At 33.2% G+C, this 57,671-nt stretch carries 52 protein-coding genes and 1 pseudogene (2 of these 53 running past the window's edge); 23 read left to right on the forward strand and 30 right to left on the reverse strand.

The features are described 5' to 3' along the window. Positions 1-127, forward strand: partial view of a preprotein translocase subunit YajC gene (gene yajC, locus OZP09_RS18415; protein ID WP_269235125.1) — the 3' end only. The gene continues 155 nt to the left of window position 1, outside the view; 127 of the gene's 282 nt are visible here — the last part of the coding sequence; its start codon lies beyond the left edge, outside the window; it ends in the stop codon at positions 125-127. A 226-nt stretch (positions 128-353) separates the two neighbouring features. On the opposite strand, the gene pepT is transcribed toward yajC, so the two are convergent. Both pepT and OZP09_RS18425 read right to left on the reverse strand, forming a co-directional pair. Beyond that, positions 354-1,631 carry a peptidase T gene (gene pepT / locus OZP09_RS18420; RefSeq protein WP_269235126.1) on the reverse strand — a complete coding sequence of 426 codons (1,278 nt, stop codon included), beginning with the start codon at positions 1,629-1,631 and terminating at the stop codon, positions 354-356. A 115-nt stretch (positions 1,632-1,746) separates the two neighbouring features. Then, positions 1,747-2,880: a formylglycine-generating enzyme family protein gene (locus tag OZP09_RS18425; RefSeq protein ID WP_281309786.1), complete on the reverse strand. Its 1,134-nt coding sequence runs from the start codon at positions 2,878-2,880 to the stop codon at positions 1,747-1,749. Positions 2,881-3,067: 187 nt separating this feature from the next. On the opposite strand from OZP09_RS18425, the gene OZP09_RS18430 reads away from it, so the two are divergent. Beyond that, entirely contained in the window at positions 3,068-4,102 is a 1,035-nt protein-coding gene (locus OZP09_RS18430) for a quinone-dependent dihydroorotate dehydrogenase (RefSeq protein ID WP_281309787.1), read from the forward strand. On the opposite strand, the gene OZP09_RS18435 is transcribed toward OZP09_RS18430, so the two are convergent. Together OZP09_RS18435 and OZP09_RS18440 are read right to left on the reverse strand one after the other, a co-directional pair. Beyond that, entirely contained in the window at positions 4,088-4,804 is a 717-nt protein-coding gene (locus OZP09_RS18435) for a DUF3307 domain-containing protein (protein WP_269235128.1), read from the reverse strand. The two genes, OZP09_RS18430 and OZP09_RS18435, sit on opposite strands and share 15 nt — an antisense overlap. Next, the gene (locus OZP09_RS18440; protein WP_269235129.1) at positions 4,801-5,415 is read right to left on the reverse strand and encodes a hypothetical protein; all 615 of its coding nucleotides are present in this window, start codon (positions 5,413-5,415) and stop codon (positions 4,801-4,803) included. The genes OZP09_RS18435 and OZP09_RS18440 overlap by 4 nt, the downstream gene beginning before the upstream one ends. A gap of 311 nt (positions 5,416-5,726) precedes the next feature. On the opposite strand from OZP09_RS18440, the gene OZP09_RS18445 reads away from it, so the two are divergent. Both OZP09_RS18445 and guaB read left to right on the forward strand, forming a co-directional pair. Next, on the forward strand, positions 5,727-6,593 hold the full coding sequence (locus OZP09_RS18445) for a hydroxymethylglutaryl-CoA lyase (RefSeq protein WP_281309788.1): 867 nt from the start codon (positions 5,727-5,729) through the stop codon (positions 6,591-6,593). A 365-nt stretch (positions 6,594-6,958) separates the two neighbouring features. Then, positions 6,959-8,431 carry an IMP dehydrogenase gene (gene guaB, locus OZP09_RS18450; RefSeq protein ID WP_269235130.1) on the forward strand — a complete coding sequence of 491 codons (1,473 nt, stop codon included), beginning with the start codon at positions 6,959-6,961 and terminating at the stop codon, positions 8,429-8,431. Between the two features lie 55 nt (positions 8,432-8,486). On the opposite strand, the gene OZP09_RS18455 is transcribed toward guaB, so the two are convergent. From OZP09_RS18455 to OZP09_RS18520, 14 genes are all read right to left on the reverse strand, one after another. Continuing rightward, positions 8,487-8,987, reverse strand: a complete 501-nt coding sequence (locus OZP09_RS18455) for a hypothetical protein (protein ID WP_269235131.1) — start codon at positions 8,985-8,987, stop codon at positions 8,487-8,489. Positions 8,988-9,079: 92 nt separating this feature from the next. Further along, entirely contained in the window at positions 9,080-9,967 is an 888-nt protein-coding gene (locus OZP09_RS18460; protein ID WP_269235132.1) for a L,D-transpeptidase, read from the reverse strand. 272 nt (positions 9,968-10,239) lie between these two features. Continuing rightward, positions 10,240-10,824, reverse strand: a complete 585-nt coding sequence (locus OZP09_RS18465) for an NUDIX domain-containing protein (RefSeq protein ID WP_281309789.1) — start codon at positions 10,822-10,824, stop codon at positions 10,240-10,242. Positions 10,825-10,877: 53 nt separating this feature from the next. Then, positions 10,878-12,149 (reverse strand): adenylosuccinate synthase, encoded by a 1,272-nt coding sequence (locus OZP09_RS18470; protein ID WP_281309790.1) that lies wholly within the window; start codon positions 12,147-12,149, stop codon positions 10,878-10,880. A gap of 95 nt (positions 12,150-12,244) precedes the next feature. Further along, positions 12,245-12,709 carry a Fur family transcriptional regulator gene (locus tag OZP09_RS18475; RefSeq protein WP_113677966.1) on the reverse strand — a complete coding sequence of 155 codons (465 nt, stop codon included), beginning with the start codon at positions 12,707-12,709 and terminating at the stop codon, positions 12,245-12,247. Positions 12,710-12,797: 88 nt separating this feature from the next. After that, on the reverse strand, positions 12,798-15,017 hold the full coding sequence (locus tag OZP09_RS18480; RefSeq protein WP_269235134.1) for a RelA/SpoT family protein: 2,220 nt from the start codon (positions 15,015-15,017) through the stop codon (positions 12,798-12,800). 239 nt (positions 15,018-15,256) lie between these two features. Next, positions 15,257-16,045, reverse strand: coding sequence for a TrmH family RNA methyltransferase (locus OZP09_RS18485; protein ID WP_269235135.1), 789 nt, complete (start codon positions 16,043-16,045; stop codon positions 15,257-15,259). 96 nt (positions 16,046-16,141) lie between these two features. After that, entirely contained in the window at positions 16,142-16,642 is a 501-nt protein-coding gene (locus OZP09_RS18490; RefSeq protein WP_269235136.1) for a hypothetical protein, read from the reverse strand. Positions 16,643-16,686: 44 nt separating this feature from the next. Continuing rightward, positions 16,687-18,018, reverse strand: coding sequence for a DUF58 domain-containing protein (locus OZP09_RS18495; RefSeq protein WP_269235137.1), 1,332 nt, complete (start codon positions 18,016-18,018; stop codon positions 16,687-16,689). A gap of 24 nt (positions 18,019-18,042) precedes the next feature. Next, entirely contained in the window at positions 18,043-18,657 is a 615-nt protein-coding gene (locus OZP09_RS18500; RefSeq protein WP_269235138.1) for a hypothetical protein, read from the reverse strand. 25 nt (positions 18,658-18,682) lie between these two features. Next, the gene (locus OZP09_RS18505) at positions 18,683-19,696 is read right to left on the reverse strand and encodes an AAA family ATPase (protein WP_281309791.1); all 1,014 of its coding nucleotides are present in this window, start codon (positions 19,694-19,696) and stop codon (positions 18,683-18,685) included. Between the two features lie 39 nt (positions 19,697-19,735). Further along, positions 19,736-20,944, reverse strand: coding sequence for a DUF4350 domain-containing protein (locus OZP09_RS18510; RefSeq protein ID WP_269235139.1), 1,209 nt, complete (start codon positions 20,942-20,944; stop codon positions 19,736-19,738). After that, the gene (locus OZP09_RS18515; RefSeq protein ID WP_281309792.1) at positions 20,937-21,710 is read right to left on the reverse strand and encodes a DUF4129 domain-containing protein; all 774 of its coding nucleotides are present in this window, start codon (positions 21,708-21,710) and stop codon (positions 20,937-20,939) included. Before OZP09_RS18515 ends, OZP09_RS18510 begins: the two co-directional genes overlap by 8 nt. A 12-nt stretch (positions 21,711-21,722) precedes the next feature. Continuing rightward, on the reverse strand, positions 21,723-22,703 hold the full coding sequence (locus OZP09_RS18520) for a stage II sporulation protein M (RefSeq protein WP_281309793.1): 981 nt from the start codon (positions 22,701-22,703) through the stop codon (positions 21,723-21,725). Between the two features lie 20 nt (positions 22,704-22,723). Here OZP09_RS18520 and OZP09_RS18525 point away from each other — a divergent pair, with 20 nt between their 5' ends. The 7 genes from OZP09_RS18525 to OZP09_RS18555 all read left to right on the forward strand — a co-directional run bounded on the left by OZP09_RS18525 (position 22,724) and on the right by OZP09_RS18555 (position 29,965). Further along, entirely contained in the window at positions 22,724-23,470 is a 747-nt protein-coding gene (locus OZP09_RS18525; protein WP_281309794.1) for an RDD family protein, read from the forward strand. A 97-nt stretch (positions 23,471-23,567) separates the two neighbouring features. Then, positions 23,568-24,170, forward strand: coding sequence for a trimeric intracellular cation channel family protein (locus OZP09_RS18530; protein ID WP_281309795.1), 603 nt, complete (start codon positions 23,568-23,570; stop codon positions 24,168-24,170). 8 nt (positions 24,171-24,178) lie between these two features. Continuing rightward, on the forward strand, positions 24,179-25,156 hold the full coding sequence (locus OZP09_RS18535; RefSeq protein ID WP_281309796.1) for a GNAT family N-acetyltransferase: 978 nt from the start codon (positions 24,179-24,181) through the stop codon (positions 25,154-25,156). Beyond that, a complete protein-coding gene (locus tag OZP09_RS18540) occupies positions 25,153-26,268 on the forward strand; it encodes a DegT/DnrJ/EryC1/StrS family aminotransferase (RefSeq protein WP_269235142.1) in 1,116 nt (371 codons plus the stop codon). Before OZP09_RS18535 ends, OZP09_RS18540 begins: the two co-directional genes overlap by 4 nt. 1 nt (position 26,269) lies before the next feature. Then, positions 26,270-27,544: an O-antigen translocase gene (locus OZP09_RS18545; RefSeq protein ID WP_432419440.1), complete on the forward strand. Its 1,275-nt coding sequence runs from the start codon at positions 26,270-26,272 to the stop codon at positions 27,542-27,544. 55 nt (positions 27,545-27,599) lie between these two features. Then, positions 27,600-29,039, forward strand: coding sequence for an MBOAT family O-acyltransferase (locus OZP09_RS18550; RefSeq protein ID WP_281309798.1), 1,440 nt, complete (start codon positions 27,600-27,602; stop codon positions 29,037-29,039). Beyond that, positions 29,039-29,965 carry a hypothetical protein gene (locus OZP09_RS18555; RefSeq protein WP_281309799.1) on the forward strand — a complete coding sequence of 309 codons (927 nt, stop codon included), beginning with the start codon at positions 29,039-29,041 and terminating at the stop codon, positions 29,963-29,965. The genes OZP09_RS18550 and OZP09_RS18555 overlap by 1 nt, the downstream gene beginning before the upstream one ends. 2 nt (positions 29,966-29,967) lie before the next feature. Here OZP09_RS18555 and OZP09_RS18560 read toward each other — a convergent pair whose 3' ends face one another. Beyond that, the gene (locus tag OZP09_RS18560) at positions 29,968-31,113 is read right to left on the reverse strand and encodes a glycosyltransferase (RefSeq protein WP_281309800.1); all 1,146 of its coding nucleotides are present in this window, start codon (positions 31,111-31,113) and stop codon (positions 29,968-29,970) included. 92 nt (positions 31,114-31,205) lie between these two features. Here OZP09_RS18560 and OZP09_RS18565 point away from each other — a divergent pair, with 92 nt between their 5' ends. Genes OZP09_RS18565 through OZP09_RS18575 form a run of 3 tightly spaced genes read left to right on the forward strand, consistent with a single transcriptional unit; the run spans position 31,206 to position 33,482 of the window. Then, positions 31,206-31,994, forward strand: a complete 789-nt coding sequence (locus OZP09_RS18565; RefSeq protein WP_281309801.1) for a glycosyltransferase family A protein — start codon at positions 31,206-31,208, stop codon at positions 31,992-31,994. Further along, positions 31,987-32,385 (forward strand): sugar 3,4-ketoisomerase, encoded by a 399-nt coding sequence (locus OZP09_RS18570; protein ID WP_269235150.1) that lies wholly within the window; start codon positions 31,987-31,989, stop codon positions 32,383-32,385. Before OZP09_RS18565 ends, OZP09_RS18570 begins: the two co-directional genes overlap by 8 nt. After that, positions 32,382-33,482: a glycosyltransferase family 4 protein gene (locus OZP09_RS18575; protein WP_269235151.1), complete on the forward strand. Its 1,101-nt coding sequence runs from the start codon at positions 32,382-32,384 to the stop codon at positions 33,480-33,482. The genes OZP09_RS18570 and OZP09_RS18575 overlap by 4 nt, the downstream gene beginning before the upstream one ends. Here OZP09_RS18575 and OZP09_RS18580 read toward each other — a convergent pair. Further along, complete coding sequence (locus OZP09_RS18580; RefSeq protein ID WP_269235152.1) at positions 33,456-34,361, reverse strand: glycosyltransferase family 2 protein; 906 nt, start codon at positions 34,359-34,361, stop codon at positions 33,456-33,458. The genes OZP09_RS18575 and OZP09_RS18580 overlap by 27 nt on opposite strands. A gap of 94 nt (positions 34,362-34,455) precedes the next feature. Here OZP09_RS18580 and OZP09_RS18585 point away from each other — a divergent pair, with 94 nt between their 5' ends. After that, positions 34,456-35,292, forward strand: a complete 837-nt coding sequence (locus tag OZP09_RS18585; RefSeq protein WP_269235153.1) for a class I SAM-dependent methyltransferase — start codon at positions 34,456-34,458, stop codon at positions 35,290-35,292. 8 nt (positions 35,293-35,300) lie between these two features. On the opposite strand, the gene OZP09_RS18590 is transcribed toward OZP09_RS18585, so the two are convergent. Further along, the gene (locus OZP09_RS18590; protein ID WP_223681068.1) at positions 35,301-35,984 is read right to left on the reverse strand and encodes a cell division ATP-binding protein FtsE; all 684 of its coding nucleotides are present in this window, start codon (positions 35,982-35,984) and stop codon (positions 35,301-35,303) included. A 287-nt stretch (positions 35,985-36,271) separates the two neighbouring features. Here OZP09_RS18590 and OZP09_RS18595 point away from each other — a divergent pair, with 287 nt between their 5' ends. From OZP09_RS18595 to OZP09_RS18605, 3 genes are all read left to right on the forward strand, one after another. Beyond that, a complete protein-coding gene (locus tag OZP09_RS18595; RefSeq protein WP_281309802.1) occupies positions 36,272-39,286 on the forward strand; it encodes a tetratricopeptide repeat protein in 3,015 nt (1,004 codons plus the stop codon). Positions 39,287-39,358: 72 nt separating this feature from the next. Next, positions 39,359-40,222: a PhzF family phenazine biosynthesis protein gene (locus OZP09_RS18600; protein WP_281309803.1), complete on the forward strand. Its 864-nt coding sequence runs from the start codon at positions 39,359-39,361 to the stop codon at positions 40,220-40,222. Between the two features lie 123 nt (positions 40,223-40,345). Next, complete coding sequence (locus tag OZP09_RS18605) at positions 40,346-42,100, forward strand: TonB-dependent receptor (protein ID WP_269235155.1); 1,755 nt, start codon at positions 40,346-40,348, stop codon at positions 42,098-42,100. Between the two features lie 67 nt (positions 42,101-42,167). On the opposite strand, the gene OZP09_RS18610 is transcribed toward OZP09_RS18605, so the two are convergent. Continuing rightward, entirely contained in the window at positions 42,168-42,713 is a 546-nt protein-coding gene (locus tag OZP09_RS18610; protein WP_269235156.1) for a DUF2911 domain-containing protein, read from the reverse strand. A 190-nt stretch (positions 42,714-42,903) separates the two neighbouring features. On the opposite strand from OZP09_RS18610, the gene OZP09_RS18615 reads away from it, so the two are divergent. The 5 genes from OZP09_RS18615 to secDF all read left to right on the forward strand — a co-directional run bounded on the left by OZP09_RS18615 (position 42,904) and on the right by secDF (position 52,100). Then, the gene (locus OZP09_RS18615) at positions 42,904-43,353 is read left to right on the forward strand and encodes a hypothetical protein (protein WP_269235157.1); all 450 of its coding nucleotides are present in this window, start codon (positions 42,904-42,906) and stop codon (positions 43,351-43,353) included. Positions 43,354-43,683: 330 nt separating this feature from the next. After that, on the forward strand, positions 43,684-45,360 hold the full coding sequence (gene asnB, locus OZP09_RS18620; protein WP_269235158.1) for an asparagine synthase B: 1,677 nt from the start codon (positions 43,684-43,686) through the stop codon (positions 45,358-45,360). Between the two features lie 558 nt (positions 45,361-45,918). Continuing rightward, positions 45,919-47,859, forward strand: coding sequence for a DNA topoisomerase (ATP-hydrolyzing) subunit B (gene gyrB, locus OZP09_RS18625; protein WP_281309804.1), 1,941 nt, complete (start codon positions 45,919-45,921; stop codon positions 47,857-47,859). A gap of 105 nt (positions 47,860-47,964) precedes the next feature. Next, positions 47,965-48,900 (forward strand): malate dehydrogenase, encoded by a 936-nt coding sequence (mdh, locus tag OZP09_RS18630; protein WP_223681048.1) that lies wholly within the window; start codon positions 47,965-47,967, stop codon positions 48,898-48,900. 227 nt (positions 48,901-49,127) lie between these two features. Beyond that, positions 49,128-52,100, forward strand: a complete 2,973-nt coding sequence (gene secDF / locus OZP09_RS18635) for a protein translocase subunit SecDF (RefSeq protein ID WP_281309805.1) — start codon at positions 49,128-49,130, stop codon at positions 52,098-52,100. Between the two features lie 73 nt (positions 52,101-52,173). Here the strand turns inward: secDF and OZP09_RS22695 are convergent, their stop codons facing one another. The 8 genes and pseudogenes from OZP09_RS22695 to folE form a co-directional block, all read right to left on the reverse strand. After that, the gene (locus tag OZP09_RS22695) at positions 52,174-52,389 is read right to left on the reverse strand and encodes an IS3 family transposase (protein WP_432419431.1); all 216 of its coding nucleotides are present in this window, start codon (positions 52,387-52,389) and stop codon (positions 52,174-52,176) included. After that, complete coding sequence (locus tag OZP09_RS18640) at positions 52,350-53,006, reverse strand: IS3 family transposase (protein WP_281309427.1); 657 nt, start codon at positions 53,004-53,006, stop codon at positions 52,350-52,352. Before OZP09_RS18640 ends, OZP09_RS22695 begins: the two co-directional genes overlap by 40 nt. After that, complete coding sequence (locus tag OZP09_RS18645) at positions 53,006-53,533, reverse strand: helix-turn-helix domain-containing protein (protein ID WP_269235004.1); 528 nt, start codon at positions 53,531-53,533, stop codon at positions 53,006-53,008. The genes OZP09_RS18640 and OZP09_RS18645 overlap by 1 nt, the downstream gene beginning before the upstream one ends. Before the next feature lie 598 nt (positions 53,534-54,131). Continuing rightward, complete coding sequence (gene lgt, locus OZP09_RS18650) at positions 54,132-55,064, reverse strand: prolipoprotein diacylglyceryl transferase (RefSeq protein ID WP_269235162.1); 933 nt, start codon at positions 55,062-55,064, stop codon at positions 54,132-54,134. 68 nt (positions 55,065-55,132) lie between these two features. Continuing rightward, complete coding sequence (gene yidD, locus OZP09_RS18655) at positions 55,133-55,372, reverse strand: membrane protein insertion efficiency factor YidD (RefSeq protein WP_281309806.1); 240 nt, start codon at positions 55,370-55,372, stop codon at positions 55,133-55,135. A 22-nt stretch (positions 55,373-55,394) separates the two neighbouring features. Beyond that, entirely contained in the window at positions 55,395-56,873 is a 1,479-nt protein-coding gene (gene cysS / locus OZP09_RS18660; protein WP_269235164.1) for a cysteine--tRNA ligase, read from the reverse strand. Positions 56,874-56,923: 50 nt separating this feature from the next. Continuing rightward, positions 56,924-57,312: pseudogene (locus tag OZP09_RS18665) on the reverse strand (four helix bundle protein). Between the two features lie 37 nt (positions 57,313-57,349). Next, positions 57,350-57,671 carry the 3' portion of a GTP cyclohydrolase I FolE gene (folE, locus tag OZP09_RS18670; RefSeq protein WP_269235165.1) on the reverse strand. 350 nt of this gene lie beyond the right edge of the window, so only the last 322 of its 672 coding nucleotides appear in the window; the start codon falls outside the window, past its right edge; it ends in the stop codon at positions 57,350-57,352.

The following is a 57,671-nucleotide window of genomic DNA, read 5'->3' on the forward strand; positions in this document are numbered from 1 at the left end:
TCACGGTAAAATTGCTGAATTAGCTGAAACTACTGTTGTAATCGAAACAATGTCTGGAAAATTAAAATTAGAGCGTTCTGCAATCTCAATGGAAATGAGCGCTGCTTTGAATGCTAAAAAGGCTTAAGTTTTTTTAAAGTTTCAAAAAATATTAAATCCCAAATTCCAATTTTAAAACTGGAGTTTGGGATTTTTTGTTTTTGTACAATCTTGTCATTTCGACGAAGGAGAAATCACATTAGAAACTCCATGCAGAATGTCGCCAATCTTTGTCGAATTCCGAGTGTGATTTCTCCTTCGTCGAAATGACAAAAAAATGAGAAATAAAAGATTTTCAAATTTAAAATTCCAAATTATCCTCTTTTTTTACTCTTTTTAGGAGCATCAAAAATTTCCGGAATTGCTGTTAATTCAGCAATTTTCACAATAACATCAGTTGCCTTCTGGATACTTTCTGCAGGAACATATTCATATTTTCCATGGAAATTATGGCCGCCCGCAAAAATATTAGGACAAGGCAATCCCATAAATGAAAGTTGAGATCCGTCCGTACCACCTCGAATAGGTTTTATAATTGGTTTTATGTTTAATTCGCGCATTGCTTTTTCGGCAATATCTACAATATGTTTTACCGGAAGCACTTTTTCCTTCATATTGTAATACTGGTCTTTAATTTCGGCAATCACAATATCTTCGCCATATTGCTTCGCAAATTTTTTGTTGAATTTTTTAGCAATTTTTTCAATTAAAGCTTTGCGTTTTTCAAACTTACTCTTATTATGATCACGTATAATCAATTCTAAAACAGTTTCTTCAATGTTTCCTTTTATATGATGAACGTGGAAAAAACCTTCGTAACCTTTAGTTTCCTGAGGTGTTTCTCCTTTTGGAAGTTCATTGATAAAATCATTTGCAATCAGCATCGAATTGATCATTTTTCCTTTGGCATAACCGGGATGAACACTTTTTCCTTTGAAAGTAATTTTAGCTCCGGCTGCATTGAAGTTTTCATATTCCAGTTCACCAATCTGGCTTCCGTCCATCGTGTAAGCCCATTGTGCTCCAAATTTTTCAACATCAAAATGATGCGCTCCACGACCGATTTCTTCATCCGGCGTAAAACCAATTCTGATTTTCCCGTGTTTGATTTCCGGATGCTGAATTAAATATTCCATTGCCGAAACGATTTCAGTAATTCCGGCTTTATCATCGGCTCCTAACAAAGTTGTTCCGTCAGTTGTGATAATGGTCTGACCTTTATATAATAATAAATCCTTGAAATAATTCGGCGACAAAACGATATTTTTCTCAGCATTCAGAACGATATCTTTTCCGTCATAATTCTCAACGATTTGAGGTTTTACATTCGCTCCGCTAAAATCCGGTGAAGTGTCAAAATGTGAAACAAATCCAATGGTTGGGACTTCATAATCAACATTGCTCGGAAGCGTTGCCATGATGTAGGCTTTGTCATCAATCGTTACATCTTCAAGGCCAATTGCTTTTAGCTCTTCCACTAATTTATTAGCAAGGTTCCATTGTTTTGCTGTACTTGGTGTTGTTTGTGAATTTGGATCCGATTCGGTGTCAATTGTTACATAACTGATAAAGCGATCTATGATATGTTGCATTTTTTTGAATTTTTAGCAAATATAGAAATTTTTTCTGCGTAAAAATTTAGCTTTTAATATCACAAGTAATAAAAAAGGGATTCTGGATTGAGTCCCTTCCGGTATTTTGAGTTTGTTATTTGCTTTTTACGCATCTAAAACCTACATGATTAGCTGCAGATCTGATTTCGCCTTTTCCTCTTGTTCCTACCATGTATCGGGTGCAATATTGATCTGTGCATAAAAACGAACCGCCTCGATGTACTCTTTTTACTTCTGATGTGTCGTTAGGGTCGTAATAAGCATCAGGCCCTTGTGGATTTCTTACGGTTTTTCCGCTTTCTGCTAATGATTTATAATAATTTACACTATACCAGTCATGAACCCATTCCCAGACATTTCCGGCCATATCATACAAACCATAAGCATTTGGAGCGTATTGTTTTACAGGCGCAATTCCTTTAAAGCCATCTTCACCAGTATCGCCGTCCTTTATAGGGAATTGTCCCTGATAAATATTCGCCTGAAATTTTCCGTCAGGTTTTAAATTATTTCCCCAGGCATACAGATTTCCGGTTTTTCCGCCGCGGGCTGCAAATTCCCACTCAGCCTCTGTCGGAAGTCTTTTTCCTGCCCATTTTGCGTAAGCTTGAGCATCTTCATAAACAACATGAACTACTGGATATTTTTCTTTTCCTTTAATAGAACTTCGCGGTCCTTCCGGATGTCTCCAGTCAGCGCCTGGTTGGTAACGCCACCACTGTAGAAAATTATTCAGATTAATGGCAGATGGTGTAGGGGTAAAGACAGCAGAGCCTGCAATTAAATCTTCATCATTTGCTGATGGAAATTCTTCTTTTGTTGGCTTTTGTTCGGCGACTGTTACATAACCGGTTGCTTTTACAAATTTTTCAAATTCTTCGTTTGTTACTTCGTTTTCATCCATATAATAGCCGTCAACATACACACGATGAATAGGAGCAGCGTCTTTTGTAACGCCTTTTATACTGCATAAACTTTCATCCTCAACATTTGATCCCATTGAAAATTCCCCTCCAGGAACCCATACCATCCCTTTCGGTGTTTTTCCTGTTGGTTTGTTTTTGTTTTCTATAGTAGGCTTAAACTCACTTTCAGATTTATGCGGGGTTTCATGGCATTCCTGTGCAGTTTCTTTTTTTGGTATATTGGCTAATTTTGTATAACCAAATGCTATTGAAATAACGAAGATTGTAGTGGTGCTGAATAACCAAAAGGTTTTATTTTTCATTGTAGTTGTTTTTAACTTGGAATAATCTGTACCTGCCAAAAATAAATAAAAAATTCTATTTATTCTATAGGGTTAATATTTGTTTCTTTTTAAATATCAAACAATACAAATTATATGTGTTTAGAAAAATACACATTTTTAAAGTTTAATATTTAAATTTGCATCCAAAAAATAACACCGCACTCTTATGTATAAATTGATAATCCGCCCGATACTTTTTTGTTTTGATCCCGAAGAAGTTCATTACTTTACTTTTTCATTTGTAAAATTCATTTCAAAAATCCCGGGAGTTTCATCAATTATCAAATCAATTTACGAAGTAAAAGATTCCAGATTGGAAAGAGAAGTTTTCGGAATTAAATTCAAAAATCCGGTTGGACTTGCCGCGGGATTTGATAAAGATGCCAAACTTTATAAAGAACTTGGGGATTTCGGTTTTGGTTTTATCGAAATTGGAACTGTAACACCGGTTGGACAGGAAGGCAATCCAAAGAAACGTTTATTTCGATTAAAAGAAGACCAGGCGATTATTAACAGAATGGGGTTCAATAATGGCGGGGTTCTGGAAGCTGTTGAGCGTCTGAAAAAGAATTCTGGAGTTTTGATTGGAGGGAACATCGGAAAAAATAAAGTGACGGATAATGAAGATGCTGTTAAGGATTATATCATTTGTTTTGATGCACTTTTTAATCACGTAGATTATTTCGTGGTTAATGTAAGTTCGCCAAACACCCCAAATTTAAGGGCTTTACAAGATAAAGAACCTTTAACGGCTTTGCTTCAGACATTACAAGACAGAAATGTAGAAAAGCAAAAAGCAAGTACTCAAAAAGTAAAACCAATTCTTTTAAAAATTGCTCCGGACTTAACAGATGAGCAATTATTGGATATTATTGATATTGTAAAAACAACTCAGATTGCAGGTGTAATTGCTACAAATACGACGATTTCAAGAGAAGGTTTACAATCTGCCAATCAAACTGAAATGGGAGGTTTGTCAGGCAAACCACTTACAAAACGTTCTACAGAAGTGATTCGTTTCCTTTCTGAAAAAAGTAATAAAGCTTTCCCTATTATTGGAGTAGGAGGAATACATTCCGCCGATGATGCTATCGAAAAACTAAATGCAGGTGCAAGTTTGGTACAATTGTACACAGGTTTTATTTATGAAGGGCCGTCTTTGATAAAAGCAATCAATAAAAAAGTTTTACAGCAGTTGTAAAAGAAGTGACTGCATAATCAAACCAATTAGTATTGCAATTCCAAAACTGATTAAAGTTCCGATCATTACGTATTCGGTAAGTTTTCGGTCTTTGGCTTCTTTTAAATCACCAAACCTGAAAATGGATTTGGCTGCCAGTAAAAATCCAATAGCCTCAAAATGGCCGGTCAAAATAAAGCAAACTACAAATAAACGTTCCAGAATGCCAATGTAATTTCCAGCATTGGCAAGTGAATTGTCCTGATGACTGTTTTGACTTTCCGGGCTCCAGATTGAAATAATGGTTTTTATGAAAATGGAAGAGGGTTTAGTTACCAGTATTATTCCGGTTATCAGTATCCAGAATCGATTATCAAACCAAAGAAAGCTTAAGTTGTCGTTTTGATAAAGAAGCACAACGCCAATTAGAATTAATAGATGTGCTATTTGATCAACAACAAACCAGGTACGTTTGGTTTTGTTTTTCTGAAAATTCAATTTAATTAAGTCTATTATCCCGTGTGTAACAGCAATTAAAACAGCATAAGGTATAAAACTGATTTCTCCGACTACTATTACGGCCAAAAATCCGTGAAGCAAAATATGAAGGTATAAATAAATGCTTTTATGCTTATTAGCTTCTTTATGTATTACCCATGAATTCGGCTGCCAGATAAAATCGCCTAACAAATGTGCCAAAAGCAGTTTTATAAATAAAATCATAATGCTGTAAGTTGTTTTATTTGTTTTCTAAAATAGCGGTCTAAATTCATAACCAAATCAAACTGGGCACGTTTTTGTCTCCTGCTTACTGCAGCCTGATTAATACCTAGTTTTTGTCCTAGTTCTTCCTGTGATAAAGCTGGGTTTTCTATCGCTACTGCCACAAATTCAGCCGATTGTACCAGCCAGCTGTCCATAAAAGTCAGTGCCAGCTGCATCATAAGGTTCAGTTTTTCATCTGTCTCATCATTGCCGGTCCGCATGGCTAAAGTAACTTTTTGTTTTTTTAAAGTTTCAAAAAGCTCTCCAGAATTAATAAAAGCCGACCCATTACTTTCGGATATTTTTTCGGCATTATGGGTTTTATCACCAAAACCAATGCTCATTCGGGCATCAGATTTTATCGCTCTTAAATGGGCCTTTATTAAAATAGCAGTTAATAAAGCTTCTTCCGGATTTTTTACTTCAATTTGAAATTCATCTCCCCTGTAAACTTCCCATTGACTCGGTGTTTCACCAAACGGGACTAAGATTTTTTTTAAGTCTTCAACCCAATGTTCAGATTTCTGTTGTCTGGAACCTATTATATCACCTGTAATTATACTAGTCATAATTAAATATAATAAACTTTCTATTACAAATATAAGTAATACTTTTAATTTATTACACTTTTTGGTAATAAATATATTTATTACGTTTTTTGGTAATATTATGTGTTATTACGGATTTAGGTATTATTTTAAAACATTACCATTTTTGATAAATAGTTTATTTTTTAATGACTTAAAAGCGATGACTTTGATTTTGTTTCTGATAAGATAAAGACTTATATTAATTGTATACTCAAAAAACAATTCAGCCAAGAGTTAATTTTTATTTCTTTAAAAAACAAACTAACTTAGCCTTTACAAAAGAATAAGTCTTGAATAAAGAAATCAAAATCATTGAATGTCCACGTGATGCCATGCAAGGTATCAAAACCTTTATTCCAACTAAAAATAAAGTTTCGTATATACAAGCTTTACTGAGGGTAGGTTTTGATACTATAGATTTTGGAAGTTTTGTATCACCCAAAGCCATTCCACAAATGCAGGATACAGCAGAGGTTTTATCACAGCTTGATTTATCTCAGACAACCAGCAAGCTTTTGTCGATTATAGCGAATACACAAGGTGCAGAAACAGCCTCAGGACATGAAGCTATTCAATATTTAGGGTTTCCTTTTTCGATTTCTGAGAATTTCCAAATGCGAAATACGCATAAAACCATTTCACAGTCTTTGGTTACTCTCGAAGAGATTCTTGAAATAGCAGATAAAAAAAATAAAGAAGTCGTTACTTATCTTTCTATGGGTTTTGGAAATCCTTATGGAGACCCCTGGAATGTTGAAATAGTAGGAGAGTGGACAGAAAAATTAGCTAAAATGGGGGTGAAAATCCTGTCGCTTTCTGATACTGTTGGAAGCTCAACGCCGGAAGTAATTACCTATCTTTTTTCACATTTAATCCCGAAGTATCCTCAAATAGAGTTTGGTGCGCACCTGCATACAACGCCAGGCAGCTGGTTCGAAAAAATAGATGCTGCACACAAAGCGGGCTGTACACGTTTTGACGGTGCCATTCAGGGATTTGGCGGATGCCCTATGGCAACGGATAAACTGACCGGTAATATGCCTACTGAAAAACTTATTTCTTATTTTACAGCGAATAAAAAAATTACCGGTTTAAATTCCTTAAGTTTCGAAAGTGCCTATAACGAAGCTTCAAAGCTATTTGGTAAATTCCATTAAATAGGATTTCATTCTCAATAATCTATTAGAAAATTAAATTTTTACTTTAGATTTTTACCTGACATTTAAATTTTGCCATTGCTATTACCATTGAAATTTCGAATTATTATGCAGCTATTCCGGCTCTCCATTACAAGCACTCGGGTAAAAACACTTTTTTCCAAGGTTTTAAAAGAGCTTCCGCCGGTCGCTTTTTAAAGCCAGGAAAAAATGTATTTTTACCTTTCGTGGCTTTTCATTTTGATCCGGGCTGAGGTATCGGGACAGCGATTTCTTTTAGAGTCAAAAAAAAATCTGAATAAGTTAATGAACAAGTTTCTAATTTTTTCACTATATTTGCACGCAATTCAACTAGAAATTGCAACATGATAGCACACAACTCTAAGATCATCGGCGAAGGTTTAACTTACGATGATGTACTATTAGTACCAAACTACTCTAATGTGCTTCCACGCGAAGTGAGTATCAAATCAAAATTTTCAAGAAATATCACATTAAACGTTCCAATCGTATCTGCTGCTATGGATACAGTGACTGAAAGTGCAATGGCAATCGCTATGGCGCAGGAGGGCGGAATTGGAGTTTTGCATAAAAATATGACCATTGAGCAGCAAGCTGCCAAGGTTAGAAAAGTGAAGCGTGCTGAGGCAGGAATGATCTTAGATCCGGTAACATTGCCAATGAATTCAACAATTGCAGATGCAAAAGCTGCCATGAAAGAATTCGGAATTGGAGGTATTCCAATCGTTGACGAAAACAGAATCCTAAAAGGAATCGTTACCAACCGCGACTTGCGTTTCGAAAAAAACAGCTCAAGACCTATCGAAGAGGTTATGACAAGTACGAATCTTGTTACTGTTGCTGAAGGAACTTCATTAGAACAGGCTGAGGTTGTTTTGCAGGGGCATAAAATCGAAAAATTGCCGGTTGTAAATGCTAAAAACGAATTAGTGGGTTTAATTACCTTTAGAGATATAACAAAACTGACGCAAAAACCAATTGCTAATAAAGATACATTTGGTCGTTTGAGAGTTGCCGCTGCTATTGGGGTAACCGGTGATGCTGTAGAAAGAGCAGCTGCATTAGTTGCGGCTGGTGTAGATGCGATCATAATTGATACAGCTCACGGACATACTGAAGGTGTTGTAAATACATTGAAAGAAGTAAAATCAAAATTCCCGCAAATAGATGTTATTGTTGGAAACATCGCAACTCCCGAAGCAGCTAAATATTTAGTAGAAAACGGTGCAGATGGTGTAAAAGTAGGAATTGGACCTGGTTCTATTTGTACAACCCGTATTGTTGCAGGTGTTGGTTTCCCACAGTTTTCAGCAGTTCTTGAAGTAGCTGCCGCTATCAAAGGAACCGGAGTTCCGGTTATTGCAGATGGTGGAATCCGTTATACAGGAGATATTCCTAAGGCTATCGCAGCCGGTGCTGACTGCGTAATGTTAGGTTCATTGCTGGCAGGAACAAAAGAATCACCGGGTGAAACGATTATCTTTGAAGGAAGAAAATTCAAATCATACCGCGGAATGGGTTCTGTTGAGGCTATGCAGACAGGTTCTAAAGACCGATATTTCCAGGATGTTGAAGACGACGTTAAAAAATTAGTTCCGGAAGGAATTGTAGGTCGTGTTCCGTACAAAGGAGAATTAAACGAAAGTATGCTTCAATTCATTGGAGGTCTTCGTGCCGGAATGGGATACTGCGGATCAAAAGATATTCCTACGTTACAGGAAACTGGACGTTTTGTCAGAATCACTTCAAGCGGGATTAATGAAAGTCATCCACACAACGTAACCATTACAAAAGAAGCTCCAAATTATTCCAGATAATTTAGTTTTATCATATAAAAAAGGCGTAAGATTTCAATTCTTACGCCTTTTCTATTTAGTTAATAATTGAAATTCCATTATTAAGTTCGTCAATGATATTCTGGTTTTGTTCTATCGCTTCAGCCTGAGCTCCAAACTGCATTTGTATAGAACCGCCTTTCCCGTTATAGATGAAACCCTGATATTTATATAATATATCATTGTAATCTAATTCACATTCAAAGTAATTTACCATTAAATCATTTATCTTTTTTTTAGAGATTTTAAGATTTTTGATTTTACCGAATTCTTTGTATTCATCCTCAATAGTACTTTTTAGCTTTTTATCTGTAATGAAATAATCATATTCGATAAAATAGACATTGACCAAATTGTATTTGTCATGAAATTCTATATCCCAATCTGAAGATTCTGTTCGGATCCAATTTTCGGGATTGTATTTAATTTCATAAATTCCTTTTCGGCTGATGTAAGAATCTGATTTAAAGTTTTTTTTACTTTGTCCCATTGCAAAAAGGCAGGACAGCAGGAATAGTAGAATTAATTTTTTACACATTAAATATTTATTTTAATTTCATTTCAAGACTCCGTTTCAAAGAGAATTGTTCTACGAAAATATAAATTAATAGCGATATGTGTATAAAAAATCTATAGCGAAGCCGTATTTTTTTCCGTTTCTCTTAAAGTTTGATTTTCTAAAATTTTCTGAATAAAAGGTTTTGTCTCCTTTTCAATTTCAGCTTCAGAGATATTTAACGCCTTAGGGTCAGTTGTTAACTGAAACCATGGTTTAGATCCGTCAAAATCATAACTTCCAAAAACAATTACAGGGGTTCCTTTCACTTTTACGTTCTCTTTGTCTTTTAATATCCATTCATCTGCGAATTTATAAAGATATTTAGCGTCTTTTTCTAATAAACGCAAACAGGAATGTGAAGCAGGATATCCAGGCAATTCATATTGATGAAAACCAACTCCTAGTTTATTTTCAATGTTAAAATTCCATTTAAGTTCCCATTCATCATTAAAAGTACTGGTTGTCTTTTCCGCTTTCCAGTTCGTGAAAAACAATCCTGCTGGAGTTTGGTCAGCCTTTCTTCCCATATTGGTTGGACCGGTACGAACTAATTCACCATTTTCATAAGCGGCAAAAGTTTGCGTTGGATAAGAGAATATAATGATTTTTGAAACACCTTCTAAGGCATTCACATGTAAAGGAAATGGAAGGTAATAAACCAAATCACCACTGAAATCTGAAGGAACGATAAGTGAATCCAGTTTTTTAAGGTTTGCTTTATCAGCTCTGTTCAAAGCATAGACAATATTCATTTTAACACTGTCGGCTTCATTGGCTTTCAGCCATTCTTTAGATTTAGTAAACTGATACGAAATAGTTGATTCCGGTTTTTTGTATTCAACAGTTTTTTTCGGTTTTTTATTTTCAGTTATTGTAATAGTATCGCTTTTTTTGCAAGAAACCATTAAAGCTAAAATCAATAAAAGTAATGCGTTTGCCAGGTAATATAACTTCTTCATAATATTGGTGTTTTTGATTATGGTAAAGTTCTATTTTTTAACATCAGCTCACGTTATAGAATTTTTATGATTATTTATTGGATTTTCATTATGAACTCAGAATGTGTATTAGTCAATCACTGTTTATGATTTGATGTTTATAAACATCAAAAAAGCAATCCTATTCATCATTATGAAATGAATAGGATTGCTTTTGTATAAGTTTCCCAGTTTTTAAATGATTTTATTTAGTTTACTTTTGATGAAATTATTAAAAACTAAATAAAAAAATCTTAAATCAACCCTTTTATTTTAGCATACTGCAACAGCATAATAGTTTTGGCATCAGTAATCTCACCGGACTCAATCATCGCATAAGCCTCATCAAAAGTAAATTCTAAGACTTCTATGTTTTCCTGTTCAGCATCCAGTCCTCCGCCTTCGCTTACTTTCATGTTTTCATCGTATTCGCCGACAAAAAGATATAAAATTTCCGTTACAGATCCCGGGGACATGTACGTTTCAATAACTTTTTGAACTTTGCTTAAACGATATCCGGTTTCTTCTTCCGTTTCACGAATAATAGCGTTTTCTGCATTGTCTTTGTCTAAAAGCCCTGCACAGACTTCTATCATCATTCCGGTTTTATTTCCGTTTAGATAAGTTGGCAATCGAAATTGCCTTGTCAGAATAACTGTTTTTTTAGATGAATTGTACAACAATATTCCAGCCCCATTACCTCGGTCGTATACTTCACGAATGTGTGATTCTACAGGCTGATTTTCTTTTTTATAATTAAAAGTAACTTTGTTTAATACATACCAGTTATCAGATAATAATTTGGTTTCTGTTACTTCTATTTCCGGATTTTTTCTCATAAATTTTTATATCAAAAAAAAAACGCTCTGATAATCAGAGCGTTTAAGGTGTGTTATTTTGTTATTGTTTGTTTTCTGTCTGGTCCAACCGATACAATTTTGATTGGCACTTCGATTTCGTTCTCAATAAACTCAATGTATTCTTTTAGCTCAATTGGTAATTGATCGTAAGTTGTCAATCCTGTTAAATCAGCTTTCCATCCTTTAAATTCTTTGTAAACCGGAGTTACGTTTTCCGGTTCAATGTTGTATGGGAAGTGAGAGATGTTCTGTCCTTTATAGTTATATTCAGTACAAACTTTCAAAGTTTCAAATCCGGAAAGAACATCGCCTTTCATCATCATTAACTGCGTAACTCCATTAACCTGAACAGCATATTTCAAAGCTACTAAATCCAGCCATCCGCAACGTCTTTGTCTTCCTGTTACAGAGCCGAATTCATTACCTACCCTTGCCATTGTAGCACCAACTTCGTCGAAAAGTTCAGTAGGGAAAGGTCCGCTTCCAACACGGGTAACGTAAGCTTTAAAAATTCCGTATACTTCCTTGATTTTATTAGGAGCAATTCCTAAACCTGTACAAGCCCCGGCAGCAGTAGTGTTTGATGAAGTTACGAAAGGGTAAGTTCCAAAATCAACATCTAATAAAGATCCCTGAGCTCCTTCACAAAGGATAGATTTACCTGCTTTTTGGGCCTGATGCATGTATTCTTCACTGTCAATGAAATCTAATTTTTTTAATTCGTCAATTGCTTCAAAGAATTCTTTTTCCAATTCAGCTAAATTATATTGAATAGCAACATCATAAAAAGCTATCATTGCCTCATGTTTGTCTGCCAAAGCTCTGTAACGTTCTTTAAAATCTTCTAATTCGATATCTCCAACACGTAAGCCATTTCTGCCTGTTTTGTCCATGTAAGTTGGCCCAATTCCTTTTAACGTAGAACCAATTTTTGCTTTTCCTTTTGAAGCTTCAGAAGCGGCATCAAGCAAACGGTGAGTTGGTAAAATTAAGTGTGCTTTTCTTGAAATGATCAGTTTGCTTTTGATATCAAGGTTGAATTTCTCTAAACCTTCGATTTCTTTTTGGAAAACTACGGGATCAATTACAACTCCATTTCCGATGATATTTACTGAATTTTTATGAAAAATTCCGGAAGGAATGGTTCTAAGCACGTGTTTAATTCCGTCAAATTCTAATGTATGTCCTGCATTTGGTCCTCCCTGAAAACGTGCAATAATATCATAATTTGAGGTAAGTACGTCAACAATTTTTCCTTTACCTTCGTCTCCCCATTGTAATCCTAGTAATAAATCTACGGTCATTCTGTTTTTAATTTGCGTTGGGACAATCTAAGCTGTCCTACTGATTATGTAGTTAATTTTTCTTTTTTTTTAGTTTTTTGAAAAGTCTTAACAGACTATGAATTTGAACTCTGCTTTTTGTTTCCGTAGAAATAAAGCGAGTGATTTGTAATTTCGATATCAAATATTTCTTCGATTGTTTTTTTGATGGTCTGGATTCTTGGATCACAAAATTCAATTACCTCACCCGAATCAGTCATGATAATATGATCGTGCTGTTTATCAAAATATGATTTTTCGTAGTAAGCCTGATTTTGCCCAAATTGATGTTTTCTCACCAATGCACAGTCTAACAATAACTCAATCGTGTTGTATAATGTAGCTCTGCTCACACGATAGTTTTTGTTTTTCATTTTGATATATAGGTTTTCTATATCAAAATGTTCCTCGCTGTCGTAAATTTCCTGAAGTATAGCATAACGCTCAGGAGTTTTGCGATGCCCTTTTTGTTCAAGGTACATTGTAAAAACATTTTTTACAATTTCTTGATTTCTAGTGTTGTCAGTTGAAATGAGTGTCATATCCGGCAAAGATAATTTTTTATTTTTAATCAATAAAAGTTTCGGGTTTAAAGTTTCGTTATAAAACCCCTATAGACTCGTTAAAAAGTTAGGTTCTGTATTCTCTGGTCACTTTGTCAACACCATCGATTTTTTTAATAGCACTAATCATTTTTTTCAGGATGGTATTGTTTTTCACAATTACAGCCACCTGTCCATGAAAAATTCCGGCGTCTGTGCTAAGCGAAATACTTTGAATATTTACGCTCATATTGTTAGAAATTACCTTTGTAAGCTGATTGGTAAGTCCCAAAACATCCATTCCTGTAATATTGATAATGGCTTTAAATTCTTCCTGAGAAGAGTCAATCCATTTGGCGCTCATAATGCGGTAAGCGTAGTTGGACTGCATTCCAATGGCATTTGGACAATCTTTTTTATGTACTTTGATTCCTTCGTTTATCGTAACAAATCCAAAAACATCATCACCCGGAATTGGATTGCAGCATTGTGATAATTTATAGTCCAGTTTGTCATGCTCAGTTCCAAAAACCAGCATGTCGTAATTGCTGCTGATGACCGGTTTATGGATATCTTCCGCAGCAGTATCTTTAGTTCTTTTGATTTTATTTTTGAAGAAATTGATAAAAGTATTGCTCTTTTGCGCTGCATAATCTTTTAACTGCTGGTTTTCGATAGCGCCAATTCCAACTCGATAAAATAAATCTAAACTCGTTTTTAATTTAAAAAAGTTAACTAACTCGTTTGTAACCTGCTCGTTAAGGTTGATTTTTAAATGCCTTAGTTTTCTGGTAAGTAATTCTTTTCCTTCTTCGGCAATTTTTTTAGTGTTTTCGTTAAGGACATTTTTGATTTTGTTTTTCGCTCTCGAAGTCGTTACATAATCAAGCCAGTTTACCGTTGGTTTTTGATTGGCAGAAGTAATGACTTCAACCTGATCACCACTTTTTAATTCGTGATTCAAAGGAACCAAACGTCCATTTACGCGTGTTCCTCTGGTTTTAATTCCAATTTCAGAGTGGATGCTAAAAGCAAAATCAAGCGAAGTTGCGCCTTTTGGCAATGATTTGATTTCTCCTTTTGGCGTAAAAACGAAGATCTCCTGTGAGTAGAGATTCATTTTAAAATCTTCTACAAAATCAACCGCATTGGTTTCAGGATTTTCTAAAGCTTCACGAAGTAAATTAAGCCATACATCCAGACCACTTTCTTCAGATGCGCCGTTCTTGTATTTATAATGTGCCGCATATCCTTTCTCTGCAATTTCATCCATTCGTTCACTTCGTACCTGTACTTCAACCCAACGGCCTTTAGGTCCCATAACGGTTATGTGCAAAGCTTCATAACCTGTTGATTTAGGAGATGAGATCCAGTCTCGTAAACGACTCGGGCTGGGCCTGTAATGATCTGTTACGATGGAATAGATTTTCCATGCAATAAATTTTTCTTCATGTGAATCACATTTATAAACAATTCTCAGTGCAAATTTGTCGTAAACTTCATCAAAACTTACATTTTGGGCACGCATTTTTCGACGAATCGAATAAATCGATTTTGGACGTCCTTTTATAATATAGTCAACATTTTCCGCATCAAGTGACTTTTTCAGAACATCCGAAATATCTTTGATGTATGCGTCCTGTTCTTCTTTAGTCTCCCTTATTTTGCTTACGATATCTTCATAAACAGCCGGTTCTGTATATTTTAAGCCTAAATCTTCAAGTTTGGTTTTGATATTATAAAGTCCTAAACGATGGGCTAGAGGAGCATAAATGTATAAAGTTTCAGAAGCAATTTTGGTTTGTTTGTACTCCACCATTGAATCCATGGTCTGCATGTTGTGCAAACGATCCGCCAATTTGATCAGGATAACACGTACATCGTCGTTTAGTGTCAAAATCATTTTGCGGAAATTCTCTGCCTGCATTGAGGCATTCAGATCCTTTTGAACCATCGAAATCTTCGTTAATCCTTCGACCAATTGCGCTACTTTCGGATTGAATAAACGTTCAATATCTTCAACAGTAATCGGAGTATCTTCGACAACATCGTGCAATAAGGCCGCAGCAATAGAGGTGGCTCCCAAACCAATTTCGGAAGCTACAATTTTCGCAACTGCAATAGGATGAAAGATATACGCTTCTCCAGATTTACGCCTTTGTTCTTTATGCGCATCAACGGCAACATCAAAAGCTTTCCGAATTAGTTTTTTATCTGTAGGTGTTAAAGTCTGGTAACTGATTCGAAGTAATTCTTTGTACTCTTGTGCAATTGCTTTGTTTTCTTTTTCAATATCTATTTCTGTCATAGCGGCATGGTTCAATCCTTAAAAATATGAATTTGTTTAAATATACGCAAGGGAATGGATTGCTGATTTAGGATTTTAAAATTTAAGTTTGAGTGAGTAAAATTAGATTTTTTTGGAATAAAAAAGGACTTCAGCTCAGCTCAGTCTGACAATAAGAAAGTGTTTAAAAAATAAATGAAAAATATTTAATCTTTTTGTCGTAAGAAAGTCATAGACTTTTAATTTCAAACAACAAACAACTAAAACCCTCTTTGTCTCTTAGCTTCAAAAATTAAAATAGCAGCAGCGACTGAAACATTCATGCTGTCAATTTCGCCCTGCATCGGGATAATTATGTTTTGTGTTGCAGCATCGCGCCATTCCTGAGTCAATCCTGTCGCTTCTGTACCGACAACCAAAGCGGTTGGAGTAGTGAAGTTTTGTGTGTGATAAGAAGTTGAATTTTGTAATGTAGCACAATAAAAATCAATCTTTTTTTCTTTCAAAAAAGAAATGATTTCATCGGTAGTTCCTGTTGCAATCTGATTGGTAAACAAACAGCCAACGCTGGAACGAACAATATTTGGATTGTATAAATCGCTTTTTGGATTGGCAATCAAAACAGCATCCAGCCTGGCAGCATCTGCTGTTCGTAAAAGGGCACCGATATTTCCTGGTTTTTCAGGAGCTTCGGCTACAAGAATCAAGGGATTTTCGGATAAATTTAAATCTGATAATTGCAGTGATTTGGTTTTGGCTACAGCCAAAATTCCTTCTGTCGTATCGCGATACGCCAGTTTTTGATAGACTTCTTTGTTGATTTCAATTAATTGAACTGATGATGAAACCAGTTTATAAATTTCATTTTCAGAAACCAGTTCAGGTAAAAATAAAACGGTTTCTATTTCGTAACCGCCTTTTTGAGCTAATGAAATTTCACGCAATCCTTCAATCAAAAATGTGCCGGTTTGTTTGCGGGCTTTTGCTTTTTCCTGCAATAAAACAAGTGATTTTATATACGGATTTTGGACTGACGTGATTTGTTTCATTTTTTTGAGCGACTGAGTTTTGGAGGTGCTAAGGTACTGAGATTTTTAAAAGGATAAAAATCTAGAAGAGCATGCCTTCGAGTTTTTATGTTTTTTTTAATTGTTGGCTTTTCTTGACCTTTTGATATTTATGACAGTTTTTACGGCCACAAGAAATAGAATTATAACTAATGAAATCTCAATTCCAATAAAGGTGTAATAAATATTTTTCATTCCATTATCCTCATGTATTTGTATATTGGCTGATAGTGGCGGATAAATTGTCCATCCAGCTTCTATAATAAGTGATTTTGTAACCGAAATTAAGTAAGACATTACTATTATCATCAATGTATTTGAAAACAGGAATATTCCATTAATTATGGTATTTCTTAATCGTGAAATCAGTATTCGTATTGAATAAACAATAAAAAATACATTTGCGATAATAAAAAAGAGAATATGAATAGATACGACTATAAAATAGGTGTCATGAATATTTATGTCAACTGTAGAATTGAAATCAGAAAAATTAAAAGGTAAAAAAGGATGCCAGATTAAACAGCTAATTATTAATGAAGCTATTATCCAAAGTATTTCTTTTCTTAAAATTTTCATACAGATTTACATTTCACATTTTACAACCTTCATCTCACAATTCGTTACAAAATCCCCCTAGACTTAATCTCCAAATATTTATTGATGGCATCCAAAGTCAGATTTTCAGGTTGTGTAAGAACCGAATGAATACCGTATTTTTTCAGTTCATTGGCAATTAAACGTTTTTCGAACATGAATTTTTCGGCAATTACTTTGTCATACACTTCCTGGATGGTATCGGTTTTTTTATTGATGATTTCGTTCAGTTCGGTATTGCTGAAAAATACGACCACCAATAAATGACTTTTTGCAATTCCTTTCAAATAAGGCAACTGGCGGTTTAATCCGTCCATGGTCTCGAAATTTGTGTAGAGGATGATCAGGCTGCGCTGGTTGATGTTTTTCTTGACATCTACATACAAACGGCTATAATCGCTTTCAAAAAAATCGGTTTTGATGTTGTATAAGGTTTCCAGTATTTTTTGCATCTGCGAACCTCTTTTTTCTGCAAAAACCCTGTTTTCTACTTTTTTAGAGAAAGCGAAAATTCCGGCTTTGTCCTGCTTTTTCAAAACCACATTGGCTAAAACCAAAGCTGAATTAATGGCGTAATCCAATAAACTCAAACCGTTAAAAGGCATTTGCATCACACGGCCTTTATCAATCGCCAGATAAACCGACTGCGATTTTTCGTCCTGAAACTGATTGACCATTAAGCTGTTTTTCTTGGCAGTAGCTTTCCAGTTTAAAGTTCTAAGATCGTCACCCTGAACATATTCTTTGATTTGCTCAAACTCCATGGTATGCCCAATTCGGCGTATTTTCTTGATTCCGTATTGAAACAGATTATTTGAAAAAGCCAGTAAATCATACTTTCTTAACTGAATATACGATGGATAAGTAGGAACCATTTTATCTTTATCGAAAGTAAATCTTCTGGAAATGAGTTTCAAAGGTGAAGAAACGTAAATGTTTAAATTTCCAAAATAATATTCACCTCGTTCTGTTGGGCGTAAATCGTATCCAACTTTATCCTGAGCAGACGCTTTAACAGTTCTCTCAATTTTGAAGTCACGTACCTGAAACTGAAACGGAATTTCATCAATGATTTTAATTGAAATAGGGAAAGTATAATGGTTTTGGACAGAAATATTTACGGGATTCAAATCACCATTCGAAAGCTTTTCAGGCATTTCCCTTGAAGCTTCAATTCCGGTTCGGGCTACATACAAAAGCAGAACATCCAGTACCAGAAAAGTGATTAAAATCAGGACAAGAAACCAGATTCCGTTGTATATAACCGGAAAAATAAAAGCGCACACGAATAGTCCTATGATACCTAAAAGGACATAGAAAAAGAAGTTGTTAAGGTATAGGCTTTTTATGAATTTCAATTTAAAAATATTTAGTTTTTCGTACTATATTTTAGTGAGGCTGTCATAATCAAAGCCCTGCAAGTAGTCTATTTTCCAGACTCCATTTTCCTTTACGGCTCTAACTTTGTATTTTGAACTGTCTTTCCAGGCAGTCCATATCCAATTAAAAACAGCCCTATTGTTATCAATCTTTAAATCAGTTAACTTAAGTGTTTTCCAATATAAATCCGGATTATCCTGACATTCGCACCACATGTTACTGTCATTGCCATATGGAGGCAGGTCACCAACAAAATACTCCATTTTATTAGTTTTAAGATTATCGTTTATTTTGAGTCCAATCTTATTATAATTGTCCAGAAATTTTTGCGTAAAAAAGTTGGTCTTTTTAAGCTCATTTAATTTTTTATTATGAGCTTTTAAATTTAAGCCAATATATTTGTCGCCCTTATGATTTTCAATAACATCAAAGTCGGGCCCTTCACTTTTTGTCTCAATCCATTCATACGTTTTTCGAATTAATGTTTCAAGCTGTTGCTTATCACTTATAAAATTAATTGACTTCTTTTGCATTGAAAGCGCATCATCATTTGTATGTGTATGACTAACTAGTAAAATCCAAATAAATAGCAGAGAAAATAATTTTGATAATTTCATTTTATTTAATATTTCAATATTATAATTACCTCGGAATCTCTACTGTTTCAATAATTTGCTTAATAATTTCTGCACTTGTAATTCCTTCCATTTCACGCTCCGGAGCCACAATGACACGATGCTGTAAAACCGGAACAGCAGCTTCTTTAATATCTTCAGGAGTTACAAAATCGCGTCCGCGAATGGCAGCAAAACCTTTGGCCGCATTTAAAATGGCGATTGATGCACGAGGTGAAGCTCCTAAATATAAAAAGGCATTTTCACGTGTATTCACTACAATTCTTGCAATGTATTCCAGTAAATTTTGTTCTACCCTGATTTGTTTGATCAGCGCCTGATATCCTTTTATTTCTTCGGCAGAAAGAATAGTTTTAATCGCTTCTAATTTTCCATGATCCTGTAAAAGATGTTCTCTCTGGATAATGAGGATTTCTTCGTCTAATTTTGGGTAATCAATCGAAATTTTGAATAAAAAACGGTCCAATTGTGCTTCAGGCAAACGATAAGTACCTTCCTGCTCAATAGGGTTTTGTGTAGCAATAACCAAAAAAGGCGCTTCAAGCTGATAGGCTGAACCATCAATAGTTATCTGGCGTTCTTCCATAACCTCAAAAAGAGCAGCCTGAGTTTTGGCCGGTGCACGATTGATCTCGTCAATTAAAATCAAATTAGAAAAAATGGGTCCCTGTTTAAATTCAAATTCTGAACTTTTCAAATTAAAAATCGAAGTTCCTAAAATATCAGAAGGCATTAAATCCGGTGTAAACTGAATTCGGCTAAAGCCAATATTAAGTGTTTTCGATAATAATTTGGCTGTAATAGTTTTGGCAACTCCCGGAACACCTTCGAGTAAAACGTGTCCGTTTGATAAAATAGCAACCAGTAATTGATCGATCATTTTGTGCTGGCCTACAATTACTGTTTCAATTTCTTTTTTGATACTATTGACATGATCTAAAAGAGGCGCTAAGTTTAATCGTGTTTCAAAATTCACATTTTCGTTTGTGATTTCGGTTTCTGTTGTATTGATATCGTCCATGTTTCGTATGTTTTCTTTTGATGAATTTCAGTTAAAATATTAATGTAAAACTTTCTCTATAGCATTATTAATCCGGATTAAATCTTCTTCGAGGCTTCCGTGGTAACTTTTCCGGTGTTCGTTGATTAAAAATACAAGTTCCCTGATGTCGTTTTCATCTTTTCCGGACTTATGATGCAGTTTTTTGACAAAATCATCATCTAATTTCGATGTATCCATCAAATATTCATTACGGATCCTTTCCAGAAAATAAATGATTTTTTTATCAATAATATTATCGTGATCGCCTTCCTGATAATATAAATTTCCGATAGTTTTGGTAAAATCAACGGTTAAATTAGGTAATGGTTTTAGTATCGGGACTATCCTTTGTTTTCGTTTGGCATTAAAAAGGATAAAAATCAATATTCCGATTAAAGATAAGTATAAAGCCCATTTTAAAGCAGGCTGACTTAAAATATAGCGCAGCGGAGAACCTGAGATCGACTCGCTGTTTTGCCCTTTTGTATACCAATAAACATTTCCTTTTGGAACATACGAAAGTACACTTTGAGCGTATTGATAATGATCGTCTTTTAATAAATGGAAATTAGAAAAAGCGGCAGGCTGAGTATGTAAATAAAAATAGCCATTTACATACGGCACTTTAATAAAATTGATTCTTTTTTGATTTTGCTTATTCGCCTGATAACCTAAGACTGTGGTTTGTAAAGTATCAATCTTTGAAAAATAGTATGAACCCATACCTTCAGTTAAATGAAATTTTTTGTTTCCTAAGTTTTTATTAGCCAGCCAAATTGAGGTGCTGTCAGAATATTGAAAATCGGTTCTGAAGTCAATTTTTAAGCTGTCTAAAAGTGGCTGTGGGAACGTTTTCATGCTTAGGAAAGCATTGTTTCCATGTGACACAAAATAAAAAAGTTCCGTCATTGACTGATCATCAATGGCAGCAAATTCTGTAATGTTAAAAAAAGTTCCCTTTATTTTATACGTTCCCACAACGGTATCCGGAACATATTTTGAATCGAGGAACTCATAAGGGGTTAAAGCGGAAACTCTTTCAATCTTTTGTTTTTTTAAAAGACCGTCAATTTCTTTATCGAAAACATATAATCCAAGCGGAATTTTATCATTCACAGAATAAGTAGGAGTCCAGTCAATCTTTTTAGGAGAATTGCCACCTGCTATTAAAATTAAGGCAAAAACCAAAACCAGAATAGCGATATAAATTTTAATCGATTTACCCATGGTTAAAGGTTTTTATTGCGTTTTTAAAACGGTTTTCTGCTTTTTCGAACATTCTTTCATCAATTTCAAATTCGCCATACCAGATATAGTTATATACGTATGACAAATAGGTGAATTCGTCTTTATGAGCAGCGTTTTTAATTTCGTGTAAATAATCGGAATTGGTTTTTTCAATATCCCATTCGATGTAATGATTTTTGGCCATTACTTTTAACAACCATAAATAATAATATCGGATAGCAATTCTTTTTTCTCCTCTTTCAATAGATTCTTTAATGAGTTTTTTGAAATCCAGAAGATGGATGTTTTTTTCAATATCGGAGTAATGAACTACTTTTTGTTTCGCTTCCTTACTGAAAATCCATTTTCCTTCCTTTCCAATTAGAGCCTTGACAATCAGATAAATTACAAAAACGACAATTAATATGGCTAGTACTTTAAGTAAAATTGTTACAAAATTAAGTGATGCCTGCGGGTTTTTAAAAGTAAATATTTCATTAAGTAGGTCTGCCAGCCATTCTTTAAAATAATCCCACCAATTTTTTTCAGGTATTTTTTGTTCGTATACAAAATCACTGTCGGTATATTTTTTTTTGAAATTTTTCGGAAATGTTTTAGCCTCTATAGTATCTGAATCGACATAAATATCAGCCTCAGTATATTTTACTGACGCGACTTTTGGTGGATCAGTTTTAACCACAGTATCCTGTGCACTCAGGATATTGAAGCAAAAGAAAAAAGAAAAAAGAAGTAAAATTCTATTCATTATTGGATATCATTAATTCAATTTGGCTGATAGCTGTTGTGTTTTTTTGTGAACAATAAAAGGATAAACCAAATAATAAAAAGAGATAATACCCAATGTAAAAAGGATAATAAAACTGCTAAGCCAATTAGGCATATCAATAGAATATCGTGTTATAAAACCTTCCAGAAATCCGGCACTTATTGTAAAAGGAAATGTACTGAGAAAGATTTTGAAACTATTTTTAAAGCCTATTTTAAATGAATTTACTCTCGAAAAAGTTTTAGGGAATAAAATAGAAGCTCCTAAAATGAATCCGGCAGCAGTTTCAATTACAATGGCAAAAATTTCCATAGCGCCATGAATCCAGATTCCGCGGACACTTTTCCAAAATACATTTTGTTCGAAAAAAAAGTATTGAAATGCGCCCAGCATAATGCCGTTTTGAGACGAAATATAAAAAGTCCCAATTCCGCCAAAAAGCCCCCAAATATAGCATCTGGCTCCTACATAAAGATTGTTCATGGTGATTCCAACAAAACTTCCCCAATTGCTTCCGGAGCCGTAAACCGCCATTGGATTTCCCTTCTTGATGTTGTCCAAAGTCATGTTTACATAACCATCACCTAAAATTAAACGGACAAAATCATGGTCATACCTAGCTGAAATTACACCAATGGCAACGGTGGCAAAAAATAGTACAAATGCATATAGCAAATACCTCCTGTAATCGTAAACCAGAAGAGGTACTTCGGTTTTAAAAAATTCAAAAAATCTGTTTTTTTCAGCTCGTTTGGTTTTGTAAATCTTTTGATAAATCTGTGATGCCAGATGATTTAAGTAAATTACTGTTTTACTTTTTGGATAATACGTTTGTGCATACGACAGGTCATTCATCATTTGAATGTACAAATTAGCTAACTCATCAGGATTTTTTTTAGCTTTACCAAAAATAGCCAGTTCAAATTCCAGCCATTTTTCTTTATTTTGTTTTATGAATGCAACTTCTCTCATTGAAGGCTAAAATATAAAATATGTCAGAATTATCTATAAACACAACACAAAATGTTAAAATAAATTTCATAGCTGCTTCTGCAGGCGAGCGAATTGGTTCTTATTTTATCGATTTAGTTATCAAAATAGCCTATGGGATAGTGGTTTACCTGATTTTTTTCAATTGGCTCAATCTGGATCTTTTATTTAAAAATTTAGATCAGTGGTCTGTTGGCACAATTCTTTTAGGGTTTTATTTCCCGGTTATGATTTATTCCCTTACTCTTGAAAGCATTTTTGAAGGACAAACGATAGGAAAAAAACTGAACAAAATAAAAGTGGTTAAAATTGACGGCTATCAGGCTGGTTTTGGAGATTATCTGATGCGATGGTTTTTCAGGCTGATAGATATTTCAATTTTTAACGGAATTATAGCTTTGATTGCTGTCGTTTCAAGTAAAAAAGGGCAGAGGCTCGGCGATATGGTTGCAGGGACTTCAGTAATTACCCTGAAAAATAAAATTAATATCAGCCATACCATTTTAGAAGAAATAGAAGAAACCTATGTTCCAACCTATCCTCTCGTTATTAAATTGTCAGACAACGATATGCGTATCATAAAGGAAACATTTTTAAGGGCTGAAGCCAAAAATGATTATGAGATTATTTACAAATTAGTTTATAAAATTGAAAGTGTTACCGGAATCAAAAATCAGTCGATTGGAGATCCGGCCGGTTTTATCCGCACTGTTTTAAAAGATTATAATTTCTATACACAGAATATGTAAAAAATACAATGTCAATATCAATGACAATTTTAAGTTGAATTAAAAATATTTTTAATCTTAGAAGCTTAGCTACTTAGAATCTTAGAACTTTATAATCATGTTCCACCTTTTAGATATTATCGGTACAATGGCGTTTGCTATGTCAGGTGCTTTAACAGCCATGAATAAAAGACTGGATCCGTTTGGTGTTTTTATAATAGCTTTTGTTACGGCAGTTGGCGGCGGAACCCTTCGAGATGTTCTGATTGGAAGAACTCCGGTTGGATGGATGCTGGATTTGAAATATGTTTATGTGATTATTTTAGGATTTGGATTGGCAATTCTGTTTAGAAAAAAATTCGATAAACTTCGTACTTCACTATTTTTATTTGATACAATCGGATTAGGCGTTTTTACTTTAATCGGACTTGAAAAAGGAATCTCAATTGGACTGCATCCTGTAATTTGTATTGCCTTAGGAACAATGACGGCCTGTTTTGGAGGAGTAATTCGTGATATTTTGTGTACAGAAATCCCAACGATTTTCAGAAGGGAAATTTATGCCACGATTTGTATTTTCGGCGGAATTGTATTTTTTGCTTTGCGAAGTCTGGATTTGGATAAAGATATTTTATATTTAGCGACTTCAGTTGTTATAATTTCGGTACGTTTGATGGCTGTAAAATTCAAATGGTATCTACCGGCATTCGATCATAAATAAATAGTAAATTGAATAAATATATAGTAAAAAAATATACTGAAAACGATTATAAAATATGGAATGACTTTATTGCTCAGGCCAAAAACGCTACGTTTTTATTTCATCGGGATTTTATGGAATATCATAAAGATCGTTTTGAGGATTATTCTTTAATGGTTTTAGAAGGTAAAAAATTAGTAGCAGTTTTACCGGCAAACAGAGTGGGAAATACTCTTTATTCACATCAGGGATTGACGTATGGAGGTTTGGTTTATAAAGAAAGTTTAAAGTTGTCAGCCGTGATTGATATTTTTAAAAGCGTTTTGTTTTTTTTGAAAGAGAATGCTATTCAGAAATTACAGTTGAAATTAATTCCCTCGATTTACCATCAAAAGCCGGCCGAGGAATTGAATTATATTTTATTTTTAGTAAAAGCGCGATTAATTCGAAGAGATACTTTGGGAGTTATTGATTTGTCCAAAAAAATATTGATTGCATCTGGCAGAAAAGAAGGAGTTGTAAAAGGGCAAAAGAATAAATTAGAAATAAGAGAAGTTGATAATTTTGAATTATTCTGGAATTCTGTTTTGATTCCAAATTTAACTTTGAAACATCAGGCAAAACCAGTTCATACCCTAGAAGAAATTACAAAATTGAAACTTTTATTTCCAGAAAAAATACGTCAATTCAATGTGTATGAAAATGGAGTTATTATAGCCGGAACTACTATTTTTGAGAGCTCGATTGTTGCTCATTGTCAATATATTTCAGGAAAAGGGGATAAAAATAGATTGGGAGGACTTGATTTATTGCTGTACTATTTAATTACAGAAGTTTTTAAAAATAAGCAGTTCTTTGATTTCGGATCTTCTAATGAAAATCAAGGCAGAAAGCTGAATAATGGCTTGTCTTATTGGAAGGAAAGTTTTGGAGCAAATATTGTTGTTCATGATTTTTATGAATTAGAAACTTCAAATGATAATTTATTAGATAATGTTTTAAAATGATAAAATTCCTTGATCTAAAAAAAATTAACGAACCTTACGAAGCTGCTTTTCAGGATAAGTTGAAATTGGTTTTGGAAAATGGCTGGTATATTTTAGGAAAAGAAACAGAAATATTTGAAAATGCTTTTTCAGCTTATTGTAATTCAGAATATTGCATAGGTGTAGGGAACGGTTTTGATGCTTTGGTTTTGATTTTTAAAGGTTATATTCAATTAGGCAAACTGAAAAAAGGAGATGAGGTTATTGTTCCGGCAAATACTTTTGTTGCTAGTATTTTAGCCATTTTAGAAGCAGGTTTGATTCCGGTTTTTATTGAACCTAAATTAGAAACGTACAATATTAATCCGGATTTAATTTCTGAAAAACTTACATCTAAAACGAAGGCAATTTTAGTTGTTCATCTGTATGGACAATTAGCAGAAATGACGGCTATTAAGGAAATCGCAAATCAAAATAATTTATTGGTGATCGAAGATGCGGCTCAGGCACATGGTGCAGTTTTAGATCTGACATCATCGGGAAGAGTTCAGAAGGTAGGAAATCTTTCCCATGCTGCGGCTTTTAGCTTTTATCCTGGAAAGAATTTAGGTGCTTTAGGCGATGGAGGAGCAGTTACGACAAATGACGATAAATTGTCAAAAACGATTCAATCGCTTAGGAATTATGGCTCTGAAGCAAAATATCAAAATGAATACCTTGGTGTAAATTCAAGAATGGATGAGCTGCAGGCTGCTTTTCTGAATGTGAAACTCCCCAATTTAGATACTGAAAATAGTATGCGAAGAGCGATTGCTAAACGTTATTTGGCAGAAATAAAAAACGAAAAGATTGAATTGCCATTTTGGGATTATTCTGAAAACCACGTTTTTCATTTGTTTGTTATCCGTACAGAACACAGAGATCATTTACAAGACTATTTATCAAAAAACGGAATTCAGACCATGATTCATTATCCGATTTCGCCACATAAGCAAAAAGCCTTTTCAGACTGGAATCATTTATCTTTTCCGGTTACTGAAATGATACACAATGAAGTTTTGAGTTTACCAATAAGCCCTGTAATTACTAATGATGAGGTGAGTTTCATAATAGAGGCTTTAAATAAATATTAAAATGGGGTTTTTGAAAAACATATTCCAAACCGATTTATTTAAAATTACTTCGCTAAATAGTTTAAGTGTATTGTTAAGGATAGGGATTGGTGTGATTACTTCAAAATTATTAGCGATTTTTGTTGGAGCAAACGGAATGGCTCTGGTAGGTAATCTTAGGAACTTTACATCATTATTGGAAGGTATATCAACATTAGGATTTCAAAATGGAATTGTAAAATATGTAGCTGAATGCAAAGAGAAAAATGATCAACTCCAAAAACTTATTTCAACTGTTTTTATCAGCTTGTTGACAGTTGCAGTTATTTTGAGTTTTGCCATGTATTTTTTGTCAGGGTTTTGGAACAGTCAAATTTTTGGAACAGATATTCGATACCAGATAGTTTTTAAAGCAATAGCATTGGCTTTGCCATGGTATGCAGTTTCTGTTTTTTTACTTTCGCTAATTAATGGTTTAGGAAAGTTTAAGAAAGTAATTTGGATAAATATCATTGGAAATATAATAGGCTTACTGGTTTCAGTTATTATGATTTTAAATTTTAGAACATTGGGAGCCTTGCTTTCAATAGTTATTTCTCCTGCATTATTGTTTTTTGTTGCTTTTTACTTTGTAAATAAAGAATTCAATTTTTTCAGCATAATCCGATTTCGGTATGTTGATTTTCAAATTATAAAAAGCTTGTCTTCTTATTCCCTTATGGCTTTGGTTTCTTCGATTTTTGGACCATTAATATATCTAACCATACGAACAAACGTAATTGAAGTTGTTGGCTTGGAACATGCTGGTTTCTGGGAAACAATCACCAGGATTTCTACTTATTATATGATGTTTATTACGACCATATTATCGGTTTATTTTTTTCCAAAACTGGCTTCAGCTGAAAGTAGAGAAGATACTAAAAAAATTTTTTGGAGTTTTTACAAAAATATTTTGCCTTTTTTTGCCTTACTTTTATTAGTGATTTATTTGGTACGTTTTTTTATTATTAAGTTGCTTTTTACAAATGAATTTTTGCCGGTTACAACTTTATTCTTTTGGCAATTATTAGGAGACTTTCTAAAGGCGGCGTCATGGATTTTAGGATATCAGTTTTTAGCAAAAAAGATGACAAAAGCTTTTGTTTTTTCAGAAATTTTTTCGCTAGTTGTCTTATATTTTATGAGTAATTATTTGGTTACTCATTTAGGAATACAGGGAATAGTTATAGCTCATGCTCTCGAAAATTTTATTTACCTGTTGGTTCTGGTTATTTATTTTAGGAGAAGTTTATTTTAGATTATAATTATTTTGTTTAATAGTTATATTATTGACAAATATTAAAATTAATTACATGTTATTTAATTCAATAACTTTTGCTTTATTTTTTCTGGTTGTTTATCTCCTGTACTGGTTTGTTTTCAATAGAAATTTAAGACAGCAAAATCTATTTTTATTAACGGTAAGTTTATTCTTTTACAGCTTATGGGACTGGCGCTTTATAATACTATTGCTTTTTTCAATATGCTTAGATTTTTTTACAGGAAATAAGATTTATAAAAATTCAGGTAGTAAACTAAAAAAGAGATTATGGCTTTGGCTAAGTATACTGATTAATTTAGGTTTGCTGGGTTTTTTTAAATACTTCAATTTTTTTATTGATAATTTTTCTGGCTTTGTGACTCTTTTAGGCTTAAAACCTAATATTGGATTATTAGAAATAATTGTTCCAATAGGAATATCATTTTATACTTTTCACGGATTGTCTTATGTCATTGATATTTATAAAGAAAAAATAAAACCTGTAAATAGTTTTATTGATTATGCTCTTTTTGTTAGTTTTTTTCCTTTATTAGTAGCAGGGCCTATTGAAAGAGCAACACATCTTTTACCGCAGATTCAGCAAAACCGTTTTTTTAGCTACAATAAAGCTACTAATGGATTACGGCAGATATTATGGGGATTAGTAAAAAAAGTAGTAATAGGTGACACCTGTGGAGAATATGTAAATCTGATTTTTGACAACCCTTCTCATCACAATGGGAGTACTCTTTTTTTAGGAGCTTTATTATTTTCATTTCAAATATACGGTGACTTTTCAGGATATACAGATATTGCTCTGGGAACTGCCAGATTGTTAGGTATAGATTTGCTTCAGAATTTCTCTTATCCCTATTTTTCCAGGGATATTGCAGAATTTTGGAGACGTTGGCACATTTCTTTGTCAAGCTGGTTTAAAGATTATGTCTATATTCCGCTTGGAGGTTCCAGAGGTTCCAAAATACAGCAAGTCAGGAATGTTTTTATAATCTTTATGCTTATTGGGTTTTGGCATGGTGCAAATTGGACTTTTATTCTTTATGGTTTAATAAATTTTATATATTTCCTTCCTTTACTTTTGTTAAACAAAAATAGAAAAAATATAAAAATTGTGTCTGTTAATAATTTAAAATCAAAATTCATTACATTTTGCAATATTTTGTTGACTTTCGGATTGGTATCTTTTGCAAGAGTTTTTTTTAGATCTAAAAATTTGGAAGATGCATTTTTTTATTTTTCTAATATGTTTTCAAAATCATTATTCTCTTTTCCTGATATTTTTCCAAAAACGGTCTTTGCTCTTTTAATTTGTTTTATCTGCATTGAATGGCTTGGAAGAAAAGATTCATTTGCAATAGAAAAGATTTGTTTAAATTGGAAAAAACCTTTAAGAATTAGTTTTTATTATACTTTGGTGTTCTTGATTTTTTATCATATTGGTAAAGATTTTCAATTTATATATTTTCAATTTTAATGAATAAGTTTATAATTAAAACAATATTGTTTTTATTTCCTTTAATAGTAATATTATTGGGTATCGAATTGTTCTATAGATTCATACCAAACAACTATGTTGTTAAGAATCAAAATATACAAGAAAGATATAATGATATTGAGGTGTTAATTTTAGGCAATTCACATTCCTTTTATGGATTAAATCCTGTTTTCTTTGATAAACCAACCTTCAATTTGTCCAATATTAGTCAGACATTATACTTTGATAAGCTTTTATTTGAAAAACATTTTAAGAATTTAAAAAAACTTAAATATGTTATTTTGAATGTTGAATATACTGTGCTTAGTCAATTAGATGATACAAGTGAAGATACCTGGCGAAAATATTATTACCAATACTACATGGATTTACAAGTGCCCATAATTTCGAATTTAGATCCAAAACGTTTTTTTATTTCATCCACCAGAAATTTCAACACTAATATAAAGTTAGTTAAACGTTACTTCTTGGAAAAAACTATTGTAGATTGTGATGAAAATGGATTTGCATTAAATTATATCAAAGAAAATAGATTACAAAATATTAAAGAAATAGCTCCAGTTATCGTAACTAAACATGAAGATAATTCGGTTGATTTTACTAAAAATTTATCAAGGATTCAATCGATTATTGATATATGTAATACAAGGGATATAAAAGTGATTATTGTAAATATGCCCGTTTCCGGTTTTTATGCTAAAGGTTTGAATCAAAAAAAGTTAAATAAGATATTTGATTCCTGCATTTTATTTAAGAAGAAAAATTCAAATGTTGAGTATGTAAATTTATTTAAAGACAAAAGATTTCAAATTAATGACTTTTATGATCCGGATCATTTACATAATGAAGGGGCTAAGAAGTGTTCTATTATAATAAATGATATTATTAACAAAAATAAAGACTAATGTTAAAAAGTAGTTTCCCACATCTGAATATATTTTTGGGTAATTTTGATGTACTCATGCTCTGTTTCTATAAAAATTCTGGCTCGTTTTCCAATTGCTATTAATTCTGCAGGGTTTTCTATTAAAAATGATAATTCTTTGACTAGGTGATCTACATCAGGAATTGCATTTATGCAAACTCTGTCAGTTAGCTTATAATAGTTCATAAATTCAGTCTCTGCTCCAGTAAAGACTACTTTGCCTTTTGCCATTGCTTCTAATGCATTATACCCCTGATCATAGCCATAAACCTGATCTAAAAGAATATGTGCCTTATTGTAAATAGCTATATACTCGTTATATGGAATACTTCTGGTAATTATAGTTTCAACTTTTTGAGGATACTTTTTTGAAATAATTTCCAAAGCTTTTTCAAAATAAACAGTCCCTTTTTTGATACTGCTTCCAGTGTTAATACCTAAAAAAATTATAATTTTTTCTGAGGTCTCTAAATGTTTAAATTTTAGTTTATTAGTATTAACAGGGTTTGGAATTAAACAGGTTTGAAACCCCATTTTTTCCATTGGAATTTTATAATCTAAATCAGAAGTAACTATCTTGAGAACATTTTTGGTAACAAATTCAAATAAATTACGATAATTTTTTTGTGTGTATTTTAAAGAATATAAAAACTCTTTTTTCAATTTTGGATTATAAAGTAATGGAGTCAAAATGGAATATCGGAGTTCATTCTTCAATAAATAGTCAATAACTGGAGTTTCATCTCCGCAGACTAAAAGTATTGCTTTTTTATTTTGAGAAAATATCTTTTTAAACAAATGTTTAGAAAAAAAAGGGTAAGTTTCAATTGCATCCGAGTTGATTAACTGTACTATATCAAAATTCCTTAACTGTGGCAAAAATAAATAAAAACGGATGCCTCTTTCTAATTTCATCAAATCTATACTCAATATTTTACTGCAAAACCCAGAGAATTTTCGGGTAAGCCAATAATTAGTAAAAAAAAATGGTCTTACAGAAAAATCAACATCAAATTTTTTAAAATGATCTCCATCTCCAATAATATATGCATCGTGGCCTAATAGCTTTAATCCTTCTTTTAAAGAGTTATGTAATCTGCTGTATTCCCCAATTAAAAGTATTTTCATATGGCAACCATAAATTTTTATATTTGTGTAAATATACTATCAAATTGGGAAAAGAATTTAAAAAAGAGGATTTGGAAATTGTAATTTCAACAATGAATAGAACTAATTTAGATTTTCTAATTCCAATGTTTCCTTTTGGTCATTTTTCTGATTTTTCTATCCTGATAATTAATCAGACATCTGAAAATAATTTACTGAATTCGGATTTTTCCTCTGTTCAGGTAATCAATTCGTATGAAATTGGGCTTTCTAAGAGTCGGAATTTAGGATTAGAAATGAGTAAAAAAAGTATACTTTTAATTTCAGACGATGATGAAATTTTTAAAGAAGGATTTGATGTTTTAATAGTTGATACCTATAATAATTATCCTAATGCTGTTGTGGCTGGTTTTCAAATTGAAAATCCTGATGGAAATTTGTTCAGGAAATATTTAAAAGAGACCAAAAGCAATCTTACTAAATTTGATTTATTTGGCATTTTTTCTTCAGAAATAACTATAAATAAAGTGTTTTTGGAAAAAGTGAATGTTAAATTTGATACCAATTTTGGTTTGGGAGCCAACTTTTCAATGGGAGAGGAAGCTGTTTTTTTAATGGATTTAAAAAAAAAGAATCAACAATTGATTTATATGCCAAAAGTTATTGCAATAAATCCATCAATTACAACGACTGACAGATTAAATTTTGAGGAGAGGTATTACATACAAGGAGCATTTTTAGCCAGAGTTTTAAAAAGAAATTATAGATTTCATTTAGCAATAAAACTTTTTTTCGATTTAAAACAGCGAAAGTTAAAAATAACTCAAATTTCAAAAGCAATTAAAAATGCTAAATTAGGAAAAAAGGATTTTTATAAATTACAAAACAAAAAAAATGCTTGATAATATTCAATTAATAGACTTACCCGTAATAGAAGATGTTCGTGGTAATCTTGCATTTCTTCAAAATGATGTATTGCCGTTCGAGCTAAAGCGGGTTTATTACCTCTTTGATGTTCCTAGTAATGCCTATAGAGGAGGACATTCGCATATTGATCAGCAGTCAATTGTAATAGCACTAAGTGGTAGTTTTGAAGTTGTTCTTGATGATGGTTTTAAAAGAAAAAGTTTTTTTCTAAATAAGCCAAATATAGGTTTGCTAATCCCAACAGGAATTTGGAGGGAATTACAAAATTTTTCATCAGGAGCGGTTTGCCTTGCCGTGGCTTCTGATGTTTTTATCGAAGAAGATTATATTCGAGACTATAATGCTTTTTTAGCCACTAAAAAATGAAAATTTTATATATAACTTCCGTAGTTTCAACTTCCGGCGGTGTGGAAAAAATACTGGCTCAAAAATCGGATTATTTTGTGGAAAATGGTAATTACGAAATTTCGATTATTTACAATGAAGTTTTGGAAAGGCAGACTTTCTATCAATTTAATGAGAAAGTAAAGCTTAATAATTTAAGACTTAATAAGAAGTCTTTGTTTTATGTATTTAAATTTAGAAAAACTGTTAAGAAGATTATTAATAATTATTGTCCGGAGATAATTGTCGTTTCAGATAATGGATTGAAAGGCTTTCTGATTCCTTTGTTTATAAAAACTAAAGTCCCTGTTTTATTGGAGGTTCATGGTTCTAAAACTGAAATCATAAATAGAAAACATTCTTTGCTAAGATTTTTAAAAAGAAAAATACATTTACTAATTAAAACTTTTGCAATTACAAAATTCGATCGGGTAATATTTCTAAGTAAAAAAAGTGCTGCTGAATGGAATTTTTATAAAGCTAAAATTATTCCCAATTCATTGTGGTTTGAACCGAATTTGCAAAGTTCTCTAACTTCTAAAGTTGCCATTGCAATAGGAAGGCATTCTTATGAGAAAGGTTTAGATAGATTATTGCCAATTTGGAAAGAAGTAAGTAAACAAAATCCAGATTGGAAATTAAAAATTTACGGAGATTTTACGGAAGATACTACGTTTTTAAAAAATGAAATAGATAAACTGCAGCTTCAGGACATAGTTGATTTGTTATTACCTGTTAAAGATATTGAAAAAGTATACGAAGAGGCCTCAGTTTTTTTAATGACTTCAAGATTTGAAGGTTTTGGATTGGCACTTTTGGAAGCAATGTCTTTCGGTTTAGCAGTAATTTCCTTTGATTGCCCGATTGGTCCCGGTAACCTTATTGAGAATAATGTAGATGGAATTCTAATTCCGGATAATGATTCAGAATTATATATAAAAAGGCTTGATTTTTTAATTAAAAATAAGGAATTGCAAAATCAGTTAGCCAAGAATGCAGTAAAAAAGGCATCTGCTTTTTCAAAAATCGAAATTATGGACCTTTGGGAAGAATTATTTAAAGAAGTTCTGTCGAGATGATTTTAAATGGCAATAATACCCTAATTTATAAATATCGAACCAAAATAAAGAAGGTTTTTCAGAAAGTAAATTAGATTCTATTTTTGATTTTATTTTTGAAAATATATAAGCTGTAATGCTTGTTAGTTTTAGATTTTCCAATTTTTGCTGAACAGCAATTATCTTACTCTCTGTTGCTGATATTTTATTTGATTTTTCTAAAAGCACAAGATTTTCAAGAGCTGTTATTGTTTTTTTTAAAAATAATGATGAGTTTTCTAAATTCAAATGAAAAGCAGGGTTTTCGATGTGGGTTACCAAAATTTTATTGACTTCTAATTTCTTCAGAAAAGATAAGTCTTCATAACCGTATTTTGTTATAGTGGAGTCAAAAGGATGTTGCAAGAGTAGTTCTTTTTTTAATAATAAATTAGAAGTTAATGCTCTAATATTAGGTTTTTTTCTTCTGTTTTCTAAAGAAACATACTCTCTCTTATGACCATAAATCCAGCGTAAAAGTTGTTCCTTTTCCGGTCTCTTTGTTTCATATACTATTCCTCCAAAAATAGCAGGACTGTTATTATGTATATTTAAAATATAATTTTCTATAAAATTGGAATCTCTCGGAAACATATCAGAATCTAAAAATAGTAACCAGGAAAATGTAGCTTTGGATACCAGATAATTTCTGTTTTGTGCCCTTCCTAAATTGGTTGTATTTGAAGAAAAAGAGCAATTTTTTAATGTATTTATTTTATTGTTATCTACTAAAAAACTATTGGAACAATCATCCTGACATAAAATTTCAAATTTTATATTACAATTGAAGCACTGCTTTTGAAGTTCAAAAACAAGTGGAAATGCATTATAATTATAAACAGGAATAAGGATAGAAAGCATCAAAAACCGATTATTTAAATATATTTGTAAAGAAATGTTTTTTATTAAAACATGCTGTAAATATATTATCAATTTTGAATTCTAAAAAAACAAAATGAATTTAAGAAGTATTTATTATTCCCTTTCGCCAAAATCAAGATTTCTGGTTAGAAAAATATATTATTATCCGGTTGATATTGTTGATAATATTTTGGGAAAGAAAAATAAGTATGTTCCCAATAAAGGAGATATTTTTATTGGATCTGGCAATTTTTTAGCACAAGGAAAGCATCATCTTGAACTCCTAAATAAGTATGCAGATCTTAAGGAAGACCATTCAGTACTGGATATTGGCTGCGGAATTGGCAGAGCTGCTGTTGCACTGACCCAATATTTGTCAGTAGAAGCTAAATATGAAGGATTTGATGTTGTTGAAAAAGGAATAATTTGGTGTAAAAAACATATTACCAATGACTATCCTAATTTTAATTTTCGATACATTCCTTTAAACAATGATTTGTATCACTTTACTGATGATAAGGCTGAAAATTTTGTTTTTCCTTATGAAGATAATTCTTTTGATACAATATTTTTGTTTTCAGTTTTCACACACATGCAGCCTTTAGAAGTACAAAATTATTTTAATGAAATTCAAAGGGTTTTGAAGCCAGGTGGAAAATGTCTTGGGACTTTCTTTTTATATAATGATGAAAATGAAGAAGCGATTTCAAGCAAAAAAAACAAAATCAATTTTCCTTATGAACGTGAGAATTACAGGCTGATGAATGAAAAAGTACCTTCTGCCAATATCGCTTTCGATGAAAAGTATATTGACAAAATGATAAAAATTGCAGATCTAAAACTGGAAAATAAAATATATGGAAACTGGTCAAAAAGAACCTGTGAAGGTTTATTTGATTTTCAGGATATTTTAGTATTTAAAAAAGAGTAGAGGAAAGTTTATACACTTCGCTGCACAACCTCAAAAATTCTTTCATCTTCGCATTTCAGAGTTTTAGATGGGAATTTCATCAGTAATGCATAATCATGTGTCGCCATAATAATGGTTTTTCCGTTGGCATTGATTTTTTTCAATACTTCTAAAACTTCAGAACTTGTTTGCGGATCAAGGTTTCCGGTTGGTTCATCGGCAAGGATAAACTCAGGGTCGTTTAATAAAGCTCTCGCAATCGCCACCCTTTGTTGTTCTCCTCCAGAAAGCTGATGCGGCATTTTGTTCAGGAAATCTTTCATACCTACTTTATCCAGAACTTCGTCGATTTTATGCTGCATAGCTTCTTTTTCTACCCAGCCTGTTGCTTTAAGCACAAATAACATATTATCTTTTACAGTTCTGTCCGGAAGTAATTTGAAATCCTGAAATACAATTCCGATTTTACGTCTCAGATACGGAATCTGGCTTTCTTTTAAATTAGCTAAATCAAATTCAACAATATGTCCTTCACCTTCAGAAAGAGGTAAATCACCATATAAAGTTTTCATGAAACTACTTTTTCCGGAACCTGTTTTTCCAATTATGTAGATAAATTCGCCATGCTCAACTTCTAAATTGATATGTGATAAAATTCTTCTTCCTTCCTGAAATATAGTGACATCTTTAAGGGATAGTACGGTTTCTGACATGATAAAATTGATTTGAATGTAAAAGTAATAAGTTAACGGTTGGATTCAAAATAAATTTTAATCATTTAAACAGAAAAATATTTCATAGCCAAAAGTATAGAAAGATCTACTTTATCACTAAACTATCTTATTCTAAACGAATTGGTTTGGGAAATTTACAAACCGTATTTTGAGGCTTATAAAGCATAAAAAATTAAAAACTTAAAACTTTTGTTCATAATAAAAGCTTAAAACGTTTCGTTATAAACGGTATAAAATGATACATTTGAATACTAAATATAATTAAAATGCGTAAAATTTTCTGGTTCTTTTTAATACCATTCGTCCTTTTTTCGGCTATGGTTTCGGCACAAAAATCAGCCATATATACCTACGAATTAAAGGATTTTGATAAAGCACTGGCTTTATATAATGACAAACAATATGCTTCGGCCCAGCATATTTTTCAAAATGTGAAAAATGAGGCCACGACAGAAGAAGTTAAATCAGATTGTGCGTATTACATCGCCAATTGCGCGATAAGAACGAATCAGGCAAATGCTGATGAATTAATGGAAAGATTTGTTGAAGATTATCCAACAAGTACCAAGCAAAACCAGGCCTATATTGAGGTTGCGCATTATTTCTTTGAGCAGGGAGATTATCCAAAAGCACTGCAATGGTTTGACAGGGTTGATGAAAGTTACATGAGTAAATCTGATCTGGATAAATTTAATTTCCAAAAAGGATACAGTTATTTCAATGCCAAAAAGAAAAAAGAAGCCACAACATATTTTAATAAAGTCGTGAATTCTCCTGAATTTGGTTCGCAAGCCAAATATTATTTAGGTTTTATGGCTTATGAAGGCGATGATTACAAAGAAGCAACTAAATATTTTGATGAGGTTTCGGGCGAAGAAAAATACAAGGAAAAGCTATCCTATTTTCAGGCTGATATGAATTTTAAATTAGGAAATTTTCAAAAAGCAATCGAGCTGGGACAAGCGGCAATGGCGAAGTCGAATGCACTTGAAAAGTCTGAATTGAATAAAATTATTGGCGAAAGCTATTTCAATCTAAAACAATACGGTAAAGCGATTCCATATCTGGAGCAATACGCAGGACGAAAAGGAAAATGGAATAATACCGATTTCTACCAGTTAGGGTATGCGTATTACGAGCAAAAAGACTACGAAAAAGCGATTTCCCAATTCAATAAAATCATTGAAGGTAAAGATTTTGTAGCGCAGAACGCCTATTATCATTTAGGTTTGGCTTATCTGAATACAGGTAAAAAACAAGAAGCTTTAAATGCGTTTAAAAATGCTTCTGAAATGGATTTTAATGCTCAAATACAGGAAGATGCAGCTTTAAATTATGCTAAATTAAGCTATGATATCGGGAATCAATACCAAACTGTTCCGGGGATTTTGCTTGATTTCCTTAAAAAATATCCAAATAATTCAAGCCGTTCAGAAGTTGAAAAATTATTGGTGGATTCTTATATTTCAACTAAAAATTACAAAGAAGCTTTGGTTTTATTAGAAAAAAACAGAACTCCGGAAAATAAATTAGCGTACCAAAAAGTACTTTTTTACAGAGGTTTAGAATTATATAACGAGTCGAATTATACTGAAGCGTTAAAAATGTTCAATGGTGCTGTTAAAGAACAAAAGAACCCTGAATTTACAGCCCGTGCTACTTTCTGGAAAGCAGAGTCTGAGTATGTAACCGATGATTTTAGAAATGCATTATTGAGTTATAAACAGTTCGCAGGTTTAGCTGCGGCTAAAGAAACAGACGAATATAAAAACATTAATTATAATATTGGGTACACGTATTTTAAACTGAAAGAATACGATCAGGCAGGAAATTCATTTCAGGCTCAGATTGATAATGCTCCCGGTGATAAAGTTCGTTTAAACGATTCATATTTGCGTTTAGGAGATTGCCGATTTGTAACTTCAAAATATGCCCAGGCAATGGAGGCCTATGGAAAAGCAATCAGTGCAAAAGGTGTTGATGCGGATTATGCACAGTTTCAAAGAGCGATTTCTTATGGATTCATGTCCAGAAATGACAAGAAAATTGACGAGTTAAATAATTTTCTTCAGATGTATAAAAAATCCGAATATCGTGATGATGTTTTGTTCGAATTAGCAAATACGTATGTGGCTGATAAAAAGAACGATCAGGCTATTAAAACTTATGATCAGCTGATTTCAGAATATAAAAACGGGTCGTTTACTTCAAAATCAATTTTAAGACAAGGTTTGATTTATTACAATTCAGATCGCGACGAACAGGCTTTGACAAAATTCAAAAAAGTAGCTGCTGAATTCCCAAAAACTCCCGAGGCTTTGGAAGCAGTTTCTACAGCGAGATTAATTTATGTTGATTCCGGAAAAGTAGATGAATATGCAACATGGGTTCGAACGCTGGATTTTGTTTCAGTTACAGATGCCGAGCTAGACAATGATACTTATGATGCTGCTTTCAAGCAATACAGTCAAAACAATAGTAAACAGGCAATTACCGGTTTTTCAGGTTATGTAAGCAAATTTCAATCAGGACTACATTCATTAGAAGCTAATTTTTATCTGGCACAATTGCTTTATGCAGAAGGCTCAGAAACAAAGTCAATTTCAAATTATCAATATGTAATAGGACAGCCGAGAAATGAATTTACGGAACAATCACTAAATAAACTGGCTCAGATTTTCCTGAAAGCAAAAGATTGCGATAAAGCAATTCCGGTTTTAGTTCGCTTAACCGAAGAATCTGATTCTGCTCAGAATCAGAATTTTGCTCAGGCTAATTTGATGAAATGTTATTATGATAAAAAAGATTATAATAATTCGGTTGTGTATGCTGATAAAGTTTTACAAAATGCAAAAGCAGATGCTAACGTAAAAGCAGATGCACAAATTATAGTGGCAAGGGCAGCAATGCAAAGCGGAGATGAAGATAAAGCAAAAGCAGCTTATGCGAAATTATCAACAACATCAAAAGGAGAATTAGCAGCAGAGGCTTTGTATTATGACGCTTATTTTAAAACAAAAGAAGGCAAATTTGATGCTTCGAATGTATCAGTTCAGAAATTAGCAAAAAACTATTCGGCATACAAATATTATGGAGCGAAGAGTTTGGTTCTAATGGCGAAAAACTTTTACGGATTAAAAGACAGCTATCAGGCAACGTATATTCTGGATAACGTAATCAATAATTTTACAGATTATCCGGATGTGGTTGAAGAAGCGAAAACAGAGCTAAACGCAATCAAACTGGAAGAGTCTAAAACGAATTCGTCTATCAACAAATAATGTAATGTAAGATGTGAAATGTAAGCACAAACGCATTTTACATCTCACAAATAACATTTCACAATAAAAATTATGAGTTTACCTTTTTATATAGTTGATGTTTTTACAGATAAAAAATATGCCGGAAATCAGTTGGCTGTTTTTTTAGATGCCGGAAATCTCAGTTTAGAAGAAATGCAAAAGATCGCAAGTGAAATTAATTTTGCCGAAAGCACTTTTGTTACCAAATTGGATAAAGAAAATAATAAAGCCGATATTAAAATATTTGCACCATCTCAGGAAATGATGTTTGCTGGTCATCCGGTAATTGGAACTTCATGGGTTTTAATGAATAAAATATTAGATAATTCACCAGTTGGAATTAAGCTGAATGTCCCAATTGGGCCAATTGAAATTCATCAGAAAGAAGATTTGATTTGGCTCAAATCTGCACAGCCTAAATTTTGGGATATTTTTTCGAAGGAATATTTTACATTATTCACTAATCTGAAAAATAGCGATTTTGAAAATCAGTTCCCAATTCAGGAAGTGACGACCGGTAGCGCCTTTGTACTGGTTGGATTAAGTAGTAAAAGAGCATTAGAAAGCTTGGTTCTGGATAAAGATAAAACAGATGAATGGCTGAAAAAGCATTGTAAAACAACACATCAGGCTTTATATTTTTATTATCTGGAAGGCGAAAAATTGTTTAGCAGATTGATGTATATAGAACATAATCAACTAATGGAGGATGCGGCTACTGGCAGCGCGAGTACATGCTTGCAGGCTTATCTTTTAAAAAATCATAAACCGGAATTAGAATTAATCAATTATCAGGGGGATTATATACACCGTCCTTCGCAAATTTATTTTAAAGGGAAATTAACCGGAAATGAATTTGATATTAAAATAGGCGGAAAAACCCGGTTTATTGCAAAAGGCCAATGGGAAGTCTGATAATTAGAGAATTTAAGAATTAGAAAATTAGATAACAGAATATAATAGAATTGTAAAATGTAAAAAGTAAGCTCAAAAGCATTTTACATTTGACAGAATACATTTTACAAAAAAGTATAAAATATGAAAATTAATTTCCAGAATAAAACCATCATTTTGATTTTGCTGTTTGTTTTTCAGTTTTCACTTGCCCAAAAGAAAAATGAAAATATTGGAACAGAAACAGTAAACGTAGTTAAACCCTATTCGCCTACTATATCAGATGCTGATAAAGTAAAAGAAACCCCATCGCTTGATGATTCGGGAAATCAGCCAAAAGAAACTATAAAATACAGTATTTTGTCAGTTCCTGTGGCTTCGACTTTTACACCTTCAAAAGGAAAAGCTGCCAACGTAGAAAAATCAAAACAGGAACGTTTGTTTAATAATTATGCGACTGTGGGTGTTGGAAATTACAGTTCGCTTAATGCTGAATTGTTTGTGAATCAGGATTTAGGAAATAATGATTTTGTATCAGGGATGCTTCGCCATCATTCATCGCAAGGCGGAATTAAAGATGTGCTTCTGAATGATGAATTTTATGATACAGCATTAAACGTTGGATATGGTCAATACAACCGGGATATGTCATGGAATGTGGAATTAGGATATCAAAATCAAATTTACAACTGGTACGGACTACCGAAGGATTTTGGAGCATCTTTGATTCCTCAGGATCGTCTTGATTTAATAGATAAAATTAATCCCGGACATACTTACAACACCATTTCATTAGGAGGGAATTTTGAATTCAATGAAAGTGTTTTTAGTAAAGTAGCAACAAAATTTACGCACTTTTCGGATAGTTTTTCTTCCTCAGAAAATCGTTTTTATCTGAAACCGACTTTTAAAGTGGATGTGATGGACCAGTCAGTCAATACAAACGTGATTATTGACCACGTAAGCGGAAGTTTTGAAAATAATTATTTTAAAACAAATACAGATCCTGTAAAATATAGTCTGACCAATTTTGGAATTGAACCAAGTTTTGTGGTCAATGAAAACGACTGGACTTTAGAGTTAGGAGCAGGATTATATTATGCTTTGGATTCTGAAAATAGTGGGAACAAGTTTTATATCTATCCAAAAGTAAATGCTTCATATAAATTAGTTGGAGATTTAATGATCTTTTACACAGGAGTAAATGGAACCTTAACTCAGAATTCGTATGCCGATTTTGTAGCTGAAAATCCGTTTTTATCGCCAACATTAAATATGACACCATCAAGTACTCAATATAATGTTTTTGCTGGTTTAAAAGGGAAACTGGCTAACAACGTCAACTATAATCTGACAGGTTCTTACCTAAATGAAAAAAACAAAGCTTTGTTTAAAAGCAATGATTATACGGAAGATTTTTCAAACGAAAGTTATGCTTATGGAAATTCTTTTGGGGTTGTTTATGAAGACATCAGAACATTTCGTTTCTATGGAGAATTAAAAGCTGATTTCTCTGAAAATGTGACTTTTGGAGTCAACGGAACTTTTAATAGTTATAAAACGGATGAGCCTCTAGAAGCATGGAACCTGCCAACAATCAAGTTAGGTTCTAATCTTGACGTGAACATAACAAAACAATGGTATGCTGGTTTAAACGTTTTTTATGTAGGAGAGCGTAAGGATATGCAGTCAAATCTTGATTTAGTTACGGATCCGGCTGTAGTTACCTTGAAAGGCTATTTTGATGCCAATGCACATTTGGGATACAAATTTAGTGAACGTCTGACTTTCTTCTTAAAGCTGAATAACATTGGAAATCAGGCTTATGAAAAATGGCTAAATTATCCTGTTCAGGGATTCCAGGTGTTAGGTGGAGCGAACTACAAATTTGATTTCTAATCAAAAAAATAATATAAAAAAATAGCTTCCGATCTGGAAGCTATTTTTTTTGTAACTAAAAATATTTTTATTCCGTAAAAGGAATAGCAACTCTTAATTTATCCCAGCCTAAGTTTAAAACAACTCCTTTATCACCTTTTGTAAAAACCATTGAGAAAGCTTCTAAAGAATCTGTAGCTTGTGTTACAGGAACTTTCAATCTGGCTACATCGTTTGCTTCTTTATAAGAATAAGATCCCCAAACATTTAAATCTTTACTGATTATAATAGTGATATTGTCTTTTTCAGGAAGGGTAAATAAAGTATAACTACCTGCTTTTATCTTTTTATCTCCTAATTTCATGTCCTTATAGAAAGTGATTTCTGGTGCCTCATTTGCTCCAGTTCGCCATACTTTTCCTTCTGGAACAAGTTCGCTTAATGCACGCCCTTTTAGTTGTGGTCTGCTGTAAGTAATTTTTACAATTTTCGCAGCTTCTTTATAATCGTTAGGGTAAGCTGCTGCATCCATTGGACTTTTGTCTAAGTCAGGAAATTTTTGAGCATTGGCATTTAAAGATAAAAGCATTGTAAATGCAATTGCAATTGTGGTAATAATTGTAGATCTTTTCATAATGATAGTTAAAATTAATGAGTGCTAAAATTAGAGATTGTTTGTCAAAAAATAAAAAACATCGTGTTAATTTTTTACCGTGAACAAAATCGACTTAAATTGCTATGTAGTAAATAAAATTAGGATTGTTTCAGATCTGTAAACTAAAACCTTTGCATCTTTGTAACTTAAAAAACCTAGTATCTTTAAAATGACTTTCAAACAAAAAATACATTCTCATTATATGCAAATGGTCCAGGACCGAATCGATGTTTTCAGGGATATGATTTCAAATCTGACCGAAGATTCTAAAAATGATGCAAAAGGTTCAGCCGGAGATAAACACGAAACAGCATTGTCCATGATGCATATCGAGCAGGAAAAACTGACTAATAAGCTAAAAGAAGCAATTGCTCAAAAAGCAGTTTTAGATAAAATTGATGCTTCAAAAACAACAGAAAATATTATTTCCGGTAGTCTGGTAAAAGCTAACGGAATTTATTTGTACCTGAGTGTTGCCCTTCCAAAAATTGCAATTGACGGAATAAATGTTATTGCGCTTTCTCCACAATCTCCTTTGGGTGTCCATTTGATGGGAAATAGGGTTGGTTTTCAGTTTGAGATTAATAAGACGCATTATACAATTGAGAGTGTAGAGTAAAAAGATTCGGCTCAATCTGTCATTCCTAGGCACGAGGACACGAGCGATATCGAACTGGCGAAGCAATCTTCGCAAGTAATTCGACAAAGATTGGCATAAAATTTAAAGTTAATTGTTCAGGAAGAGATTACTTTTTAAACCAGTTTTATCTTCAAGATTAAAATTTTAAAGTTTGAGTCTTTTTTTGATGTTAAAATTTTACATTTAGTATGTAAATTGATTATTTCGATTGTTATTTGTAATTGATATTGCTATTTGTGTTTTTCAATTGTAACTAATACTCCATCTTTGCCCTATCAAAATAAAATTAAAAAGAAAAAATATAAAATTATGTGTGGAATTGTATGTGCCTTTGACTTAAAGCAAAAAGCCGAAACCTTAAGACCTCAAGTATTAGAAATGTCTAAAATCATTCGTCACCGCGGACCGGACTGGAGCGGAATTTACAGTAATGACAAAGCAATTCTTTCTCATGAGCGTTTGGCAATTGTTGATCCGGCTTCTGGAAAACAACCATTGTTTACAGAAGACAAAAAACTGGTTTTAGCTGCAAATGGCGAAATCTACAACCACAGAGAGCTTCGTAAACAATTTGCAGGAAAATATAACTTTCAGACTGAAAGTGACTGCGAAGTTATTTTGGCTCTTTACAAAGAAAAAGGACCTCATTTTGTTGATGAAATGAACGGAATCTTCGGATTTGCAATTTATGATGTTGATAAGGATGAGTATTTCATTGCTCGTGACCACATGGGAATTATTCCATTATACATTGGTTGGGATCAAAACGGGACTTTCTATGTTGCTTCAGAATTGAAAGCTTTAGAAGGATATTGTACAAAAATCGAGTTATTCCCTCCAGGACATTATATGACTAGTAAGGACGGTGAATTTGTGCAATGGTACAAAAGAGACTGGACAGAATATGATGCTGTAAAAGATAACGAAACTAGTATTCCTGCGATTAAAGAAGCGTTGGAAGCTGCGGTTCACAGACAATTGATGAGTGATGTTCCTTACGGAGTTTTACTTTCAGGCGGTTTAGATTCTTCTATTACATCGGCTGTAGCCAAAAAATTTGCGCAAAAACGTATTGAGTCTGATGATACTACTGATGCCTGGTACCCACAATTGCACTCTTTCTCAGTTGGTCTGGAGGGTTCTCCTGATTTAGCTGCAGCAAGAAAAGTAGCAGATCATATCGGAACCATTCACCACGAAATTAAATTTACAATTCAGGAAGGTTTAGATGCTGTTCGCGATGTAATTTATAACCTTGAAACGTATGATGTAACGACAGTAAGAGCTTCCACTCCAATGTGGTTAATGGCGAGAGTTATCAAATCAATGGGAATCAAAATGGTGCTTTCAGGAGAAGGTGCGGATGAGTTATTTGGAGGTTATTTATATTTCCATAAAGCGCCAAACGCAAGAGAATTTCACGAAGAAAACGTTCGTAAATTAGGTAAACTTCATATGTATGACTGTTTACGTGCTAACAAAAGTTTAGCTGCCTGGGGAATCGAAGGGCGTGTGCCTTTCTTAGATAAAGAATTTATGGATGTTGCTATGCGGATCAACCCACAGGATAAAATGATCAACAAAGAGCACCCGATGGAAAAATGGGTAGTTCGTAAAGCTTTTGAAGACATGCTTCCTGAAAGTGTTGCATGGAGACAAAAAGAACAATTTTCTGATGGGGTAGGATACAGCTGGATCGATACTTTGAAAGAAGTAGTTGCAAGAGAGGTTTCAGATGAGCAATTAGCAAACGCGAGATTCAAATTTCCGTTACAGACTCCAACTTCAAAAGAAGAGTATTATTATCGTTCTATTTTTACAGAACACTTTCCAAGTGATGCAGCGGCATTATGCGTTCCTCAGGAAGCGAGTGTGGCTTGTAGTACAAAAATTGCTTTGGAGTGGGATGAAGCTTTCAAAAACATGAATGATCCTTCTGGAAGAGCGGTTGCGAGTGTACATGATGATGCATATCAAAAATCATAATAAAGTTTTAGAACTTAATATTTACAGAAAAACGTTCTCTTTGAGGACGTTTTTCGTGGTTTAGAAACTTATTTTTAAATGTTTTTTTAAGATTATTTTGTTGAATATTAAGTGTTTGTTTGTGTTTTTATATTTGGCTTTTGCCGCAAGAATTTAGTAATGCAAACATAGGAAAATGTAATAAAAAGTGGATAATCCTAATTCAGGCGAAAAACTGAATGATGTACACCGGAATGCTGGTGCTGAAATCACAAAAACAGGTTGTTTGATAATTAAAAACGATTTTAGATTCTGCATTTAAATTTTGGAAAGATAATTTTAAAGAAACCGAAATGATATTTTTATGTTATTTCGGTTTTTTATGTTATTCCTATTTTCAGAATTTCGAATTTATGAAGTTTGGAATTTAATGGTGCCTTTTGGAATTTATTTTCTATAATTTTTAATAATTCTGTTAATAACTTAGGTGCTTTAAATACTATTTTAAGAGGTATATAAAATGCGTTTTCATATATTTGCGTGTTAAGACAATAATTACATTTTTTTAGAATAAATTATATGAGCGAAGAAATCAAGAAGAACAATTATTCAGCAGATAGTATTCAGGCATTAGAAGGAATGGAGCATGTAAGAATGCGTCCATCGATGTATATTGGAGATGTAGGGGTTCGAGGGCTTCACCATTTGGTTTACGAAGTTGTGGATAACTCTATTGATGAGGCGATGGGAGGTCATTGCGATACGATTGGTGTCTCAATAAACGAAGACGGTTCTGTAACGGTTGAAGACAACGGTCGTGGTATTCCGGTTGATTTACATAAAAAAGAAGGGGTTTCTGCGCTTGAGGTTGTAATGACAAAAATTGGGGCAGGAGGTAAGTTTGATAAAGATTCTTATAAGGTTTCCGGAGGTCTTCACGGTGTAGGGGTTTCGGTTGTAAATGCGCTTTCTGTTCATATGAAATCTACCGTGTTTAGGGAAGGTAAAATCTACGAGCAGGAATACGAAAGAGGAAAAGCATTATATCCGGTAAAACAAATCGGGGAAACAGATAAGCGAGGTACACGTCAGACTTTTTATCCGGATGATACTATTTTTCAGCAGACTACGGAGTTCTCATATGATACACTTTCAGCTCGTATGCGTGAACTTTCTTTTTTGAATAAAGGGATCACAATTACTTTTACAGACAAAAGAGAGGTTGACGAAAAAGGCGAATTTAAAAGCGAAGTTTTTCATTCTACAGAAGGACTTAAAGAATATATCCGCTATTTAGACGGTAACCGTGAGCCAATTATTTCTCACGTAATCAGCATGGATCACGATAAAGGTGAGATCCCGGTTGAAGTAGCGTTGATTTACAATACAAGTTATACAGAGAATATTTTCTCTTATGTAAACAATATCAATACACATGAAGGTGGTACCCATTTGCAGGGTTTTAGAAGTGGTTTGACAAGAACACTTAAAAAATACGCAGATTCATCCGGAATGCTGGATAAATTGAAATTCGAAATTGCCGGAGATGATTTCCGTGAAGGTCTAACAGCTATTATTTCGGTAAAAGTTGCAGAACCTCAATTTGAAGGACAGACAAAAACCAAACTTGGAAACAGAGAAGTAGTTTCTCCGGTTTCTCAGGCTGTTGGAGAAATGCTTGAGAATTATCTTGAAGAAAATCCAAATGATGCAAGAGTAATTATCCAGAAAGTAATTTTAGCTGCCCAGGCACGTCATGCTGCGAAAAAAGCACGTGAAATGGTTCAGCGTAAAACCGTTATGGGTGGCGGCGGATTGCCAGGGAAATTATCAGATTGTTCTGAGCAGGATCCTGCAAGATGTGAGGTTTATCTTGTCGAGGGAGACTCGGCAGGTGGAACTGCAAAACAAGGTCGTGACCGTAATTTTCAGGCCATTTTGCCATTACGAGGTAAGATTCTGAATGTTGAAAAAGCAATGCATCATAAAGTGTTTGAAAACGAAGAGATTCGTAATATTTTTACAGCACTTGGTGTTACTGTTGGAACAGAAGAGGACAGTAAAGCATTGAATCTTTCTAAGCTACGTTATCATAAAGTAATCATCATGTGTGATGCCGATGTCGATGGTAGTCACATTTCTACCTTAATATTAACGTTCTTCTTCCGCTTCATGAAAGAATTGATTGAAGAAGGTCATGTTTACATTGCAGCTCCACCTTTATATTTAGTTAAAAAAGGAAATAAAAAAGAATACGCGTGGAATGACGTTCAGCGTGATCAGGCGAATGAAAGAATGGGAGGAAGTGCCGCTATTCAGCGTTATAAAGGTCTTGGAGAGATGAATGCAGAGCAATTGTGGGAAACTACAATGGATCCAAATTTCAGAACTCTGCGTCAGGTAAATATTGATAGCCTGGCAGAAGCTGATCAGGTTTTTTCAATGTTAATGGGGGATGAGGTACCACCTCGTAGAGAGTTTATCGAGAAAAATGCCGTTTATGCCAATATTGATGCCTAATAAAATTTAACCGTCAATTCGTTTAATTGTTTAAATTTACCTAAACGATTAAACGAATTGTTGATTTATAAAATAAATTAACTAATAACCAATAAAGTATAAAATATGAAAGTTACCATTGTAGGAGCAGGAAATGTTGGAGCCACTTGTGCGGATGTTATTTCTTATAGAGGAATAGCCAGCGAAGTAGTATTGTTGGATATTAAAGAAGGTTTTGCCGAAGGTAAGGCGTTGGATATTATGCAATGCGCTACAAACACAGGTTTTAATACGCATGTGTCAGGTGTTACAAACGATTATTCTAAAACAGCAGGAAGTGATGTAGTAGTAATTACATCCGGAATTCCAAGAAAGCCGGGAATGACTCGTGAAGAATTAATTGGTATAAACGCAGGAATTGTAAAAACAGTTGCTGAAAATGTATTGAAATATTCGCCTAATACCATTATCGTTATGGTTTCTAATCCTATGGATACTATGACGTATCTGGCTTTAAAATCTACGGGATTGCCTAAAAACAGAATTATAGGTATGGGCGGAGCATTAGACAGCTCCCGATTCAGAACGTATCTTTCTTTAGCTTTGGATAAACCTGCAAATGATATTTCAGCAATGGTAATTGGCGGTCATGGAGATACAACTATGATTCCGTTAACCCGTCTGGCATCTTATAACGGAATTCCGGTAACTGAATTTCTTTCAGAAGATGTGTTGCAAAAAGTAGCTGCTGATACAATGGTTGGTGGAGCTACTCTTACAGGTCTTTTGGGTACATCGGCATGGTATGCCCCGGGAGCTTCAGTTGCTTTTTTGGTGGATAGTATTTTAAATGATCAGAAAAAAATGATAGCCTGCTCTGTTTATGTAGATGGAGAATACGGGCAAAAAGATATATGTATTGGAGTACCCTGTATAATTGGTAAAAACGGGGTTGAGCAAATTTTAGAAATTCATTTAAACGAAGAAGAAAAAGCTTTGTTTGCTAAAAGCGCAGATGCAGTTAGGGGGATGAATGATGCTCTGAAATCGATTTTAGTATAAAAAATATCGAAAAAAAAGGAAAAGGCTGCACTTTTGCAGTCTTTTTTTTGAGATTAATTAATAAATAAATTGTTTAATCTTTTCGAGAATTATATATTTGCTCGGTTTAAAAAAAATGTTGTAATTCGTGATCACGATTTTTTAGTTTTAAAAACTCATGTCAGGGCTTATTTTATGGGAATTTAAAGCAAAAACAAACAATAAAACATAATTAATTTTTAGTAATAATGCAGAATAAAGGACTTATTAAATTTTTCGCAATTCTATTTGCATTGGTAAGTATTTACCAACTTTCTTTCACTTTTGTGGCAAATAATGTCAAAGAGGAAGCTAAAGCTTTTGCAGGAGATAATCCTGATAAAGAATTAAAATATTTAGATTCTATTGGCAAAGTAAAAGTTTTTGATCTTGGTTTTACAGATTTTACTTATAATGAAGTAAAAAACAAACAATTAAATAAAGGTCTTGACTTAGAAGGGGGGATCAACGTGATTCTTCAAATTTCTATTAAAGATGTTTTGAAAGGTTTGGCTAATAATTCTAAGAACCCTGTTTTTAACAAATCATTAGCCGATGCAAGTGCAAATTTAGAAGGAAATAAAACCTATTTAAATAAGTTTTTTGAAGCTTTTGATGCAAATTCTAAAGGAAGTGTGAAGCTGGCTTCGCCTGATATTTTTGCTAACAGAAGCTTACAGGGAGAAGGTGGTATCGATTTTCAAATGTCTGATGCACAAGCTCAAAAAGTAATTAAAAGAAAAGTTGATGAGTCTGTTGAAAGTGCTTTTAAAGTACTAAGGGAGCGTATCGATAAATTTGGTGTTACACAGCCAAACGTTCAGAAATTAGGTGAAACAGGAAGAATTTTAGTAGAACTTCCAGGTGCTAAAGATGTTGACAGAATTAAGAAATTATTAGGAGGTAAAGCTCAATTAGAGTTTTGGGAAACTTTTAAAATTGAAGAAATTGGAAATTTCTTAGTTGCTACTAACGAGGCTTTAAAAAAGACTGAAATCAAAAAAACAGAAACTAAAGCTGTTGTAAAAGATTCATTGAATGCATTATTAACCGATGCAAAAGATTCACTTGATACTAAAAAAGGAAATAATCCATTATTTGACAAAATGATTGGGCAGGGTGGCGGACCAGTTTTAGGTTACTTTGCTCCAAAAGATACTGCTGTTGTTAATGAATATTTTAAGAGACCTGAAATCAGGATTTTATTGGCTGCTGACCAGCACAATGCAAAATTTGTGTGGAGTAAACCAACTACTACTAAAGACGCAAAAGGAAAAGATATTGAAGCTGTAGAATTATACGCTTTAAAAGGAAACAGAGATAACGCTCCTGCTATGAGTGGTGGTGTTGTTACAGATGCAAAAGATACTTTTGACCAATTAGGAAAACCAGCTGTTTCTATGCAAATGAACAGTCAGGGAGCAAAAATTTGGGAAGAATTGACAGGAAGAGCTTTTTCTCAAAAAAGTTATATCGCTATTGTTCTGGATAATGTAGTTTATTCTGCACCAGGAGTAACTAGCGGACCAATCGCAGGAGGAAGATCTGAAATTACAGGTTCTTTTGATGTGGCTGAAACGAAAGATTTAGCAAACGTATTGAATGCGGGTAAATTACCGGCTTCTGCAGATATTATTCAGTCTACTGTTGTAGGTCCATCTTTGGGTCAGGCTGCAATCGATGCGGGAACAATTTCTTCTATATTAGGATTTTTATTAGTTTGCGGATGGATGGTATTCTATTATGGTAAAGCGGGTTGGTATGCTAATCTTGCATTATTATTAAACTTGCTTTTCTTATTCGGAATTATGGCTAGTTTTGGTTTTGTATTAACATTACCGGGTATTGCAGGTATTGTATTAACATTAGGTACTGCGGTAGATGCGAACATTATTATATTTGAAAGGGCAAAAGAAGAATTACGAGAAGGTAAGTCATTATCTGAAGCTGTTACAGCATCTTACGGATGGCACGGTGCAATGCGTTCTATCATTGATGCAAACGTTACACACGTATTAACAGGAGCAATTTTGTTTATTTTCGGTACAGGTCCAATTAAAGGTTTTGCTTTAACATTACTTATTGGTATCGTAACTTCATTGTTTACTTCAATTTTTATTGCAAGAATTTTTATCGACAGAAATATTGCCGGAAAAGGAGATTTAACTTTCTCTACAAATATCACTAAAAACTGGTTTACTAATTTCCATTTTGATTTTATTAAAATCAAAAAATTCACTTACATCTTCTCTTCTATTATAGTTGTAGTAAGCTTAATTTCTATTTTCTTTGTTAATGGATTAGATGAAGGTGTGGATTTTGTTGGAGGTAGAACTTTCCAGGTTAAATTTGAAAAACCAGTTGATGCAACTGTAATTTCAGATGAATTATCTGCTGCTTTCGGAACTCCGGTTGAAGCTAAAATTTTAGGTGATGATGATCAGTTAAAAATCACTACGAAATACAAAATCAAAGAAGATGGAGTGGCTGTTGATGAAGAAGTGAATCAAAAATTATACAAAGCTTTAGCGAAATATTTCCCTAATGTAACGTATGAAAAATTCACAAACACTTATGATGGAAAAACGATTGGAGTTTTACAGGCTTCTAAAGTAGGAGCTTCAATCTCTGAGGATATCAAAACAAATTCATACTGGGCAGTTCTTGGAGCAATGGCGGTTATTTTCTTGTACTTAATGGTTTCTTTCCGTAAATGGCAGTATTCATTAGGTGCTATTGCAGCAGTTGCACACGACGTAATCTTTGTATTAGGAATTTACTCTTTATGTTATAAATTCATGCCTTTCCACATGGAAATGGATCAGCACTTTATCGCTGCGATTCTAACTGTAATTGGTTATTCTATGAACGATACCGTAATTGTATTCGACAGGGTTAGGGAGTTTATTATCGGAAACCGTAAAGGAAGTTTCGAAGATATCGTAAACGCTTCTATTAATACTACATTGTCAAGAACATTGAATACTTCATTAATGATGATCATTGTATTATTAACCATGTTCATCTTTGGTGGTGAATCAATCAGAGGATTTATTTTTGCCATGTTAATTGGTATTATTGTTGGTACATATTCATCATTGTTTATCGCTACACCTGTGTTGGTTGATACGATTTCTTCTGATGAGAAACACACAATTGAAGACAAACATAATAAGGCTTAATTAAATTAAATCTTAGTTTTAATATAAAAATCCGGCAAATAGACTGCACCCAAAAGTTTAGACAAATTTATAATTAATTTTGATAATGATGAGCTCGATATTGTATCGGGCTCATTTTGTTTAAATTTGACTTGATTCTTTCTCTATTGTAATAGATAATATAATTTTCGATATCTTGTTTTAATTGACTTATAGAACTGTACTTTTTAAGGTAAAACAATTCGGATTTTAATATCCCGAAGAAGTTTTCTATAATCGCATTATCCAGACAATTCCCTTTTCTGGACATACTCTGTACGATTCCTTTTTTTTCAATAAATGCTGGTATTGTTTCATTTGGTATTGCCAGCCTTGATCAGAATGTAAGGTCAAATTAGTATTGTTTGGTATTTTCTTAAATGCTTTTTTTAACATCACGACCACTTGACTAAATACGGGTCGTTCCGCTAGCTCATAACTGATAATTTCTTGGTTGAATAAGTCTATAATAGGCGATAAATATAGTTTTTTTCCTGATACATTAAACTCGGTTATGTCGGTTGCCCATTTTTTATTTGGAGCTTCTGATTTAAAATTGCGTTCCAAAATATTAGGTGCGATTTTGCCCTGTTCCCCTTTATATGATTTATATTTCTTTATTCTAATAATGCTTTTTAGCCCTAATAGCTTCATCAATCTGAAAACTGTTTTATGATTGATAGTTATCCCTTTATTGTTCAATTCGTCGGTAATTCTTCTATAGCCATAACGACCTTTGTGCTTGTGATAAATGGATTTTATAAATTCTTTTATGATTTGATACTTATCCACAGATTTGTTTTGTTTTTCATAGTAGTAAAAACTGCTACGTGCCATATTAGTACGATTCAAAAGTAAATCTAAATCATATAAATGCCTTAATTCCATTATGGCTTGCGCTTTTTGGCTGCTTCTTCGGCTTGAATTAAGGCTTGTAGCTTTTTTAGCAAATCGTTCTCACAGCGCAGGGCTTCAATTTCCAAGAGAAGTTCTTCTTCCCTGGATAATGGCTTGTCTGATTTGCGTTTTTTACGTTTGAAATTGCTCATAGATTTGGGCCTGCCTTTGGGTTTTGGTTGTAATGCTTCAACTCCAAAGTTAGCAAAATCTTTTTGCCATTTTAACAGAATAGCTGCATCGGCAATATTAAACTTCACCGAGGTCTCGCGTAAGGAAAGTGATTCTTTTTTAATGGCTTTTAGAACCTTTAACTTAAAATCAACCGTATAATTATGATTCCTTCTAGGTAATAAGCCGTCTTTGCCGTATGCTTTATAAAAAGCTACCCATTTACGGATATTGGACTCGTCCAAACCCTTCAATCTTGAAACATACACGTTCGAATAATGTTTCTTTAAAACTAATTCTACACATTCTAACTTAAATGCATAATTGAATTTTACTTTTCTGTTCATAAAAAATGCCCCAAATAGTGTCTAACTTTTTGGGGCATGTTCAAAAAGCCGGATTTTTTTGTTTTTGAAAGATGCTTGAAGAGTTGTTCAGTTTTGAAAGAAGTATTTTGAGAGTATTTTTTAACTATTTTTTATTGAATGACAGTAATTCGTTATATGTATTTACTGAAAAAATAAGTGATTGTCAGTAAAAGTGTTGTAAGAAGTATTGTGGCAGCTCATTTGGCTTTGTACACGATTAAGTTTCGTAAAAGGCTTTTAATTGAAAAAGTCCTGACTACACTCATCTGATATCTGGCTCTGATTTTGCCCTAGGGATATTGGTATTGTTTTGTGTTTTTATGAAAATAAAATATCCTGTCTTAGCCCTGATGGCAGCGGTATCCTTTTTACTGCTGCTGCCAGCAGGAAAAAGATTTAGCGTACAGCAGGACGGAAGGTGGTTATGGAAATTAAAGTTTCTGCTTCTAATTATTATTGACAGGAAATGATGAATGAGTTAGTTATTTCAATCTGCAGCCTTAATTTTATGACAAAAAAAATACCCAATATCAATAGATTTGTATTGGGTATTTTATATTTTTTGGTTGGTTTCTTTTTAAGAAGCTGCTAAAGGATTTCTTTGTGCTCTGATGATAAAGAAAAGCCCAATGATAATAAACGGGATGCTTAACCATTGTCCGGTTGAGAAATAGCCTAATGCGCTTTCAAAACCTCCCTGACTTTCTTTTACAAATTCTACTATAAATCTTACTACAAATAAAAGAACCAAAAATAAGCCAAATAAATACCCTGATTTAAGTCTTGCACTTGTTTTCCAGTATAAGAAATATAAAATGGCAAATACAAAAATATAGGAGAACGCTTCGTATAATTGTGTTGGGTGTTTTGCAGGAACCTGAGCTAATAAATCTGCAAATTTTGGGTCAGTTGCAATTGCGGTGTAAGCATCTGCAGGATTTGCAATTTGAGTAGCATTAACAGCCTCGTTTTTGCTAAACGTATCGTGTAAAAAGCGAATTCCAAATGAAGAAGTGGTTTCGTTTCCTATAATCTCAGAATTCATAAAATTTCCGATACGTACAAAAATAGCACCGCTTGCTACCGGAATGACTACTCGGTCTAAAATCCATAATAACGGGCGCTTTAGAATCATTTTGCTATAGTAATACATCGCAATTATAATAGCAATGGCAGCGCCATGACTTGCTAGTCCCTGAAATCCGGTAAATTGAAATTCAGGTTCAAGTTTAAATGGTAAAAAGATTTCCAGTAAATGATTTCTAAAATATTCCCAGTCATAAAATAAAACATGTCCCAGACGCGCCCCAATTAATGTTGCAAGAACTGTCCATACAAATAAAGAATCTAGTTTGTCAATTGATTCATTTTCTCGTTCAAACATTTTTTTCATCAGGAACCATCCTAATCCAAAAGCGATAACGAACATTAAGCTGTAGTAGCGAATCATAAAAAATCCTAAATCAATTCCTTCTGAAGGATTCCAAACGATGTTTAAAGGGTGTGTCATGTAATATTATGTTTTTTTGAGTAGTTGTAAAAATAAATATTTAAAACAGAGTTAGTCATTAATAAAAGTTAATGTTTATGCGAACATTTTTTTTCAGGAACCGGATCATAGCCAGTTCTTCCCCAGGGATGACAGCTTAATATTCTTTTTATTCCGAGAAAACCACCATAAAATAATCCATGTTTTTGCAGGGCTTCAATCATGTAGCTCGAACATGTAGGTTCAAACCTGCAGGATGCCGGTGTAAAGGGCGAGATTGCATTTTGGTAAAACCGTACTAATAAAACAAATGGAGTGGTAACTTTCATGGTTTATTAGAAGATAATGTGATTATATCGAAAAGGTTGTGCCTTCTTTTCCATCTTTTAATTGGATGCCTAAAGCGATCAATTGGTCACGAATCTGGTCAGAAAGGGCGAAATTTTTATCTGCTCTGGCCTGATTTCTCATTCCGATGAGCATATTTACTACGCCTTCTAACTTGTCATTATTACTGTCAGCAGCTTTTTCGTCACTTAGTCCTAAAACATCAAAAACAAAAGCATTGATAGTAGCTGAAAATGATTTTAAATCTTCTGCAGAAATAGTCTCTTTTCCTTCTTTCAGTAAATTGATATAGCGAACACCTTCAAACAATTGGGCGATTAAAATAGGCGTATTAAAATCGTCATTCATGGCATCGTAGCACAATTGTTTCCATGCTCCAAAATTAATAGAGCTTGAATTTCCTGCAGAAATAGTTGGCAATGCATCAATCGCTTCCATTAACCTCTTATATCCTTTTTCGGCAGCTGTTATAGCATCATCAGAAAAATCTAAAATGCTTCTATAATGTGCCTGCAACATGAAAAAACGTGTTACAGAAGCAGAAAAGGCCTTACTTAAAACGGTATTATCGCCACTCAAAATCTCGCCCGGTAAAATATTATTGCCAGTTGACTTTGCCATTTTCTTGCCGTTTAAAGTCAGCATATTGGCATGCATCCAGTAATTAACCGGAGATTGACCAGTGCAGGCTTCGTTTTGAGCGATTTCGCATTCGTGGTGTGGAAATTTTAAATCCATTCCGCCTCCATGAATGTCAAAATGATTTCCTAAGTATTTTGTACTCATGGCAGTACATTCAAGATGCCAGCCGGGGAAACCATCGCTCCAAGGAGAAGGCCATCTCATAATATGTTCTGGTTCTGCTTTTTTCCAAAGCGCAAAATCCTGTGGATTTCTTTTGTCTGACTGACCATCTAAATCACGGGTATTGGCTAGCATATCTTCTATGTTTCTGCCACTTAAAATCCCGTAATTGTTGGTTTCATTATATTTTACAACATCAAAATAAACCGATCCGTTGGCTTCATAACCAATTCCGGTATCAATAATTTTTTTGATAATTTCGATTTGCTCTATAATATGTCCTGTTGCAGTAGGTTCAATACTTGGAGGTAAAAAATTAAAAGCTTTTAGAATATCATGAAAATCGACAGTATAGCGCTGAACAACCTCCATAGGTTCTAATTGCTCTAAGCGTGCTTTTTTTGCAATTTTATCTTCTCCTTCATCAACATCATCTACAATATGACCTACATCAGTGATATTACGTACATAACGTACTTTGTAGCCAAGATGTAAAAAATACCTGAAAATCACATCAAAAGACATAAAAGTTCTCACATTTCCTAAGTGCACATTGCTGTAAACCGTAGGTCCGCAAACATACATTCCAACATTTCCTTCATGGATTGGTTTGAAATTTTCTTTTTCACCCGAAAGCGAGTTGTATATTTTTAGGGATTGCGTTGTGTATAAAGGCATATTTTAACTTATTGTTTGTTGTTTGAAGTTTGTTGTTTTTAGTTAGGATGTTATTTGAATTTTAGACCTTTGATTTCACAATTATTTAAATAGTTCATCATTGCGCCAATTTTATTCTTAACTAATTCAACCATTTCATTTAATTTTAAATGTTGTTCTTCAGTAATTAATTTTTATCAAAAGCTCTGTATGATTGTGATTTTACTTCTCCTGCAGAACCTTTTGCAATGCTTAAAAATTGAATGAACTCTCTATTGCCATTCCGCTCAAAGCCTTCTGCAATATTGTCCATGATTGATCCTGAACTCCTGTCGATTTGATCTCTCAATGAGTAATTAGTTTTTAAGTTTGTGTTTTGAATTAAAGATTCAACTTGCTGGAAGATTGTTCTGGATAGTCTCCAAATTTCCAAATCTTCAAATTTTTCTATTTTAGCCATAACAACAATAAACTATTAACTAAAAACAATAAACTTTTTAGAACTGAGTTTCTAATTTAATATAATCCAAAAATTCTCTTTTAGTCTGTGGATCTTTAAATTTTCCACCAAATTCTGAGGTTACTGTACTGCTTTCGATGTCTTTGATTCCTCTTGAATTAACACAAAGGTGTTTGGCATCTATAACGCAGGCAACATCTTCTGTGCCTAAAGCTTTTTGAAGTTCCTGAACAATCTGCATAGTCAAACGTTCCTGAACCTGAGGTCTTTTGGCATAATATTCTACAATACGATTCATTTTTGATAGACCAATAACTCGTCCGCTTGAAATATAAGCTACATGAGCCCGGCCAATGATA

The sequence above is a fragment of the Flavobacterium flavigenum genome (genome assembly GCF_027111255.2).
GTDB classification, from domain to species: Bacteria; Bacteroidota; Bacteroidia; order Flavobacteriales; family Flavobacteriaceae; genus Flavobacterium; species Flavobacterium flavigenum.

Excerpts from the sequence above, each read along its gene's own strand:
- OZP09_RS18500 (WP_269235138.1), bottom strand. The coding sequence starts at position 18,657 with ATGAAATTATCAAAATTATTTTCTCTGCTATTTATTTGGATTTTACTA.
- OZP09_RS18425 (WP_281309786.1), bottom strand. The coding sequence starts at position 2,880 with ATGAAAAATAAAACCTTTTGGTTATTCAGCACCACTACAATCTTCGTT.
- OZP09_RS18645 (WP_269235004.1), bottom strand. The coding sequence starts at position 53,533 with ATGAACAGAAAAGTAAAATTCAATTATGCATTTAAGTTAGAATGTGTA.
- OZP09_RS18545 (WP_432419440.1), top strand. The coding sequence starts at position 26,270 with ATGGGGTTTTTGAAAAACATATTCCAAACCGATTTATTTAAAATTACT.
- OZP09_RS18575 (WP_269235151.1), top strand. The coding sequence starts at position 32,382 with ATGAAAATTTTATATATAACTTCCGTAGTTTCAACTTCCGGCGGTGTG.
- OZP09_RS18455 (WP_269235131.1), bottom strand. The coding sequence starts at position 8,987 with ATGTGTAAAAAATTAATTCTACTATTCCTGCTGTCCTGCCTTTTTGCA.
- OZP09_RS18585 (WP_269235153.1), top strand. The coding sequence starts at position 34,456 with ATGAATTTAAGAAGTATTTATTATTCCCTTTCGCCAAAATCAAGATTT.
- OZP09_RS18590 (WP_223681068.1), bottom strand. The coding sequence starts at position 35,984 with ATGTCAGAAACCGTACTATCCCTTAAAGATGTCACTATATTTCAGGAA.
- OZP09_RS18520 (WP_281309793.1), bottom strand. The coding sequence starts at position 22,703 with ATGAGAGAAGTTGCATTCATAAAACAAAATAAAGAAAAATGGCTGGAA.
- cysS (WP_269235164.1), bottom strand. The coding sequence starts at position 56,873 with ATGCCTTTATACACAACGCAATCCCTAAAAATATACAACTCGCTTTCG.
- OZP09_RS18595 (WP_281309802.1), top strand. The coding sequence starts at position 36,272 with ATGCGTAAAATTTTCTGGTTCTTTTTAATACCATTCGTCCTTTTTTCG.
- OZP09_RS18600 (WP_281309803.1), top strand. The coding sequence starts at position 39,359 with ATGAGTTTACCTTTTTATATAGTTGATGTTTTTACAGATAAAAAATAT.
- OZP09_RS18560 (WP_281309800.1), bottom strand. The coding sequence starts at position 31,113 with ATGAAAATACTTTTAATTGGGGAATACAGCAGATTACATAACTCTTTA.
- OZP09_RS18640 (WP_281309427.1), bottom strand. The coding sequence starts at position 53,006 with ATGGAATTAAGGCATTTATATGATTTAGATTTACTTTTGAATCGTACT.
- OZP09_RS18515 (WP_281309792.1), bottom strand. The coding sequence starts at position 21,710 with ATGAATAGAATTTTACTTCTTTTTTCTTTTTTCTTTTGCTTCAATATC.
- OZP09_RS22695 (WP_432419431.1), bottom strand. The coding sequence starts at position 52,389 with ATGTCCAGAAAAGGGAATTGTCTGGATAATGCGATTATAGAAAACTTC.
- guaB (WP_269235130.1), top strand. The coding sequence starts at position 6,959 with ATGATAGCACACAACTCTAAGATCATCGGCGAAGGTTTAACTTACGAT.
- OZP09_RS18475 (WP_113677966.1), bottom strand. The coding sequence starts at position 12,709 with ATGACACTCATTTCAACTGACAACACTAGAAATCAAGAAATTGTAAAA.
- OZP09_RS18440 (WP_269235129.1), bottom strand. The coding sequence starts at position 5,415 with ATGACTAGTATAATTACAGGTGATATAATAGGTTCCAGACAACAGAAA.
- OZP09_RS18540 (WP_269235142.1), top strand. The coding sequence starts at position 25,153 with ATGATAAAATTCCTTGATCTAAAAAAAATTAACGAACCTTACGAAGCT.
- OZP09_RS18470 (WP_281309790.1), bottom strand. The coding sequence starts at position 12,149 with ATGACCGTAGATTTATTACTAGGATTACAATGGGGAGACGAAGGTAAA.
- secDF (WP_281309805.1), top strand. The coding sequence starts at position 49,128 with ATGCAGAATAAAGGACTTATTAAATTTTTCGCAATTCTATTTGCATTG.
- OZP09_RS18570 (WP_269235150.1), top strand. The coding sequence starts at position 31,987 with ATGCTTGATAATATTCAATTAATAGACTTACCCGTAATAGAAGATGTT.
- OZP09_RS18580 (WP_269235152.1), bottom strand. The coding sequence starts at position 34,361 with ATGCTTTCTATCCTTATTCCTGTTTATAATTATAATGCATTTCCACTT.
- OZP09_RS18530 (WP_281309795.1), top strand. The coding sequence starts at position 23,568 with ATGTTCCACCTTTTAGATATTATCGGTACAATGGCGTTTGCTATGTCA.
- OZP09_RS18480 (WP_269235134.1), bottom strand. The coding sequence starts at position 15,017 with ATGACAGAAATAGATATTGAAAAAGAAAACAAAGCAATTGCACAAGAG.
- OZP09_RS18610 (WP_269235156.1), bottom strand. The coding sequence starts at position 42,713 with ATGAAAAGATCTACAATTATTACCACAATTGCAATTGCATTTACAATG.
- OZP09_RS18430 (WP_281309787.1), top strand. The coding sequence starts at position 3,068 with ATGTATAAATTGATAATCCGCCCGATACTTTTTTGTTTTGATCCCGAA.
- OZP09_RS18490 (WP_269235136.1), bottom strand. The coding sequence starts at position 16,642 with ATGAAAATTTTAAGAAAAGAAATACTTTGGATAATAGCTTCATTAATA.
- OZP09_RS18505 (WP_281309791.1), bottom strand. The coding sequence starts at position 19,696 with ATGGACGATATCAATACAACAGAAACCGAAATCACAAACGAAAATGTG.
- OZP09_RS18485 (WP_269235135.1), bottom strand. The coding sequence starts at position 16,045 with ATGAAACAAATCACGTCAGTCCAAAATCCGTATATAAAATCACTTGTT.
- OZP09_RS18460 (WP_269235132.1), bottom strand. The coding sequence starts at position 9,967 with ATGAAGAAGTTATATTACCTGGCAAACGCATTACTTTTATTGATTTTA.
- mdh (WP_223681048.1), top strand. The coding sequence starts at position 47,965 with ATGAAAGTTACCATTGTAGGAGCAGGAAATGTTGGAGCCACTTGTGCG.
- gyrB (WP_281309804.1), top strand. The coding sequence starts at position 45,919 with ATGAGCGAAGAAATCAAGAAGAACAATTATTCAGCAGATAGTATTCAG.
- pepT (WP_269235126.1), bottom strand. The coding sequence starts at position 1,631 with ATGCAACATATCATAGATCGCTTTATCAGTTATGTAACAATTGACACC.
- OZP09_RS18555 (WP_281309799.1), top strand. The coding sequence starts at position 29,039 with ATGAATAAGTTTATAATTAAAACAATATTGTTTTTATTTCCTTTAATA.
- yidD (WP_281309806.1), bottom strand. The coding sequence starts at position 55,372 with ATGAAAGTTACCACTCCATTTGTTTTATTAGTACGGTTTTACCAAAAT.
- OZP09_RS18435 (WP_269235128.1), bottom strand. The coding sequence starts at position 4,804 with ATGATTTTATTTATAAAACTGCTTTTGGCACATTTGTTAGGCGATTTT.
- OZP09_RS18615 (WP_269235157.1), top strand. The coding sequence starts at position 42,904 with ATGACTTTCAAACAAAAAATACATTCTCATTATATGCAAATGGTCCAG.
- OZP09_RS18510 (WP_269235139.1), bottom strand. The coding sequence starts at position 20,944 with ATGGGTAAATCGATTAAAATTTATATCGCTATTCTGGTTTTGGTTTTT.
- asnB (WP_269235158.1), top strand. The coding sequence starts at position 43,684 with ATGTGTGGAATTGTATGTGCCTTTGACTTAAAGCAAAAAGCCGAAACC.
- OZP09_RS18565 (WP_281309801.1), top strand. The coding sequence starts at position 31,206 with ATGAATAGAACTAATTTAGATTTTCTAATTCCAATGTTTCCTTTTGGT.
- OZP09_RS18605 (WP_269235155.1), top strand. The coding sequence starts at position 40,346 with ATGAAAATTAATTTCCAGAATAAAACCATCATTTTGATTTTGCTGTTT.
- OZP09_RS18550 (WP_281309798.1), top strand. The coding sequence starts at position 27,600 with ATGTTATTTAATTCAATAACTTTTGCTTTATTTTTTCTGGTTGTTTAT.
- lgt (WP_269235162.1), bottom strand. The coding sequence starts at position 55,064 with ATGACACACCCTTTAAACATCGTTTGGAATCCTTCAGAAGGAATTGAT.
- OZP09_RS18525 (WP_281309794.1), top strand. The coding sequence starts at position 22,724 with ATGTCAGAATTATCTATAAACACAACACAAAATGTTAAAATAAATTTC.
- OZP09_RS18465 (WP_281309789.1), bottom strand. The coding sequence starts at position 10,824 with ATGAGAAAAAATCCGGAAATAGAAGTAACAGAAACCAAATTATTATCT.